The sequence below is a fragment of the Serratia sp. P2ACOL2 genome, assembly GCF_003691565.1.
In the GTDB taxonomy this organism is placed as follows: domain Bacteria; phylum Pseudomonadota; class Gammaproteobacteria; order Enterobacterales; family Enterobacteriaceae; genus Serratia; species Serratia liquefaciens.
The window spans coordinates 461,373-519,043 of sequence record NZ_CP033162.1 but is presented as its reverse complement, the minus strand read 5'-3'; the positions used below and the strand labels follow the sequence as shown (position 1 = coordinate 519,043).

The window sequence follows — 57,671 nt, the reverse complement described above, 5'->3', positions numbered from 1 at the left end:
CCTGATGATGAACATTCAGGAAATGGCGACCGCCGTCGAACATGACCTGGACGTGAAAATTATCCTGATGAACAACCAGGCGTTGGGGCTGGTGCACCAGCAGCAAACGCTGTTCTACCAGCAGCGCATTTTCGCCGCCGCCTATCCCAAGCGCACCGACTTTATCAAGATTGCCGCCGGTTTCGGGATGGACACCTGCGATTTGAATGCCGCAGAAGATCCGCAGGCGGCACTGGCCGAAGCGATCCAACGTCCAGGGCCTTGCCTGATCCATGCGCTGATTGATATTAATGAAAAAGTTTTCCCGATGGTGCCGCCGGGCGCTGCCAACATCGACATGATTGGAGAATAAGCCATGTCAGAACAACGCAATAACCCACAGGTGATCCTGGAACTGGCGGTACGTAACCACCCTGGCGTGATGTCGCACGTCTGCGGCCTGTTTGCCCGCCGCGCCTTCAACGTGGAGGGCATTCTTTGCCTGCCGCTGAAAGACGGTAAACAAAGCCGCATCTGGCTATTGGTGGCGGACGATCAACGGCTGATGCAGATGATCAGCCAGGTAGAAAAACTCGAAGATGTGCTGCAGGTAAAACGCCACAGCGAAGACGTGCGGGTGTTTGAACAGCTGGAAGCCTTCTTCCAGTAAGGTGGCAGAACACCAAACCCTATCCACTATGGATTTCACGTGACAGCTAGGCGGCAAGAGCCTGAATCCCCAGGCGCTTACTTAGGTAAGTAACTGGGGTTTAGGGACGCAGCCAACAACGCTGCCGCTTGAAAGACAACGGGGATATCAGCCAGCCAACACCTTCCACAGCAGGTGACGATAAACCGGCATCAGCGGTTGCTGGTGCAGATAATAAAAGGTGCCGATCGCCAATCCCCAGCTCAGGACGCAGGCTATCCGCAGACGTACCGGTGACAGCCACTTGCCAAGCCGGTCGGCGCTGCGTTTGCCTTCGCGCCACCATCGCCAGCTCAGCCAGGCGGCCAACCAAATCAATACCACTACCGCAAACAGCAACCACTTAAATAACGCACTGTTGGTGCTGGCAGGGATATCGATGGCTACGCCGGCCAAAATACCGGGGAAGAAATAGACTGGTGGCCAGGCAATACAGCCGATGATGTTAGGCAACGCGAATTTATACGGCGGCAAATCGAGCATGCCGGCCACCATCGGCACCAGCGGGCGCGTTGGGCCAACAAAGCGCCCAATCAGGATGGTCGCCATACTGTGTTGGTGCAACGCGTGCTCGGTCTTGTCCAGCATCGCTTTGTTCTTCTTCAAGAATGACCAGCGGTGCAGCGGCCCCTTGAAGGCGCGGCCGATAAAGTAAGAAATCCAGTCACCCAACAGGCAACCCACGATGCCCGCAGCCCAGGCATAATAGAAATCTACCTGACCGCTGCCGATCAACGCACCGATACTGGCCATCATGACCGTGCCGGGCAGCAACAGCCCCACCAGCGCCAGCGATTCCAGAAACGCGACAAACATGACCACCATCAGAGTGAAAGCCAATGATTGGGTGATCAAGTGCTGTAAATAGGCTTCCATTAAACCTCTGTTCGTTATCCAAAGCGCGTGGGCGTGGGATTGTCCGGTGCGGCCGGGAGCGAGTCAACCTGTGAATTGTATGCTTTTTTGGCAGAACTGTGCGGCCATGGACAATTACTGTATAAAAACCCATACTATAATTTATCTACCAGAACCAAAGCTTTCGCAAACAGCCAACGACACCACGCCTTGAGCATCAGGGGAATACCCAATGGATTTCAAGTTGCGGCTAGCCGGCAAGAGCGAGAGTCCCCAGGAGCTTACTCAAGTAAGTGACTGGGGTGAACGCACGCAGCCAACAACGCCGCAGCTTGAAATACGAAGGGTATATGATGTCACTCCAACAGGGCTTTCTGCTCACCCGCCACTGGCGTGATACGCCTGCCGGCACCGAGGTGGAGTTTTGGCTGGCGACCGACAATGGGCCGCAGCAACTTCGTCTGGCGCCGCAGACCTCCGTAGCCTTTATCCCGGCCGAACAGCGCCAGCGCGCTGAACTGCTGCTGCGTGAGGAGCGGCAACTGGAGCTGAAACCCCTGCCGTTGACTGACTTTCACCATCGCCCGGTGGTGGGGCTTTACTGCCGGCAGCATCGCCAATTGATCAAGCTGGAAAAGTTGCTGAAAGACGGCGGCGTCAATGTCTACGAGGCCGATATCCGTCCACCGGAACGCTACCTGATGGAGCGTTTCATCACCGCACCGGTGTGGTTCAGCGGCCAGGCCAACGGCAACGGCCCGCTGCAGGGCGGCCAAATGAAACCGGCGCCGGAATACCGCCCAACCTTGAAGCTGGTCTCCCTGGACATTGAAACCACCGCGCACGGCGAGCTGTACTCGATTGCCCTGGAAGGCTGCGGCCAGCGCCAGGTTTACATGCTTGGGCCCGCCAACGGCGGCAATGAACCACTGGATTTTGAGTTGGAGTACTGCGTCAGCCGTCCGCAAATGCTGGAACGGCTGAACCAATGGCTTGAGCGGCACGATCCCGACGCCATTATTGGCTGGAACCTGGTGCAGTTCGATTTGCGCGTGCTGCAAAAACACGCCGAACGCTATCAGATCCCGCTGCGACTGGGCCGTGGCGGCAACCTGCTGGAGTGGCGCGAACACGGTTTCAAACAGAATCACTTTTTCGCTTCCGCTGCCGGTCGCCTGATTATCGACGGCATTGAAGCGCTGAAATCCGCCACCTGGAACTTTCCGTCGTTCAGCCTGGAACACGTGTCGCAAACGCTGCTGGGAGAAGGCAAGTCTATCGATAACCCTTACCAGCGCATGGCAGAAATCGACCGGCGCTTTGCCGAAGACAAGCCCGCGCTGGCGCGTTACAACCTGAAAGACTGCGAACTGGTTACGCGAATTTTTGCCAAAACCGAGTTGCTGACCTTCCTGCTGGAACGCGCCACGGTTACCGGGCTGGCAGCCGACCGCAGCGGCGGTTCTGTGGCCGCCTTCAGCAATCTGTATATGCCGCGCATGCACCGGCTGGGCTTTGTGGCCCCCAACCTGGGTGAACAGCCCGAGGAACACAGCCCCGGCGGTTTTGTGATGGATTCGCAACCCGGCCTGTATGACTCGGTGCTGGTGCTGGATTACAAGAGCCTGTATCCCTCAATCATCCGCACCTTCCTGATCGATCCGGTTGGCTTGGTCGAAGGCATGCGAAACCCAGGCGATGCGGACTCGGTGCCAGGTTTTCGCCACGCGCGTTTTTCACGCAGCAAGCACTGTTTGCCGGCGATCGTCGAGCAGATCTGGCAAGGCCGTGAAGCGGCGAAACGTCAGCAGAACAAAGCCTTGTCGCAGGCCTTAAAGATCATCATGAACGCGCTGTATGGCGTATTAGGATCGAGCGGCTGTCGTTTTTTCGATCCCCGATTAGCCTCGTCGATCACCCTGCGCGGCCATGAAATCATGCGGCAAACGCGCGAGCTGATCGAGGCGCAGGGGTATCAGGTGATCTACGGCGATACCGACTCGACCTTCGTTTGGCTCAAACAACCGCATGACGAGCAGCAAGCGGCGCAAATAGGCCAAAAGCTGGTGCAACAGGTGAACCAATGGTGGCAACAGCATTTGCAGCAAGAGTACGGGCTGGAAAATGCGCTGGAACTGGAGTTTGAAACCCATTACTCACGCTTCCTGATGCCTACCATTCGCGGCGCCGAGCAGGGCAGCAAAAAACGTTACGCGGGGCTGATCACCCAGCCGGACGGCAGCGAAGAGATGGTCTACAAGGGATTGGAAACGGTGCGCACCGACTGGACACCGCTGGCACAGCAGTTTCAGCGCCTGCTGTATCAACGCATTTTTAAACGCCAGCCCTACCAGGATTTTGTGCGTGAATACGTTAGTCAAACGCTTAACGGTGATTTCGACGATCGGCTGGTCTACCGCAAGCGTCTACGCAGAAAGCTGGACGACTATCAGCGCAACGTTCCACCGCATGTGCGCGCAGCACGTATCGCCGACGACTATAATCGTCAGCAGGGACGACCGTTGCAATACCAAAACGGCGGCTGGATCAGCTATGTCATGACCGTGGCCGGGCCGGAGCCGCTGGAGACCCAGCAGTCGGCGATTGATTATCCCCATTATCTGGAGCGCCAGCTGCAGCCGGTAGCAGACGCTATACTGCCATTTTTACATGACGATTTTACCACGCTGGTGACCGGGCAGATGGGACTGTTTTAACATTCCGCCCGCCAGCAGGGTTTGGTGAAGGGTTAAGAAAAATCATCGGGTTTTGCAGGTGACGAACGCGCCGCCTTCCATTACCATAGCGCCCTTCCCAAATTCTGGACCCACACACCCCCCATGTCGTCTGACGATGTATGCATGGGATGAATAGCTATTGCCCGCCATATTAAAATAAATCGGGATTAGCAGACGTTTGATACGGGTGCCGCGGCCCTTTCCGCCCGGTAACAAGACTTACTTAAAAGAATCGAGCCGACAATATATGCCTTTTACACTTGGTCAACGCTGGATCAGCGATACGGAAAGCGAATTAGGACTGGGAACCGTCGTGGCGCTGGATGCGCGCATGATTACCCTGCTTTTCCCCGCAACCGGTGAAAACCGCCTCTACGCCAGAAATGACTCGCCAATCACCCGCGTGATGTTCAACCCGGGCGACACCATCAGCAACCACGAAGGGTGGGAACTGCAGGTCGAAGAGGTCAAAGAGGATAACGGTCTGCTGACCTATATCGGCACCCGCCTGGATACCCAGGAGAGCGGTGTGGCGATGCGCGAAGTGCTGCTGGACAGCAAATTGACCTTCAGCAAACCGCAGGACCGCCTGTTTGCCGGCCAGATCGACCGTATGGACCGTTTCGCCCTGCGTTTCCGCGCGCGTAAATACCAGAGCGAGCAGTATCGCCTGCCGTTCGCCGGCCTGCGTGGCATGCGTGCCAGCCTGATCCCGCACCAGTTGCATATCGCCTATGAAGTCGGCCAGCGTCATGCGCCGCGCGTTTTGTTGGCGGACGAAGTTGGATTGGGTAAAACCATCGAAGCCGGGATGATTATCCACCAGCAGTTGCTGGCAGGCCGCGCCGAGCGCGTATTGATCGTGGTGCCGGAAACCCTGCAGCACCAGTGGCTGGTCGAAATGATGCGCCGCTTCAACCTGTATTTCTCTCTGTTTGACGACAGCCGTTACTCAGAGGCCAAACTCGACAGCAGCAACCCGTTTGAAACCGAACAGCTGGTGATCTGCTCGCTGGACTTCGTACGCCGCAACAAGCAGCGCCTGGAAGAACTGGCCGATGCCCAGTGGGATCTGTTGGTGGTGGATGAAGCGCACCATCTGGCCTGGAGCGAAGATGCGCCGAGCCGTGAATACCAGGTGATCGAACAACTGGCAGAACACATTCCCGGCGTGCTGCTGCTGACCGCAACGCCAGAGCAACTTGGCCAACAAAGCCACTTCGCCCGTCTGCGCCTGCTGGATCCGAACCGTTTCCACGACTACCACGATTTTGTTGCCGAACAGCAAAAATATCGCCCGGTGGCCGATGCCGTTACCTTGCTGCTCAGCGGTGAGCGCCTGGCCGACGACAAGCTGAACCTGCTCGGCGAGCTGATCGACGAACAAGACATTGAACCGCTGCTGAAAGCCGCCAACAGCGACGGTGAAAACAGCGAGCAGGCGCGCCAGGAACTGGTCACCATGCTGATGGACCGCCACGGCACCAGCCGCGTGCTGTTCCGTAACACGCGCAACGGCGTCAAAGGCTTCCCACACCGCAACCTGCACCAGATCAAACTGCCGTTGCCGACCCAGTACCAGACCGCCATTAAAGTGTCCGGCATCATGGGCGCGAAGAAAACCGTTGAGGCGCGCGCACGCGACATGCTCTATCCAGAGCAAATCTATCAGGAATTCGAAGGCGAGAACGCCACCTGGTGGAACTTCGATCCTCGCGTTGAATGGCTACTGAACTATCTGGTGGCCAATCGCCACGAAAAAGTGCTGGTGATCTGCGCCAAGGCCGCCACCGCGCTGCAATTGGAGCAAGTGCTACGGGAACGTGAAGCTATCCGTGCCGCAGTGTTCCACGAAGGCCTGTCGATTATCGAACGCGACCGCGCCGCCGCTTACTTCGCCTCCGAAGAAGACGGTGCCCAGGTGCTGTTGTGTTCCGAGATCGGCTCCGAAGGCCGTAACTTCCAGTTCGCCAGCCATCTGGTGATGTTCGACCTGCCGTTCAACCCGGACCTGCTGGAACAGCGTATTGGCCGTCTGGACCGTATCGGCCAGATGCATGACATTCAAATCATGGTGCCGTACCTGGAGAACACCGCTCAGGCAGTTCTGGGCCGCTGGTTCCACGAAGGGCTCGATGCCTTCGAGCATACCTGCCCGACCGGCCGTACCATTTACGACAGCGGCTACGAGCAGCTGATCGCTTTCCTGGCTTCGCCGACCGAGCAGGAAGGGCTGGACGAGTTCATTCACGCCTGCCGCCAGCAGCACGACCACCTGAAAATGCAACTGGAGCAGGGCCGTGACCGCCTGCTGGAAATGCACTCCAACGGCGGCGAGAAAGCGCAGGCGCTGGCGGAAGCCATTGCCAATCAGGACAACGACGTCAATCTGGTGGGCTTCGCGCTGAACCTGTTCGATATCGTCGGCATCAACCAGGACGATCGCAGCGACAACCTGATTGTTCTGACGCCGTCCGACCACATGCTGGTGCCCGACTTCCCGGGGCTGCCGCAGGACGGCTGTACCGTCACCTTCGATCGTGAACAGGCCCTGTCGCGTGAGGATGCCCAGTTCGTCAGTTGGGAACACCCGATTATCCGCAACGGCCTGGACTTGATCCTGTCCGGCGATACCGGCAGCTGTGCAGTTTCTCTGTTGAAAAACAAGGCACTGCCGGTCGGTACCCTGCTGGTCGAGCTGGTGTATGTGGTCGAAGCGCAGGCGCCGAAACATCTGCAGCTGACTCGCTTCCTGCCGCCAACGCCTATCCGCATGTTGATGGATCGCAAAGGCACCAATCTGGCAGCGCAGGTTGAATTCGAAAGTTTCAACCGCCAGTTGAACGCGGTCAACCGCCATACCTCCAGCAAGCTGGTCAATGCGGTGCAACAGGATGTGCATGCCATGTTGCAACAGGCGGAAAGCCTGGTTGAAGAACAGGCTCGCGCCCTGATCGAGCAGGCCAAACAGGAAGCGGATGACAAGCTGAGCACCGAGCTGGCTCGTCTGGAAGCCCTGAAGGCGGTCAACCCGAACATTCGTGATGACGAGGTAGAAACGCTGGAGTTCAACCGCAAGCAGGTGCTGCTCAACCTGAATGAGGCGGGATGGCGTCTGGATGCAATCCGTCTGGTGGTCGTCACTCACCAGTAACCCGCGCCAGGGGAACTGCAGTTCCCCTGGCCGTTACTCTCAGCGGAGCCAACAAAATGGAACCCTACAATCCCCCGCAGGGCCCGATGCATATCCTGTATCAGGATGAGCACATTATCGTGGTCAACAAGCCAAGTGGCCTGCTGTCGGTCCCGGGCCGCGCGCCGGAAAATAAAGACAGCCTGATGACGCGCATTCAGGCGGATTTTCCGGCTGCCGAATCGGTGCATCGTCTGGATATGGCCACCAGCGGGGTGATTGTGGTGGCGCTGAACAAGGCGGCCGAGCGTGAACTCAAGCGCCAGTTCCGCGAGCGCGAGCCGAAAAAGTCATACATCGCCCGCGTGTGGGGGCATCTGGCGCAGGATGAAGGTCTGGTGGATTTACCGCTGATTTGCGACTGGCCGAATCGGCCGCTGCAGAAAGTGTGTTTCGAGACCGGCAAAGCGGCGCAAACCGAATATCTGGTGTTGTCACGCGACGCCGACGGCAGCACGCGGGTCAAACTCATGCCGATCACTGGCCGCTCGCACCAGCTGCGCGTGCATATGCTGGCGCTGGGGCATCCTATCCTCGGCGACGGTTTCTATGCCACGCCAGAAGCCAAAGCCATGGCGCCGCGTTTACAGCTGCATGCACAAGAGCTGCGCATTACCCATCCGGCTTTCCAGACGCCGATGCACTTTCGCGTCGAACCCGACTTCTGACCGATATAAAGAGGGGCTCAGAGAATACCGAGCCCTCACCTCTTTTTACTTAAAGCCTTTCTCGCGTTTGATCAGGTCGTAGGCCGCCTGAATTTCCTGCGCTTTCTGCTTGGCCATTTCCATCATTTGCGGCGGCAAACCTTTCGCTACCAGCTTATCCGGATGGTGCTCGCTCATCAGCTTGCGGTAGGCGCGCTTGATGGTGGTCGCGTCGTCGCTGCTGCTGACACCCAATACCTTGCAGGCATCCTCCAGCGTTGGACCGCGTTGCGCCTGCTGGTAACCGCCTTGCGAATAACCGCCCTGCTGACCGCCGCCAAACTGGCGTCCGCCCTCCATCATGCTGAGGAACTGGTCGAACTGCGCACGTGAAATGCCCAGCTCTTCGGCGATCACATACAGTACCTGCCGTTCGTTAGGATGCAGTGACCCGTCGGCAAACGCCGCCTGGATCTGAATTTCCAGAAACATCCTAATCAGGTCAAAACGGCCAAAGCAGATGCTGCGGAACTGCTGCAGCGTTTCTCTCAGCGGGAACTGGCTCTGTTTGCCTTCACGAAACGCCTGCTGCGCCGCGGTACGGGCTTCCCCGTGCAGTTGCAGACGATCCATAAACAGGCTGGCGATCTGAATATCCGCCTCGGTAACGCGCCCTTTTGATTTGGTCAGGTGACCCATCACCTGAAAAGTGGTGCGGAAAAACAGCGTTTGCCGCGTTTGCTGGTCGGTAAAAAAGCCCCGGCTGCGCTTATTGCTACGCGCAGAGTCGATCATATGACCGACAATCAGCCCCAAAACTACACCCCAGAATCCCGCGCCAGCCCAAATGGCCACGATGACCCCGAGCAGTTTTCCCCAATACTGCATATACTCCTCAATTATCATGCCGAAAGCCGACTGCTCCCTTCCGTCTTAGGTAAGGGTTAAGGCGATTTTTCTCAGGATTTGGATTATCATACCTGTCATTTATCTTTGCGCCTATCGACGACGCAAGTAAACGGCCGGATTTAACACTAGCGCAACGCAGATGAGTGATATAGTCTCTGACCGTTTGCCGGACATGACGCCTCTGATGACGGAACACCAAAACCGCGTATGAAAAAAAGTTTCCCAACACTGCTGGCCACACTGATTTGGACGGCACTCTACAGTCAGCACGCGCTGGCTGACCTGGCCGAGCAATGTATGCTTGGCGTTCCTGTTTATGACAAACCGCTGGTCAGCGGCGATCCTAACAGCCTGCCTGTCACCATTCACGCCGATGATTCACGCGCGGACTATCCGAAAAGCGCGCTGTTCACCGGCAACGTGAATATTGAACAAGGCAACAGCACCCTGACCGCCAAACAGGTTGAACTGAACCAGACGCAAGACGCGGGGCAAACCGAACCGGTTCGCACCGTGACCGCTACGGGTGACGTGCACTACAGCGACAACCAGATCAAGTTGAAAGGCCCGAAAGCCTGGTCGAACCTGAATAATAAAGATACCGACGTCTATGAAGGCGACTACCAAATGGTGGGCCGTCAGGGACGTGGCGACGCCGACAAAATGAAGATGCGCGGCGCCAACCGTTACACCATTTTGGAAAACGGGACCTTTACCTCCTGTTTGCCGGGTGATAACAGCTGGAGCGTAGTCGGTTCCGAGGTGATCCACGACCGCGAAGAGCAAGTCGCTGAAATCTGGAACGCCCGCTTCAAAATTGGCGGTGTACCGGTATTCTACAGCCCGTACCTGCAATTGCCGGTCGGTGATAAGCGTCGTTCCGGCTTCCTGATCCCGAACGCAAAATATGGCAGCAGCAATGGCTTTGAGTTCATGCTGCCGTATTACTGGAACATTGCGCCGAACTTCGACGCCACTATCACCCCGCATTACATGTCCAAACGTGGCCTGCAGTTACAGAACGAATTCCGCTACCTGGTGCAGCCGGGTCTGGGCCTGATGGAATTGGACTGGTTGCCGGACGACAAGGAATACAGCAAGGACAATCCTGACGACAGTAAGCGTTGGTTGTTCTACTGGAATCACAACGGCGTGATGGATCAGGTGTGGCGTTTCAACGTCGACTACACCAAGGTCAGCGACTCCAAATACTTTACCGATCTGGATTCCAAATACGGTTCGACCACCGACGGTTATGCGACGCAGAAATTCAGCGTCGGCTACGCCATTGATAACTGGGACGCGACTTTAAGCTCCAAACAGTTCCAGATTTATGACGATACCGATCGCAGCAGCTCAGACTCCTACAAAGTTCAGCCGCAGCTCGACCTGAACTACTATAAAGAGGATCTCGGCCCGTTCGATTTCCGCATTTATGGTCAGGCCGCCAAGTTTATCAGCGTCAACCCCTATAGCCCGGACGCCACCCGTCTGCATATGGAACCGACGCTGAGCCTGCCGTTGACCAACGGTTGGGGCAGTATCAATACCGAAGCCAAGCTGCTGGCGACCCATTACCAGCAGGATATTCCTGACGGTTTCGCCAACAACTACAAGAACCGTACCGGCAGCGACGCCCCCGATCTCGAAGATTCGGTCAACCGCGTGTTGCCGCAGTTCAAGGTCGACGGCAAGATGGTGTTCGATCGCCCAATGAACTGGTCCGAAGGCTATACCCAGACCCTCGAGCCACGCGTACAGTACCTGTATGTACCCTATCGCGACCAAAGTAACATCTACACCTACGACACCACGCTGCTGCAAACCGACTACTCCGGTTTGTTCCGCGACCGCACCTACAGCGGCCTGGATCGCATTGCCTCACAGAACCGCGTATCGACCGGTTTGACCTCGCGTATTTATGATGATGCGCTGGTTGAACGTTTTAACGTTTCCGTGGGTCAAATCTACTACTTCAGCCGTTCCCGTACCGGCGACAAAACGACGAATTACGACAACAATGACGACACCGGTAGCCTGGCCTGGGCCGGCGACACCTATTGGAAGATTGACGATCGTTGGGGCCTGCGTGGCGGCCTGCAGTATGATACGCGTCTCAATAGCGTCTCGTTGGGTAACGCCGTGGTGGAATACCGTCAGGATTCCGAACGCGTATTGCAGTTGAACTACCGTTACGCTACGCCGGAGTATATTGAGACGGCACTGAACACCAGACAGGTGCCGGCTTATCAGGACGGTATTTCGCAGGTGGGCGTCACCGGCAGTTGGCCAATCGCCGATCGCTGGGCCGTCGTGGGGGCTTATTACTACGACACCCGTGCCCAACAGTCCGCCGATCAGTTGCTCGGTCTGAAGTACAACACCTGCTGCTGGGCAGTGACCTTGGGCTACGAGCGCAAGATCACCGACTGGAACAACAGCAACAATACCAGCGTTTATGACAACAAAGTTTCATTCAACATCGAACTGCGTGGCCTGAGCAGCGATCACAGTCTGGGCTCCGCGGAAATGTTGCGTTCCGGCATACTGCCTTACCAGCGTGCATTTTGATACTTTGTAACACTTTGAAAACGAGAACTTTCACCCGCATTTGCGGATTACAGAATGGGAAAAGTATGAAGAACTGGAGAACGCTTATTCTCGGATTGGTGGTTTGTGCCAATACCGCGTTCGCAGCACCCCAAGAAGTGGATAAAGTCGCCGCCGTCGTGGATAACGGCGTGGTACTTGAGAGCGACGTAAACACCCTGTTGCAGTCGGTGAAGCTCAATGCGCAGCAGGCCGGTCAGCAATTGCCGGATGACAAGACCCTGCGTCACCAGATCCTTGAACGTCTGATTATGGATAACATCCAACTGCAGATGGCCAAGAAAATGGGGATTAACGTCTCCGATGCCGATCTGGACAAAGCCATCGGCAACATCGCCGCACAGAACAAAATGAGCATCGATCAGATGCGCAGCCGTCTGGCGTATGAAGGTCTGAACTACAACACTTACCGTTCGCAGATCCGCAAAGAAATGCTGATCAGCGAAGTGCGTAACAACGAAGTTCGCCGCCGCGTCACCATCCTGCCTCAGGAAGTGGACTCACTGGCGACTCAGGTTGGCGCTCAGAACGGCAGCGATACCGAAATGAACATCAGCCACATCCTGATCCCGCTGCCGGAGAACCCGACACAGGCGCAGGTTGACGATGCTGAAGCCCTGGCTAAACAGCTGATGGGTGAAATCAACGGCGGCGCAGACTTCGGCAAGCTGGCCATCTCCTACTCTGCCGATTCCCAGGCGCTGAAAGGCGGCAACATGGGCTGGGGCAAGCTGCAGGAGATCCCTACCCTGTTCGCCGAAAGACTGGTTAATGCCAAAAAAGGCGACGTGGTTGGGCCAATCCGTTCCGGTGTCGGCTTCCACATCCTGAAAGTGAATGATATCCGTGGCGCCAACCAGTCGGTATCTGTCACCGAGGTTCATGCTCGTCACATTCTGCTGAAACCTTCCGTGGTGCTGACCGACGATCAGGCACGTGCCAAGCTGCAGGCGGTAGCCGAAGCTATCAAGAGCGGTCGCGCCAAGTTTGCTGACGAAGCCAAACAGCTTTCTCAGGATCCGGGTTCTGCACTGCAGGGCGGCGATCTGGGCTGGGCTTCTCCAGACATCTACGATCCGGCCTTCCGCGACGCGTTGATGAAGCTGAGCAAAGGCGAGGTCAGCCAACCGGTACACTCTTCCTTCGGCTGGCACCTGATCCAGCTGCTGGATACGCGTCAGGTGGACAAAACCGATGCGGCGCAAAAAGATCGCGCTTACCGCATGCTGTTCAACCGCAAGTTTGCTGAAGAAGCGCAGACCTGGATGCAGGAACAACGTGCTCAGGCTTACGTGAAGATCCTTGACGGTAATGCACAACAATAATCGTATCGTAATCACCCCCGGCGAGCCTGCCGGGGTTGGGCCGGATTTAGTGGCAGCGCTGGCGCAACAGGATTGGCCTGTTGAACTGGTGGTGTGCGCGGATCCGGCCTTGTTGCTTGAACGCGCCCGACAGTTGAACCTGCCGCTACAGCTGCGCACCTATCAGCCACAGCTCCCTGCTCAACCACAGCGTGCGGGTACGTTGACGGTATTGCCGGTTGCGACTGCTCATCCAGTAGTGGCTGGTGAGCTGAATGTCGGTAACAGCGCTTACGTGGTGGAAACGCTGGCGCGTGCCTGCGACGGTTGCCTGAACGGCGAGTTTGCTGCGCTGATCACCGGCCCGGTCAACAAGGGCGTGATCAACGACGCCGGTGTGCCCTTTATCGGCCATACCGAATTTTTTGCCGATCGCAGCGGTTGCGACCGCGTGGTAATGATGCTGGCGACCGAAGAGCTGCGCGTAGCGCTGGCAACCACCCACCTGCCTTTGCTGGCAGTGCCCGGTGCCATCACTCGCCAAAGCCTGTTCGAAGTCATCCGCATTCTCGACAACGATCTGAAAACCAAATTTGGCATCGCCCAGCCGCAGATATATGTCTGCGGACTGAACCCGCATGCGGGAGAAGGCGGCCATATGGGACGCGAAGAGATAGATACCATCATCCCGGCGCTAGACGCGCTGCGGACTGAAGGTATTCATCTGATCGGCCCGCTGCCGGCGGACACCCTGTTCCAGCCCAAGTATCTGCAACATGCGGATGCGGTGCTGGCGATGTATCACGATCAGGGCCTGCCGGTGCTAAAATACCAAGGGTTCGGCCGGGCGGTAAACATTACCCTCGGTTTGCCTTTTATCCGTACCTCGGTCGACCACGGTACCGCTCTGGAACTGGCCGGCACCGGCACCGCCGATGCGGGCAGTTTCAAAACGGCCTTGAATCTCGCCATTAAAATGATAATTAATTGTAATGAATAATAAAGTCCACCAAGGGCACTTTGCCCGCAAACGCTTTGGACAGAACTTTTTAACCGATCAGTTTGTCATCGATAGCATTGTTTCCGCCATTCATCCAATGCCGGGTGAAGCGGTCGTTGAAATCGGTCCCGGCCTGGGCGCACTGACCGAGCCGGTCGGCGCGCGCATGGACCGCATGACGGTGATTGAGCTGGACCGCGATCTGGCGGCCCGTCTGGCAAACCACCCGCAGTTGAAAGACAAGCTGACCATTCACCAGCAAGATGCCATGACGGTGAACTTCGCCGAAATGGCCGAGCAGGCTGGCCAACCGCTGCGCGTATTTGGTAACCTGCCGTACAACATCTCGACGCCGCTGATGTTCCACCTTTTCAGCTATACTCAGGCCATTCGCGACATGCACTTTATGTTGCAAAAAGAGGTGGTCAACCGCCTGGTTGCCGGCCCTAACAGCAAAGCCTACGGGCGTTTAACCGTGATGGCGCAGTACTACTGCAACGTTATTCCGGTGCTGGAAGTGCCACCAACTTCGTTCACTCCGGCGCCGAAAGTGGATTCCGCAGTGGTACGTCTGGTACCGCACAAGGTGAATCCAAATCCGGTGGGTGACGTGCGCATGCTGAGCCGCATCACGACTCAGGCGTTCAACCAGCGCCGGAAAACTGTCCGCAATAGCCTGGGGGATTTGTTCACTCCGGAGCAACTGACGGAATTGGGTATCGATCCGGTACTTAGAGCAGAAAATATTTCTGTGGCGCAATACTGTAAGCTGGCTAACTGGCTTTCAGCCAATCCCGCGCCGCAGCAATAAGGAGTAGTGATCATGATTGATTCGCCTCGCGTATGTATTCAGGTACAAAGTGTCTATGTGGAATCACAGTCGATACCTGAGGAAGAACGTTACGTCTTCGCTTATACCATCACCATTCGCAATTTGGGGCGTTTCAACGTGCAGCTGCTCGGCCGTTACTGGTTGATCACCAACAGCAATGGCCGTCAAACCGAAGTTCAGGGCGAAGGCGTGGTCGGCGAGCAGCCGCTCATTCCGCCCGGGGGCGAATTCCAATACACCAGCGGCGCCATTCTTGAAACGCCACTGGGTACCATGGAAGGCCATTACGAAATGGTTGATCATCAGGGTCAGCCGTTCCAGACCGCTATTCCCGTGTTCCGCTTAGCCATTCCAACGCTGATTCACTGATTATGTCGACATATCTTATCGGCGACGTTCATGGCTGTTTTGATGAACTCAAGTCGCTATTGGCCCAGGTTGCCTTCGATCCCCAACATGACCAGCTGTGGCTGACCGGCGATCTGGTCGCGCGTGGCCCCGGTTCACTAGACGTGCTGCGCTACGTGCGCTCACTCGGACCGGCAGTACGCATGGTGCTGGGCAATCACGATCTGCATCTGCTGGCCGTTTATGCCGGCATCAGCCGCAATAAACCCAAAGATCGCATTACGTCGTTGCTGGAAGCGCCAGACGCCGATGAGCTGATCAACTGGCTGCGCCGCCAACCGGTGCTGCAGGTCGATGAGCAACTCAAGCTGGTGATGGCGCACGCCGGCATCACGCCGCAGTGGGACATTGAAACTGCGCAAACCTGTGCCCGTGAAGTGGAAGCCGTACTGAGCAGCGACAGCTATCCGCTGTTCCTCGACGCCATGTACGGTGACATGCCGAACAACTGGAGCCCGGAACTGAGCGGGCTGGCGCGCTTGCGTTTCAGCACCAATGCCCTGACGCGCATGCGCTACTGCTTCCCGAACGGCCAACTCGATATGATCTGCAAAGATGCGCCAGGCACTGCGCCTGCTCCGCTGAAACCCTGGTTTGATTTGCCACGATTGGTCGACGCCGATTACACCATTGTTTTCGGTCACTGGGCATCACTGGAAGGCAAAGGCACGCCGGAAGGCATTATTGGCCTGGATACCGGCTGTTGCTGGGGGGGCGATTTGACCATGTTGCGTTGGGAAGACCGGCAGTACTTTACCCAACCGGCCCATCGCAGCGATCTGTCCGACAGCGTACACCAGCAGGCCGCGTCATAATCCCGTCGGGGCGGTCAATGCCGCCCCGCTGTTTTCTTCTTAAGCCCCAATCACTCCACCGTCTTCACGCGTAATCATCAACACCGATGAGCGCGGACGCGGGCTATTGTTCGGGAAATGAGAATCACCTTCTTCACCCGGGTGCTGTACGTTGACGAACATCGTCTTGTAATCGGGGGTAAAGGTAATGCCGGTCAGTTCGCATGACTTTGGCCCAACCATAAAGCGGCGGATTTCGCCACTTTGCGGATCGCCCACCAGCATTTGGTTGTTGCCCTGTCCGGCATAGTCGCCCTTGTTGCTGTATTTGCCGTCGGTGAGGATCCACAGGCGACCGGTCTTATCAAAGCCCAGTCCGTCCGGACTGTTGAAAGTATTGTCGGCCGTGATATTTGGTGTGCCGCGATTCACGCCTTCCGGATGGGCAATCGGGTTACCGCACAGCGCGTAAATATCCCAGTTGAATGACGCAGCAGTGGCATCACCGCCTTCATCCCAACGGATAATTTGGCCGTAGACATTGTTCGGTCGCGGGTTAGCGGCATTCAACGGCATGCCTTCTTCACCACGTTTGCTGTTGTTGGTCAGCGTGCAGTAGGCGCGCCCATCATGTGGATTGACGGCGATCCATTCCGGCCGGTCCATTTTGGTAGCCCCCACCTGCGCCGCAGCCTTGCGGGCGAAGATCAACACTTCCGCCTCATCGCGGAAACCATTTTCCGGCGTCAGGCCATTTTTACCGAACTCCAGCGCTATCCAGCGCCCGGTACCTTTCAGCGGTGTGCCGTTGGCGTCCCCGTCAAACTGCGCCACATATAAAGTGCCTTCGTCCAGCAGGCTGCGGTTGTTGGCCGGGTTAGCCACGTCAACCACGCCTTTGGATACGTATTTATAGATGTGCTCACCACGCTCATCGTCACCCATGTAGACCACTAGGCGACCATCCTTGGCGACGGTCACCGCCGCATTTTCATGTTTGAAGCGGCCCAGCGCGGTATGTTTGATTGGCGTTGAGCCAGGGTTCATCGGGTCGATTTCGACGATCCAGCCATGACGATTGAATTCATTAGGGTTCTTCGCCACGTCAAAGCGTTCATCGTAATCCGGCCAGTTACGTTCAGGTTCGCTGACTTTCAACGTATAGCGCTTTTGGTCCGCCGTGGTCTTGTAGTCAGCCTGATGAGTGCCGAAATAGGTATCGAAATTCTCTTCGCAGGTCAGGTAAGTGCCCCAAGGGGTTTTCCCGTTGGCGCAGTTACCGAAGGTACCCAATACCTTGCGGCCGCCAGGATCCGCCGCCGTTTGCAGCAGCGCGTGCCCGGCAGCCGGGCCGCTGAATTGCATCTCGGTGTTGGCGGTGATCCGGCGGTTATAACGCGATGGGCGCTCGACCTCCCAACGTTGGCTATCACCCACACGGCGTACCGCCACGATAGAAACGCCATGGGCAGCCTGTGACTTGCGCACGTCTTCAAGACTAGTGGCTTTGGTGCCGCCATGAGCAAACAGGTATTGCTCGTTGACGTATTCGTTGTTGATGGCCATCACGCCGTGATTGTCATCAATCGGGAAGAAGCTCATACCGTCATTATTATCGCCGAATTGCTTTTCCTGATCGGCAGCGCTGTTGTTGCCCTGTGGGTCGAAAGCGGCAGCTCCCTCAACCAGCGGCTCACCCCAGGAGATCAGCACCTCGGCGCGATACCCTGGCGCAATCGCCACCTCATCAGCGGTGGAAGCGGCAATCCCTTTAAAGCCCAGCAGCTTGTTCGGTGGCAAATCTTCCGCCAGAGCCTGAGCGGAAACCGTCCAAATACCGCCGCCGAGGAAACCGGCCAGGCCAACGGCACCGGCGCTGCCCAGCAACAGTTTACGGCGAGTGGGATCGGTCAGGCGATCGGCATCTAATTGCTCAATTTTGGTCGTCATAGGTTTATTTCCTTTTTAATATGGCGCCGCGATCGAGATTCACCAGAGTTGCCGGGGCGCTCAGAGTTGGGCTTCATACTAATCAGGAAGTGTGACGAAAATGTTACAACGAAAAGTCAGGGAGAGGTGGGTGGTAAAAAGACAAAGGGCGCAATCACTTGCGCCCTCAGAAGGATACGGTTAATCGCCGGCCATTAACGGCGTTCCAGGATCTCGAAACAATAGCTGTGAGAATTCAACTCGTCGGCATCGTGGAACTCGCTGAACGAGGTTTCCCATTCGTCCGGCTCATAGTCTGGGAAATGGGTGTCACCGCCGACTTCGGCATCGATATGCGTCAGGTACATACGGTTAGCGCGTGCCAGGAACTGGGTGTAAATACGCCCGCCGCCCATCACCATCACTTCTTCCACATCACCGGCTGCGGCCAGCGCTTCGTCCAGCGAAGTCGCCCAGGTCACCCCGGCGTCGGTGCCAGGACGGCTGCTCAACACGATGTTATGGCGGCCCGGTAACGGACGACCAATAGACTCGAAAGTTTTACGGCCCATAATAACCGGTTTATTCAGCGTGTTACGTTTAAACCACGCGAGGTCCGCCGGCAGGTGCCAAGGCATGGCGTTTTCCATGCCAATAACGCGATCCGCCGCCAAGGCAGCGATCAGGCTGATAATCATTGTTAAACCCTGTGTAGGCAGCAAAATTGCTCACACTATACGTAAAGCCCCAACGGTCGTCGATAGGCTAATCAAGCAATATGAATATATAAGATAGCTCTTATCAGTATATCTAATGCCCAACAATTTTTGGCCCATGATCCTTAAACGCCGGGACGTTTGCGGTATAACCACAGCCCAGGTAATGACAGCCCAATCGATAATGCCCCCACGATAAAGCAGGCTTTGAGGAAGTTGGTCATCATGGTGGCCATCAGCGCCTCGCTGTAACCCAGATGCGAAATCTCCACCACGCTGATCATCGCGGTATAGGCCGAGATACCGGGGAACATCGGGATCACTGCCGCCACGGTAAACACCTTCGGATGCGCCAACAGCCAGCGCGACCAATAAATACCGATGATGCCAATCAGGATCGCCGCCAGCAGCGATGACCATTCAATATTCATCCCCACATGCATCATCAGCATGCGGGAGCCGTGGCCAATCGCCCCCAACAGCGCACAATAGCGCAGTGCGCGCAGCGGCACGTTGAACACCATGGCGAAACCCAACGCCGGCACCGCCGCCAGCAGCATATCCTGCAATAAGGCCCAGAGCAGACTCATGACCACCCCCGCAGATCCCACAGCGACATCGCCATCACCACGCCGATACAGGTAGCCAGCGTCAGCAGACTGGCCATCGCCCAGCGCGCCAAACCGGTATTGACGTGGCCCTTGAACATGTCGGCCACCGCGTTAATCAGCGGGAAACCGGGCACCAGCAGCAATACGCTGGCGGCCATCGCCACGGTGGAGGTTTCGTTAAACAGCGGCAGCCGCAGCAACAGCCCGGAAACCGAGGTCGCGACAAAGGCCGTCAGGCAAAAGTTAATCAAGGGATTCATGTGGCGTGCGGTCAGCACCTGACGCACCGACATAGCCAGGCCGCTGGCAATAAAGGTGACGGCAAAGGCCTTTTGATCGCCGCCGTTCAGCACGCTGAAACAACCGCATGACAGCGCCACCATCAATACCACCAGCCAGCGTGGATAACGCAAAGGGCGGATCTTGTCGAAGCGCCGGGCAACGTCATACACATCCGCCAGCCGATGCTCTGCCAAAATAACGATGTGCTGCACCTCCGTCACCATCTGCATATTGATGCCGCGATCGACGTTCTTGCGCGTGGTGGTCAGACACTCACCGTGGCTGATGGTGGTCAGCACCACCGCATTGGCCGAGATCGAACTTTCAACGCTGTCCATCCCCAGCGCTATCCCCAATCGGGTCGATAACTGCTCCACCACCGTGCTCTCGGCACCGTGCTGCAGCAACAGTAAAGCGCACTGAATGCACAGGCGGGTAATTTCACGCTGCTGTCGCTGCGCTTCCGGCTGGTCTATATGGGTTGTCTGATACATGAGGCCCCGTCGAGATCCCTGAGTGAATATTCATCATATTGCCAAACATTACCTCATTTGGTTGATGCGTATCAGGGGACGTGGCGTTATTATCGCCTCCATTACGCCTTTTGTGCAGAGAGTCAAATCATGCTTGAAACTTCGCTGTTCGTTGCTGGTATCGCCACCTTGGGCATGCTGTCACCCGGCCCGGACTTTTTCCTGGTGATCAAGAACGCCGCCCGCTACCCGCGTCTGGCCGCGATGATGACGGCTTTCGGCGTGATCTGCGGCGTCGCCACTCACATGTCTTACTGCGTCGCCGGGCTGGCGGTCGTGATCACCACCACGCCATGGCTGTTCAACGTGCTGAAATACGCCGGTGCGGTCTACCTGATTTGGGTCGGCATTCAGGCACTGCTGTCGCGCAGCGGCAGCAAGATGAACGTCAGTAACCTGCCGCCGCAGCAAACAAGCCTGAAAAGCGCCTTTGTACAGGGCTATCTGTGCAATTTGCTCAACCCAAAAGCTACGCTGTTCTTCCTGGCGGTATTCACCCAGGTGCTGCAAATCGACTCAGGGTTGGGCGAAAAGCTGTGGTATGCGGGAATTATCCTTGGCCTGTCTGCTCTCTGGTGGCCAGTTCTGGTGTTCCTGATCCAAAGCGGACCGGTGCGTCGTGGCCTGGAGAAAACGCAAAAGGTGGTGGATAAGCTGCTGGGCGGGATGCTGATTGCTCTGGGTATCAAGGTGGCGCTGAGTTAATTCGGCCATCGTGGGCGCAGCCCGACGGCTGCGCCCATTAGGCTTATCCCTTGGCTTCCACCACTTCATCTTCCGGCGCTTTGCCATCAATACTGCCACGCCAACCACTCTGCGGAACTCGCGCCAACCGGTCCTGATCCTGTTCGATGGCCGCGCTGAGCATTTCTTTCGCCCGCTGCAGGCTGGCAACGCGGAATTCGGTATCCTGATAATTATCCAGCGTGTCTTCCAGCATTTTCAGGTTATAGCGGCGGAACGTATCCGCTTTTTCCCGCGCCTCGTAGGCGTCCAGCCCCAGCAACTCCAGCGTCTCACGACCAATGCGTAGCGAACTTTCAAAGGTTTCCCGCTCCGGCTTTTCCACACCTAACTGACGCAGCTGATACCAGTGATCGACATCACGCGCGCGCGCTACCACTTTCAGGTGCGGGAAGTGCCGTTTGGCCAACTCGGTCAGTTGCAGGTTAGCCTCCACGTCGTCGATGGCGTTGATCAACACCTTGGCGTGCTCGGCACCGGCGGCCTCCAGCAGATCGGCGCGGGTGGCATCACCATAAAACACCTTGGTATCGAACTTGCGCAGCGTTTCAATATGGTCAGGATCGTGATCCAACACCACGGTATGTACGCCATTGGCCAGCAGTAAACGGCCGGCTATCTGACCGAAACGACCAAACCCGGCGATGATCACGCTGGCATTCTCTTCATCAATCACATCCGCCGGGCGTTCGTCTTTCGGCGTATTTTTCTCGAGCCGTGTTGCCACTACCAGCAGCAGCGGCGTCGCCGCCATCGACAGGGCAACCGCCAGCGTCAATGATTTGGCCCAATCTGGCGGCAATACTCCGGCCAGTTGAGCGGCGCCGAAGATCACGAAGGCAAACTCACTGCCCTGACCCAGCAGGATCGCGAACATGCCGCGTTGACGCTTCGGCACCCCAAGCCAGGGGCCAATCAGCCACAGCAGCGCCGCCTTGATCAGCATAAAGCCCAGCAGCAGTGAGGCGATCAGCAGCGGGTGATGGAACAAGGTACCGAAGTCGATCGACATGCCAACGCCGATAAAGAATAGCCCGAGCAGCAGCCCCTTGAACGGCTGAATATCGCTTTCCAGCGCATGGCGGTATTCAGAGCTCGCCAGCAGCACCCCGGCGAGGAAGGCGCCCATCGCCATCGACAGCCCGGCCATTTCCAGCAGAATGCCAAAGCCGAACACCAGGAACAGCGCCACGGCGCTGAAAACCTCACGCATGCCCGATCGCGCGACAAAATGCAGCAGCGGCCGGGTCACATAGCGCCCCAGCAGTACCACTATTGCCAGCGCACCCACTACTTTGGCCGCTGACAGGGAAAACGCCGCTAACGTAGTCGTGGCACCGCTGCTGGCCAGCAGTGGGATCATCGCCACCAGGGGGATCGCCGCGATATCCTGGAACAGCAGTGCCGCAAACGCACTACGACCAATCGGCGACGGCGTCAGGTTACGTTCGCTCATGGCCTGCATGGCGATGGCGGTGGATGACAACGCCAGCGTCAGGCCAATCAGCAGCGCCACCTTCCAGTTCAATCCGAGGAAGTAGCAAAAGGCGCTCAGCGCCAATCCGCATGCTGCCATCTGAATAATGCCACCGCCAAATACCGAGGCGCGCAGCGTCCACAGCCGTTTCGGATCCAACTCCAGGCCGATGATAAACAGCATCAGCACCACGCCGATTTCGGCAAAGGTGAGGATCGATTCGGCATCGGAGACCAGCTTCAGCCCCCAGGGGCCAATAATGCAGCCGGCAATCAGGTAGCCCAACACCGAGCCCAGCCCGAGCCGCACCGCAATCGGCACAAACAACGCGGCCGATCCCAAATAGATCAGCCCCTCAATCATCATCTGGTGATTATCCATGCTCAACTCCCTGCTCGGCGGGTTCACCGTGTTCCATCAGATAGGCTACCAGCCGTTGACGGTAGGCTTCCCCTGCCGCAATCAGCGCCGGTTCATTGCAGGTAAAGGTGTTATGCACGGCAAAATACGGTTGCCAATGCATACCGCAGTACAGCGCCGTCGCTTGCAGCGGCTGCCCGAGAGCCGCGAAGTTCGGGTAATCGCCCAGCTCGAAATGGTGTTCATCGCCACCGCTGGTCACTGCCCACAGCACATCTTTGCCCACCAGGGCATTGCCTTCATGACCATAGGCCCAGCCGTGCTCCAGCACCTTATCGATCCACAATTTCAGCAGCGGCGGTTGGCTGTACCATTGCATCGGATGTTGCAGCACTACCAGATCGGCGCGCTCCAGTGCCCGCTGTTCGGCATTGATATCGATGTTGAAGTCGGGATACAGCTCATACAGCGAGCGTACCTCCACCTCGGGAATATCCTTCACGGCCTGCAGCAGGCGGTGATTGGCATGCGAATGCCGGGGATAGGGATGGGCGTAAATAATCAGAATCATTGTTGTCGTCGTTCCTTCGTTCCATGCCAATACATCAAGCATATACCAATCACACAGAGTGACAGTTTGCTGAATGATTGATAGCGGAAATTTCTAATTCACGACAACAAATTCACTGAACAAGTTAAAAAAATAAGGGCGCTGCAATGAACTGCAGCGCCCTGGCTCTTACGGCATCATCGAATTACTTGGTGATACGCGCGTGCAACTCCTGCACCGATGTCACCTGTTCGGTCGGATCCGCTTTTAGCGCCATCGCGGTGGCAAAGCCGCCGTTCAGGGTCGTATCGTAATGCACCTTGTACTGCAATGCGCTACGACGGATCAGTTTGGAGTCCTCAATCGCCTGGCGACCGGCGGTGGTGTTGACGATGTAGGTGTATTCGCCATTCTTGATACGGTCCTGAATGTGCGGACGGCCTTCATGCACCTTGTTGACCAGGCGTGGGTTAATCCCCGCTTCGCCCAGCACCACGGCGGTACCGTGAGTGGCATCCAGCTCGAAGCCCTGTTTCAGCAGGCTTGCCGCCAGATCTACTACCCGGGCTTTATCGCCTTCACGCACCGACAGCAGCGCACGGCCCTGTTTTTTCATGCCTGACTGGCTGCCGAGCATCGCCTTGGAGAAGGCCTCGGCGAAGGTACGACCCACGCCCATCACTTCCCCGGTAGAGCGCATTTCCGGCCCTAAAATCGGGTCGACGCCTGGGAACTTGTTGAACGGCAACACCACTTCTTTTACCGAGTAGTAAGGCGGGATGACTTCTTCCGTCACGCCCTGCTCAGCCAGGGTTTTGCCTGCCATCACGCGCGCAGCCACTTTGGCCAACGGCACGCCGGTAGCCTTGGAGACAAACGGCACGGTACGCGCGGCGCGTGGGTTGACTTCAATCAGGTAAACTTCATTGTTTTTCACGGCGAACTGCACGTTCATCAAACCGCGCACCTGCAGCTCAAACGCCAGTTTCTCAACCTGCTGGCGCATCACATCCTGAATTTCCTTGCTCAGGGTGTAGGCCGGCAGTGAACAAGCCGAGTCACCGGAGTGCACGCCCGCCTGTTCGATGTGTTCCATGATGCCACCGATCAGCACTCGTTCGCCGTCGCAGATGGCGTCGACATCGACTTCTACCGCGTCATCCAGGAAGCGGTCCAGCAGCACCGGGGCGTCGTTGGAGACGCTGACTGCGTTTTGGAAGTAACGGCGCAGGTCGATTTCGTCGTAAACGATTTCCATCGCCCGACCGCCCAACACATAAGAAGGACGTACCACCAGCGGGTAACCGATCCCGGCCGCTTTCTCTACCGCCTGCTCAATGGTTGCCACGGTGGCGTTGGCCGGCTGTTTCAGGCCCAGACGGTGTACCGCCTGCTGGAAACGCTCACGGTCCTCGGCGCGGTCAATCGCGTCCGGGCTGGTGCCGATAATAGGTACGCCTGCGGCTTCCAGCTCGCGCGCCAATTTCAGCGGCGTCTGGCCACCGTATTGCACGATAACGCCTTTCGGCTTCTCGATGCGCACGATTTCCAGCACGTCTTCCAACGTTACCGGCTCGAAGTACAGACGGTCAGAGGTGTCGTAGTCAGTAGACACGGTTTCTGGGTTACAGTTGACCATGATGGTCTCGTAACCGTCTTCGCGCAGTGCCAGCGAGGCGTGCACGCAGCAGTAGTCGAATTCGATACCCTGGCCGATACGGTTTGGCCCGCCGCCCAGCACCATCACTTTCGGACGGTCGTTGGTCGGGTTGGACTCGCACTCTTCTTCATAGGTGGAGTACATGTAAGCGGTGTCGGTGGCGAATTCCGCCGCGCAGGTATCCACGCGCTTGTAAACCGGGTGCAGGCCATAGCCATGACGCAGCTTGCGGATTTCGCTTTCGGCGACGCCGGCCAAGATGGCCAGACGCGCATCGGCGAAGCCTTTGCGCTTCAGGGTGCGCAGGAACTCTTTCGTCAGGCCGTTGATGCCGGTACCGGCAACCTGCTCTTCCAGACGCACCAGCTCTTCAATCTGCACCAGGAACCAGCGGTCTACGTTAGTCAGGTTGAAGACGCCGTCAACGGACAGGCCGGCGCGGAAGGCGTCAGCGATGTACCAGATGCGGTCAGAACCGGCGTCTTTCAGCTCACGACGGATTTTGGTCAGTGCTTCCGGGTCATCCAGGCTCACTTTAGGGTCAAAACCGGTGGCGCCCACTTCCAGCCCGCGCAATGCTTTCTGCAGTGACTCTTGCTGGGTACGGCCAATCGCCATCACTTCGCCGACGGATTTCATCTGGGTAGTCAGACGGTCATTGGCACCGGCAAATTTCTCGAAGTTGAAACGAGGGATCTTGGTCACGACGTAGTCGATGGACGGTTCAAACGACGCCGGCGTACGGCCACCTGTGATGTCGTTCATCAGCTCATCGAGGGTGTAACCCACCGCCAGTTTGGCGGCGATTTTGGCAATCGGGAAGCCAGTGGCTTTAGATGCCAGCGCCGAAGAGCGGGATACGCGCGGGTTCATTTCGATGACGATCAAACGGCCGGTTTTCGGGTTAACCGAGAACTGCACGTTGGAACCACCGGTTTCCACGCCGATTTCACGCAGTACCGCCATCGAGGCGTTACGCATGATTTGGTATTCTTTGTCGGTCAGGGTTTGCGCCGGTGCTACGGTGATGGAGTCGCCGGTATGGATACCCATGGCATCGAAGTTTTCGATCGAACAGACGATGATGCAGTTATCGTTCTTATCGCGCACCACCTCCATCTCGTACTCTTTCCAGCCGATCAGCGACTCGTCAATCAACAGCTCTTTGGTTGGAGACAGGTCCAGACCACGCTCGCAGATCTCTTCGAACTCTTCGCGGTTGTAGGCGATGCCGCCACCGGTGCCACCCATGGTAAAGGAAGGACGGATAATGCACGGGAAGCCGACGTCAGCGGCCACCGCCAGCGCTTCTTCCATATTGTGCGCAATACCGGAGCGCGCGGTGTCCAGGCCGATTTTTTTCATCGCCACGTCGAAGCGACGACGGTCTTCTGCTTTGTCGATCGCGTCAGCGGTAGCGCCAATCATGGTCACGCCGAACTCGGCCAGCACGCCCTGACGTTCCAGCTCCAGCGCGCAGTTCAGTGCGGTCTGGCCGCCCATGGTCGGCAGCACGGCATCCGGACGCTCTTTTTCGATGATTTTACGCACCACTTCCCAGTGGATAGGCTCGATGTAGGTCGCATCCGCCATTTCCGGGTCGGTCATGATGGTGGCCGGGTTGGAGTTGACCAGAATAACGCGGTAACCCTCTTCGCGCAGCGCTTTACACGCCTGGGCACCCGAGTAGTCGAACTCACACGCCTGGCCGATAACAATCGGGCCAGCGCCGAGGATCAGGATGCTTTTTATGTCTGTACGTTTTGGCATTTTTTACTGCTCCTGATTATTTGGCGTTAGAACGGTAAGTCTCAATCAGTTCGATAAAGTGATCGAACAGCGGCGCGGCGTCGTGTGGGCCCGGGCTGGCTTCAGGGTGGCCCTGGAAGCTGAACGCTGCTTTATCGGTGCGGTGAATGCCCTGCACCGTGTGGTCAAACAAGGATTTGTGCGTGACGCGCAGTTCGGCCGGCAGGTTGTTTTCGTCTACCGCAAAACCATGGTTCTGCGCGGTGATCATGACGCAGTCGTTATCCAGATCTTTTACCGGGTGGTTGCCGCCGTGGTGGCCAAGCTTCATCTTCACGGTTTTTGCACCGCTGGCCAGAGCCAGCAACTGATGGCCGAGGCAGATGCCAAACACCGGGATATCGGTTGTCAGGAACTGCTTGATGGCGGCGATGGCGTAATCGCATGGCTCCGGGTCACCCGGGCCGTTGGACAGGAAAATACCGTCCGGATCCATCTTCAAGACTTCATCCGCCGGGGTCTGTGCCGGCACCACCGTCAGGCGGCAGCCGCGATCCACCAGCATACGCAGAATGTTGCGCTTGGCGCCGTAGTCATAGGCCACCACGTGGAACGGCAGCTCAGAGGCCGGTTTGGCTTCCGGCAGGTCGCCTTCAAGCGTCCAACTGCCCTGCTGCCAGCTGTAGGCTTCCTGGGTGGTAACTTCTTTCGCCAGATCCATGCCTTTCAGGCCCGGGAAGGCTTTGGCCTTCGCTAACGCCAAGGCGGCATCCGGCGTGTCGGCGGCGATGATGCAACCGTTCTGTGCCCCTTTCTCGCGCAGCAGGCGGGTCAGCTTGCGGGTATCGATATCGGCAATCGCCACGATGTTGTGACGCTTCAGGTAGTCAGACAGGCCTTCTTCGTTGCGATAGTTGCTGGCAATCAGTGGGAGGTCGCGAATGACGAGGCCTTGGGCGTGTACAGCGGAGGATTCTTCGTCGGAAGTATTGGTGCCGACATTGCCGATATGAGGATAAGTAAGAGTAACGATCTGGCGGGAGTAGGAAGGATCAGTGAGGATTTCTTGATAACCGGTCATCGACGTATTGAAGACCACTTCCCCCACTGCCGTACCCTCTGCCCCGATGGCCCGACCGTGGAATTGGGTTCCGTCTTCGAGAACCAATAGCGCTGACTTAATCAAAACACCCTCCAAGGAATAATCAATCACAATATTTGCATATTAATTCAGATATCACGATCTAAATCAATGCAAAAACCGCCCTCAAGGTCAATTTTTGGCAAATTGGGCGCATTTTAATGATGAGTGCTCCGCTTGTCTACCCAAAGCGCCATTTTTTCTCTTATTTTTGCACTTCTCGGCGTTTAATGGGGTCAGTAGCCATAAAAACACGTCTAAACTCGGGTGAGTAAACGGTTGCGAGCTCTAAAGACAGAAAATCACAATTCCCAGGGCACTTTTCCAGGCAAGAGATACGTTGGAAGGGGAAAAAGCATCATAAATTAAAAGTTAACCACCAAAAATAGCAATTAACCAATAAAAACAACATCAAACACATATTTATCATGTTAAAAAAAAGGACAATAAAATTATTGTCCGTTAATCATAGAATTATGATTAATACAGCCACATCACGATGGCATACAAATCAATTATAACTGGTCTAAACCGAGCACATCACGCATATCAAACAGGCCTTTATCATGACCTTCAAGCCATGCTGCAGCCTTAACCGCACCACTGGCAAAAGTCATGCGGCTGGAGGCCTTATGGGTGATTTCTACCCGCTCACCGATGTCGGCGAACATGGCGGTGTGCTCACCGACGATATCGCCAGCGCGAATAGTGGCAAAGCCAATGCTCTTCGGATCGCGTTCACCGGTATAACCTTCACGCGCATACACCGCGCACTCTTTCAGATCGCGCCCCAGCGCGCCGGCAATCGCCTCGCCCATCGCCAAAGCCGTCCCCGAAGGAGCGTCTACCTTATGACGATGATGCGCTTCAACAATCTCAATATCGGTATAGTCGCCCATCACCTGCGCGGCTTTTTCCAGCAGTTTTAACACCAGATTCACGCCCACGCTGAAGTTGGCGGCGAAGACGATGCCAATCTGCCCAGCTGCGGCGCGGATGGCTTCCTTACCCGCATCATCGAAACCGGTGGTGCCAATCACCACGGCTTTTTTGTGCTCAACGCAGAAAGCCAGGTACGCCAGGGTGCTTTCCGGACGGGTGAAGTCGATCAGGATATCGAAATCGTCGGCCACTTTTTCCAGGCTGTCGCTGACGGTTATGCCCAGCGCACCAATGCCCGCCAGTTCACCGGCGTCGGTCCCAATCAGGCTTGAACCTGGGCGCGATACTGCCGCCCCCAAAACCACGCCCTGCGCCTGATGTACCGCCTGGATCAATTGGCGGCCCATACGGCCGCCGGAACCCGCAATCGCAATGCGGATGGGTGAATCAGTCATACTTGCTCTCTTGTTGATTGATTTCATTACCCTAAATAATTGGAGCTGTATCAAGGCGGCAAGCGAGCTTATCCCAATGAGCTTACTTCAGTAAGTGATTCGGGTAAGTGAGCGCAGTCAACACAGATACAGCTTCAAGTATGACGGGTATATCGGTTCAGGGTAACTGCCTCGCCCTATCATCGCCAGAGGATTCATTTCATAATTAGAAAATTATGATATCCCCCACTTTTCATCAGTAATGCTGTCAATGGGTTAACAATCAGGCCGATCAACGCCCCTTGACGATTGTACATAAACATGCAATTTGAACCGGTGAAATTTGCATGAAAAAACGCTCGTTTTCTTCATTCAAACCGGCACAGGTACCACCCGCACGCCGCTTAGCTTAGTATAGGGCGCAACTGCCGCTTTAATTACCTGAGAACCACGGATGAAAACCGCGCAAACCACCATATCGGAAACCCTGACGCAAGATTTGGCCCGCCGCATCATCAGTGGCGATCTGCCGCCTGGGCTGTCGCTGCCGGGGGAGAATGAATTGGCCTTGCAGTATTCGGTTTCACGCACTTCGGTACGTAACGCGTTGCAGGTGCTGGCGGCGAAGGGGTTGGTCTCCATTCAGGCCAAGAAGCGCAGTACCGTCAATGCCCGCGAGCAATGGAGCTTTTTGGATCCTGACGTACTGAGCTGGTTGGCGGAAGGCAGTCTCGACCAACAACTGGTCGAACAATTGATGGTTACCCGTCTGATCTTTGAACCGAATATCGCGGCATTAGCGGCCGTTAACGCCACCGGTCATGACCTGGCCGCGCTGGAAGATGCTTGCAAACTCATGTCACAAGGGCAACAGCAGGCCAGTCGCCAACTCTTCGAGCAGGGCGATATGGCATTTCACCTTGCCTTGCTGGGCGCCAGCCACAATCCTTTTTTGCATTCATTGGGCAGCGCACTTTCCGCGGCCATGGCGCTCTCTTTCCAGCAAACGCTGGAAGAAGATATCCGGCTGACCAAAAATGCGGTTGAAGAGCACCAACAATTGCTGGAGGCCATTCGCTTCAAACAGGTAGAAACCGCACGCCAGCGCATGCGTGTCATTCTGCTCAATGCGGCCAAAAAGAATCACTGGCAGCAGCAACCGGAAATGTTCGCCCACATCCTCTAAAAATCCCTCTTTGCTGTAATTTCGATCGCCCTCACAGATCCTGAGCAATTTTCGCTCTAGCATTCTTGTAGGACAAGACTGAATGGTTTGTATTACTTGAATGAATAACAACTGGATTGGTATCGATTGGGGCACCACTAACTTCCGCGCTTTTTTAATGTGTGGGGAGCAATGCCTAAGTAACCTCAGCCATCCCTGCGGGTTGCTGGCCGTGGAAAAAAACCGGTTTGCCGACACCCTGCATACCTTATTACAGCCCTGGTTAGTCGAACATGGCGCTTTGCCGGTGGTCATGGCAGGCATGGTGGGATCACAACAGGGGTGGCATGAGGTTGCCTACATAACCCAGCCGTGCGGCCTGAAAAGTTTGGCGGCCGGGGCCATGAAATTCACCACTGACTGGGGTAGCCCAGCGTGGATCATTCCCGGCGTTCAGGGGCTGGGGCTCGCTCAGCAGCCTGAAGTGATGCGAGGAGAAGAAGTGCAGCTGCTCGGTTTGGCCAGACGACATCCAGCGGCGCAATGCCTGGCAATTTTACCCGGAACCCACAGCAAGCATGTTCAGTTGAATCAGGGAGAAATCGGCCACTTCTCAACCTTTATGACCGGCGAACTGTTCTCGTTGCTCTGCCGGCACTCCATTATGGGCAACGCCCTGCCGGAACAACAGGAGGACGCGCAGGCGTTCATCCTCGGGGCCGATACGGCACGCAGCGGTGCCCCCCTCAGCCACCTGATTTTCTCGGCACGTACCCGCCGCCTCAGCGGTGAAATCGCCGCGGCAAATATACACAGCTACCTTTCCGGTTTGTTGATCGGTAATGAGCTTCAGGCGCTGCCCGCGCACCAGCCCATCTGGGTTGTCGCCAGCCCCCCGCTGGTTGCGCGCTACCAAATGGCGGCGGAACCCTTGGGCCTGTCATTGCGCGCCACGGATGGCGATAGCTGCTTTATCAACGGATTAAGTCAACTGTATCCCCTACTACAAGGAACCGCCCAATGAGCCCAGAGATCTTCCTCCAACAGTGGCAGCAACAGCCGCTCCCCCTGGTCGCTATTTTGCGTGGCATCACGCCTGAGGAGGCTGAGCCCGTCGCCGAAATTCTGCTGGACTGCGGCTTCCGCTTTCTGGAGGTACCGCTTAATAGCCCCACCCCGTACGACTCTATCCGCGTGATCAGGAAAACCGTCGGCGACAGGGGTTTTGTCGGCGCCGGCACCGTCCTGAACGTCCAGCAGGTTGAAGAGGTGGCCAAAGCCGGGGGACAACTGATTATTTCTCCCAATACCGACGCCGCGGTGATCGGCCATTCCCGTTATTTGAATCTGATCAGCATGCCCGCCGTGGCCACCCCTTCCGAAGCCTTCTGCGCCCTTGCCGCCGGAGCCAGCGGATTGAAGCTGTTCCCGGCAGAAAGTATTACCCCAGCGGTAACCAAGGCGCTGCGTGTCGTACTTCCCCAAAGGCTGGTTTGCTTGCCGGTAGGGGGGATCCAACCGGATCCCCTGCAGATGCGCGCCTATATCCAGGCGGGCAGCAACGGGTTTGGGCTGGGAGGCGGACTCTATCAACCCGGCATCAGCCTGGCGGCATTACGTCAACGCGCGCTGGCCTATCAGGCCGCCTGGCAACATTGCGTGGAATAGCTATTTGCCCACTGCGACGTTGCCGATGCTTGTATAAAAATAAATATAACGCATTGAATTAAAAGGTGTTGTTATGAATAAATCATCTATTCCCGCAAAAACAAACCGCCAAACCCTACAGGTTTGCTTTCTTGCCGCGTTAGCCGGTTTGCTGTTCGGCCTGGATATGGGGGTGATCGCCGGTGCGTTGCCGTTCCTGGCAAACGAATTTAGCCTCTCGAGCCAACAGCAGGAAATCGTCGTCAGCATCATGATGTTCGGCGCCGCGCTGGGGGCCCTGAGCAGCGGGCCTATGTCCTCCCATTTGGGCCGTAAAAAAAGCTTGTTGTTAGGTGCGGTTTTGTTCGTCGTCGGCTCGATCGGCTGCGCCGTGGCCCAAAATCTAGAAGTGCTGGTGATTTCCCGCTTTATCCTGGGATTAGCCGTGGGCATAGCCTCGTTCACTGCGCCGCTGTATCTGTCGGAAATCGCTCCAGAGCGCATTCGCGGCAGCATGATTTCTCTCTATCAGTTGATGATTACCATCGGAATTTTGGCCGCCTTCCTGTCTGATACCGCATTCAGTGCTGGCGGACACTGGCGCTGGATGCTGGGCATCATCACCTTCCCGGCGCTGGTGCTATTTATCGGCGTACTGACACTGCCGGAAAGCCCACGCTGGTTGGCGATGAAGGGGCGCGGTGAATTGGCCGGCAAGGTCTTGCAACTGTTACGCAATTCGGATGCCGAGGCTCGCGACGAACTCAACCAAATCCGTGAAAGCCTGCAAATGAAGCAACGAGGCTGGCAGCTGTTTCGCCACAATGCGCACTTCCGCCGCTCCACCTACCTGGGCGTTCTGCTGCAATTTATGCAGCAGTTCACCGGCATGACGATCATCATGTATTACGCCCCCAAGATTTTTGAAATCGCCGGTTTCGCCACCACCCGCGAGCAAATGTGGTGCACCGTGATAGCAGGCCTGACCAATGTTCTGGCCACCTTTATCGCGATCGCGCTGGTCGATCACTGGGGTCGTAAACCGATCCTCAAACTCGGCTTCAGCCTGATGGCAATCTGCATGGCGACGCTCGGTTATATGTTTTATATCGGCATCGGCAATCCCACGGAACAATACGCCGCAGTGACGGTGCTGCTGATCTTTATCATAGGTTTCGCCATGAGTGCCGGCCCATTGATTTGGGTACTGTGCTCCGAAATCCAACCGCTGGCCGGACGAGACTTTGGCGTCACCTGCTCCACCATGGCCAACTGGATTGCCAACATGATTATTGGTGCCACCTTCCTGACGCTGATCGACAACCTCGGCAGCGCCGGGACTTTCTGGCTTTACGCGCTACTCAATCTGCTATGCATCGTACTGACGTTATGTTTCGTACCGGAAACCAAAAATATCTCCCTTGAATGCATCGAAAAAAATCTGATGCAGGGTGCCTCCCTGCGCCATATAGGCAGGCCACCCCAGCCCAAGACTACCGACCATTCCTTGAATACGCCGGCATAACCCGGCTAATAAAAATAAATCAGAGGAAACCATCATGAAGCTGACCACGGAAAATCCAACGACGGAACAGGCCGCTGAAACGCGGGTGTACGGAAAAATTACCCGCCGCCTGATCCCTTTCCTGATTTTGTGCTATTTCTTCGCCTATCTGGACCGCGTTAACGTCGGGTTCGCCAAGCTGCATATGCAAGACGCCCTGAGCTTCAGCGATACCGTCTATGGTCTCGGTGCCGGCATTTTCTTCATCGGCTATTTTATTTTTGAGCTGCCAAGCAACCTGCTGATGCAACGCTTCGGGCCGCGTTTTTGGATTGCCCGCATCATGGCTACCTGGGCGATCCTGTCCGCGGCCATGATGTTTGTCACCACGCCAACCACCTTCTATGTATTGCGTTTCCTGCTTGGCGTGGCCGAAGCCGGCTTTTTCCCCGGCATCGTGTTCTATTTAACGCTGTGGTTCCCTTCATGGCGTTCCGCCCGCACGCTGGGGCTGTTCATTCTGGTTACACCACTGTCGGTGATTATCGGCAGCCCGCTTTCAGGTTTGATCCTCAAACTGTTCGAAAATGTCGGCGGTTTACACAACTGGCAGTGGCTGTTCCTGGTCGAGGCCATTCCCTCTTTCGTACTGGCCTTTGTGGTACTGCGTTACCTGGATAACAACGTGGACGAAGCCAAATGGCTCACCGTCGAAGAAAAACAGATCGTGCAAACCGATCTGGCCAAGGATCGTGCCAACCGGGATCGGGCGGCGAACGGCAAAGCGTCCCACAGCCTGAAAGAGATGCTGGCTAACCGCTATGTCTGGTTGCTGGCGCTGATTTTCTTCAGTTTCAACGTCGGTTATTACGGCGTCAGCTTCTGGCTGCCTTCCATCATCAAGACTTCGGGTATCAGCGACGATCTCCAAATCGGCCTGCTGGCAGCCCTACCCTACGTGTTTGGCGCGGCATTTATGATATGGAACAGCCGCCATTCCGATCTGAAACAGGAACGTCGCTGGCATATTGCCATTCCGGCAGTGATTGGCTGTATCGGCCTGACGTTGAGCGCTTACTGCAGCGGCTCCACCTTCTGGATGATGACGTGGATCTGCGTAGCGATGTCCGGCACCCTGGCGCTGATCCCTACCTACATCAGCCTGCCCGGCACCCTGCTTTCCGGCACCGCCGCCGCTGCCGGTATTGCTCTGGTGAATTCTGTCGGCAACCTCGCGGGTTTCTTCGGCCCCACGGTTCTCGGCTGGCTGAAAGATCAAACCGGCCAGACCGACAGCGGCCTGTACATTCTGGCGGGCTTCCTGCTGCTCTGTGCGCCGTTGATTTTCATGCTGCCTGCCAAGCTGGTCTCCCCCGGCAAAACCCATGGCATGCATGACCAAGATGTTGCTCAGCCTGACGCTGAGGATCCTTTAAATATCACTGAGAGATTTTAATGATGAGCGGATGTGGAACCTGTGGCAGCAGCGGTTGCGGCTCGCATTTCAACCCTATTCTGGAGGGCGATGACGGCGCTCTGAAGCGTGCGCTATACAAATCCATGGGGCACAGCGACGAACAACTGCGCCGTCCGGTGATCGCCGTGGTCAACAGCTATACCAACGCGACGGCCGGCCACGCCAATCTGAATGAGCTGACGGCCAAGGTATTGCAGGGCATTGAAGCAGCCGGCGGGGTCGGCATGGTGTTCGGCACTATCGCTCCCTGTGACGGTATCGCCGAAGGGCATCTCGGCATGCGCTACATTCTGGCCGCTCGTGAAGTGATCACCGCCTCCATCGAAGTGATGATGCGTGCCCATCGTTTCGACGGCATGGTGTTGCTTGGCTCCTGCGACAAAATTGTCCCCGCCATGCTGATGGCGGCGGCACGGCTGGATATTCCGGCCATCATGGTTAACGGCGGGCCGATGTACCCGGCTGAATATAAAGGTAAACACTGGGACGGCAACATCGTCACCGAGGCCATCGGTTGGAAGATGCGTGGCGAAATCGATGAGGCGGAATTTGCCCATATCGAAAATATCGCCGAACCCGGCCCGGGCTCCTGCACTATGTACGGCACCGCCAACACCATGTGCTGCATCGGTGAAGTACTGGGTATGAGCCTGCCGGGCAGCAGCACGCTGCCGGCGGTTTCGGCCGAACGCCGCGAGTGCGCTATCGAAACCGGGCGCACCGCGGTGGAACTGGTATTGAATGGCGTCAATGCCCGCCAAATTATCACCGCCGAGTCGATCCGCAATGCGGTGATCTACCTGCTGGCCACCGGCGGCTCCACCAATGCCATCCTGCATCTGCAAGCCATTCATTACGAAGCGGAACTGGGCCACCTGCCGCTGTCCGTCTTCGATGAGTTGAGCCACCAGGTACCGCTGGTTGCCTCGCTCTACCCGGCCAGTGAACATGACATGATTGATTTTTGGGAAGCGGGTGGCGTACCGGCAGTAGAGCTTGAGATTGCCAAACTGCTCGATCTCAATGCGTTAACCGTCACCGGCAAAACCAAAGCTGAACTGCTGGCGGAAACCCGGCCAAGCCGCCGCCCGGAAGTCATCCATACCCTGTCCATTCCGGTGCGGAATGAAGCTGGCGTTGCCGTGCTGCACGGTAATTTGTCACCGTTAGGCTGCGTGGTGAAACCTGCGGCCGTGCCGGAAAATTTGATGCGCTTCCGGGGGCCCGCCGTGGTGTTCAACAGCGAGCAGGAGTCCGTCGAGGCGATTATGTCCGGCCAGATTAAGCCGGGTAGCGCCCTGGTCTTGCGCTATGAAGGGCCTAAAGGTGGCCCCGGAATGCCGGAAATGTATAAGCCGATGAAATCGCTGGAAGGCATGGGCCTGGCTGACAGTTGCGCTCTGATCACCGACGGCCGTTTCTCCGGCTCCAACCGCGGGCTGTTTGTCGGCCATATCTCGCCTGAAGCGGTGGACGGCGGCGAGCTGGCATTGGTGCAAGACGGTGACGAAATATCCATCGATATTCCCGCGCGTACTCTTACGCTGCACGTTGACGAGACGATGTTGGCGCAGCGGCGCCAAAACTGGCAACCCGTGGACAAAGAAGTGCCGCGCGGCTTCCTGCGTTTATATCGTCGCTGGGCTTTACCTGCTGCGCAGGGTGCCGTACTGGCCGATCGGGAGGAGGAATAATGGGCCGTTACCAAGCTATCGACATTGAAGGGGTCAACCCTATCGTCGCCATGCCGTTCAAGGCCAATGGCGAAATCGACCCGCTGAGTTTTACCCAGTTGCTGGAGCATCTGGCAGCAACCGGCGTTCAGGGAATGACGCTGTTTGGCATCGCCAGCGAATTCCCGAAGCTCGAGGAGCCTGAGCGTGAACGCCTGGCGGAGATATTTATCAGCGAACTGGCAGGAGCCCCGCTGTTTCGCGCTATCTCGGTCACCGATCACAGCAGCGAAGTCGCCGTCAAACGCGCTCGTCATTATCAAGCTCTGGGCGCCGACGCTTTGATGCTGCTGCCCCCCTTTTTCCTTCAACCCAGCCCACAGGCGATCCAGCAGCACATTTTCGCCGTTCTGGAGGCCGTAGACATCCCGGTAATGGTGCAATACGCGCCGAGTGAAACCGGTTTGCCGATCACCCCGCAACAATTGGCCGACGTGGCAGCCCGCTATCCCCATGCGGTGTTCAAAATTGAATGTAATCCGCCGGTGGAATACACCAAAGAATTTCTGCAACTGGCTCCCCTGGCCAACGTTCTGAACGGCTATGCCGGGCTTTATATGTTGCAGATGTTGGCGGCGGGCGGCAAAGGCGTGATGCCGGGTTGCTCGTTCAGCGAGATTTACCTGCGTATTTATCGCCATTGGCAGGCCGGTGAAGTGGAACAAGCGAATAGGCTGCATCAGGCATTGTTGCCTTACATCCAACGCTGGATGAGCCACTGCGAATACATCATTCAGATCGAAAAGACCATCCTGCAACGACGCAATATCATCGCTACCGATTACTGTCGCCACCCTGGTTGGCAACTGACCGCTGATGATCACCTTATGATCGCGCAGTTTTTAAGCCAGTTTTCTCTGTAGCCAAGACGGCCGCTTGATCGCGGCCCTTTCGGAGGTCTATATGCTACGCCACCAATCCGGGCGTGTAGCCATCGTCACTGGCGCCAGTCAGGGCATAGGGCTGGCTATCGCCAAAACCTTTCTCGCTAACGGCGATACCGTGATGGGTTGCGCCTATCCCAGCCTGGAAAATGCGCCGCAGGCCCGACAATTATTAGCCGATTACCCACAGCATTTTTTCTATTCTTCGGTCGACGTCACCCAGACCGCCGACATTAAACGCTTTGTCGCGAATGCTGAACAACAATGCGGACGCATCGACATCGTGGTTTCCAACGCTGGGAAAAACGTCTTCAAAGGCATTGATTGCGAAGAAGAAGACTGGACCCACAATTTCGATCTCAACCTGCGCTCGCACTGGTATCTGGCGAAATGCGCCCGCCCGGCATTGACCAAAAGCCATGGCGTGATCCTGGTGATCACCTCCAACCATGCCTTCTCCACGATGCCTGGCTGTGCGCCCTACAACATCAGCAAACGGGCGCTGCTGTCATTGGTGCAAAGCCTGGCTATTGAGTGGGGTCCGACGATCCGCACGCTGGGTATTGCCCCTGGCTTTATTGATACCGAAGGCAATCAGGCCTGGTTCGACGCCCATACTGACGCCAAACTGGCGCGAGAGAAAACCGTTAAGAAACATCCGGTCGGTCGCCTTGGCCGCCCCGAGGAAGTCGGTGATTTATGCCTGTTTCTTGCCAGCGATGGTGCGGGATTTATCGCCGGCACCACAATTGTGATGGATGGGGGACGCAGTGCCATTATGCAAGACGACGACCGTTAGCGGAAGACACAAAGAGGGGGCCGAAGCCCCCGTGATAAAAGCGACTCAAGCGGTTAACGCCGCCACCTCTTCGGCAATAGTCGCCAGCGCATCATGGCAGGCGTAATCGGCCTGAACCCATGCCGCGTGCTGTCGGTAGGTCGGTTGCGTCAGGATCTGCTGCACGGCATGACGCAGCTGCGATTCGTCCGGATTGCTGGTGTGCAGATTAATGCCGCAGCCAGCTGCCACCACCCGAGCAGCCGCCTCGAGCTTGTCCTCGCCGGTACCGGCAATAATCAACGGCACGCCCTGATCTAACGCGTAGTTGATCGAACCGTAACCGCCGTTGGTGATCAGCACTGCGGCCTGCGGCAACCAGCGTTCGAAAGAGATAAACTCTCGCACTCTGGCATTGTCCGGCAACCGATCCAACAGCCCGTCGACCGAACGCCCCCCGGTGGTCGCCAGCACCCGTACCGGTAACTGTGCCAGCGCCTTCAGCGTCGGAACTATCAACTGATGCAGATCGACATTCGCCAACGTGCCCTGGCTGACAATCACCAGCGGCCGTTGGTCCGTCTCATCCCAGAGGGCTTCGCTCGACTGTTGCATCGGTGCGCTGCGCAACGGGCCAATAAATCGCACGCCGGCGGGCAAATCGTCACGCCGATATTCCAGCGCAGGGGTCGCCAGTTGCAAGAAACGATCGCAACCGCCGAGCAAGGCATCGCTAAAGGGTTGGTGCAGCGGCCTGCCACCGGATTGCGTCATCGCGGCGTCAAAACTCTGCTGCACCTCATCAATCAAGGCACGCGTGGCGTCATCCACCAGCTGTTCGCGACGTAGCTCCCGCGGTAACAGCGCCGGAGGAATGCGCGGCCCGTAGAAGATGGAATCTTCAGACGAGAATGACAGCGGCGTTACGCCGATACCGATAACCGGAGGGCGTTCTTCCGCCTGCAGCAGCGGCAATACCCCGTAGAAACAGTTTTCCACCATCAGCAGATCGGTAGCCTCGGCGGCGATCACCGTACGCAACTGTTGATTCAGCAACGGGATTGGAGCGGCGAAAAAGTCTTTCAACGCCAGCGCCATCTGCACATTGCCCGGCGGCAGTGCAGCGCGTTCAGGAAAGTGTTCCTCGAGATAGCGATAGTCGAAATCGACCTTGGGATCGAAGGCAACAAACTTCGCCCCTATCGCCTCCGCACGTTCACGGAACAACGCGCCGGTCATCACCCGAACCTGGTGCCCTTGCGCAATCAGGTGCCGGGCAATGCCCAGCATCGGGTAAACGTGACCGGGCGTTGCCACGGCGGTCATCAGAATACGTGCCATAACTCTTAAGCCTCTGCGTTGGCCGGTTTCAGCGCCAGATTGGCGCACACCGGGTTGCTCTGTATATGAACCCGTTGTAAATGGCGGGCCGAGCGGGCGGTAAAGCCTTCACGCCCGTGCAGCAGCGAGAAGTTATCTGCGATCACCACATCACCCTGCTGCCACTGGTGGGCGTAATAGTGGCGCGGATCGTAGAGATGCTGCTGCAGAGTCTGATGGAACGCTTCCTGCTGATCTTCCGGCACCCCGTGATATTCCAGCGCATGCTGGTTGAGGAATTTCTTCCCTTCTGTCGGCGGTTCGTTGTAGCGCATGATCAGCCCACTACCGCTCGGGTGCGTCACCACCAGCGGCGAACACACCTCACCACCGTAGTGCACCACCTGCTTGATACGGTATGAGATAGACACCGTCAGCCACTGAGCCAGCTGCGACTCATCGGCATTGGCCAGCAGGCGCGTAGTATCGACAAAGGTAGTGCAACCGCCTTCATCCTGCGAGGGCGCGGCTACACAGTGAAACAGCTGGAATTCCGGGATGGTCGGTTTATACATGCCGTCCCAGTGCAGCGGCACATAGCTGCTGTCGAAAATATGGTCCTTGGCGTCTGGATGTTCTTTCACATCCAGCACCGCGCCGAAGGGCCACATCATGATCTCACCCCAATTGCCGGCATAACGGGTCAATACCCGCGGATCGGTAAAACCGGAATCGAAGCCGCGCAGCACCAACAGGTGATGCTGCTGTGCCAGCGTCCGCAGCGCCGCTACCGGCAGCTCGCTGATGGATTGCCCCGGGCGTTCAGGGGTCAATACAGCGCCAAAGGGGCTATTGAGTTCAATACGGCAGTTCAATTGTTGATTGTCCATCGGTGACTCTCCTTGAAGCAAATTTGCTGCTCACACGGCAACCGTGCCGTTAAAAGACGCTCGCCAAGATAGCGGGCGTAAGGTGGCGCGTTACACCGCTTGAGGTTGTTCAATCAGGTAATGGCTTGGCGTACCGCGGATCGCCACCAATTCGCCCTCTAACTCCTGAGCGTCTTTGCGTTTCATCAGTACGAACTGTCCGTTGACGTTGGCCGCGACGCCGTGCCACGGTGTCAACCAGTCGTCCTTGGTTGGCATCATATGAATGCCTATTTTCAGACTGTCGGCAGGCTGCGGGTGGATCGACAAGCGGATCGCCGCCGGAAAATGCTGAGCCAGCAAATTACCCCAGGCCCAGCTGCGTTGGATCACGCCGCAGGCCCGCAGCTTGGCGTCTTTCTGCAGCGCGGCATTCGAGCCGCGGTAGCCCGGCAGTTGACTGTCTTCATACAGGAAGCGGGTAATGGCGCGGTACAGTTGCAGCCCCTGCTCGCTTTCCATCAGCTGTTGTTTGATTGCCGACTCCGATTCGGCATAACCGTCGACCAGCAACTGGCGCAGCAAGTCGTAGTCGTCGGTGTGTTCCGCCAGCCCTTCCACGTCCCCCAGGTTGAACACGCTCAGGTGCGTGGCCCCAACCTCATGCAGCAGAGTTTCAATTTCGCGCTGATAGTGGTTGATGGCATCGTCACTGACGCGGATTAAATCGCCGAAGACATGACCATCCGAACAGATGACAATATGCGCACCCGGCGGATAATAAAGCTGAATACGCTGGCAGAGGGAATTAAGGAATATCAACGATAAGCGTTCCGCCATATCGGGTACCGCACCGATCACCTTATTGGTATTGGGTGATTTTGTCGGAAAGGCCGGCAGTACAAACTCAATCCGCCGTTGTTGTTCAATGAATGCCCGGATGCGCGGCAATTGCACCTGAGTGACGAGCAGCTCTTCCTCGGAGTTTGATGTTTCCATTCCTGGAAAACGACGCCGATATTGCAATAGCTCATGAAGGATCTTTAACGATATTTTTTCAATACGGGCACTGTCCACAATTAACTCCTGTTCAGATTATGGCGCAGGTGATTTATTCACAAACGCAATAAGACTTTTCGAAAAAAGAGGCATCACCAGGGAATAATACTCACTGCTGAGATTTATCTGCTTCAGGCAATATAGAAGAGATGGTGCTATATTATTAGCCCGTATAATTAACAATCTTGGTTAAGTTGAACTTAACAAACTATGAGTAATATTCTAAAACGCATGGCCATTTTTTCTAAAGTTGTCGATTGCGGCGCGTTCAGCATGGCAGCCAAGGAATTAGGCATTACCACCTCTGCCGTCAGCCAGCATATCCGCCTGTTGGAAAACGAGCTCGGCATTCAATTACTTCTGCGTTCTACTCGCTCACTGAGCCTGACCGAAGCCGGGCTCTGTTTTTATGAAGATTGCGTTTTGATGCTGCATGCTGCCGAGCGGGGGCAACAACGTATCGCCGCCCTGCGCGGCGAACTGAGCGGTGAATTGCGCGTCGCGACCTCTACCGAGTTCGCCACTCACTACCTGGTGCCTGCACTGCAAAGCTTCCTTGATGAACACCCGCGCATCACGCTGAGGCTGGAGATCCACGACGAGAAAATCGACCTGATAGGCCAGCGTATTGATCTGGCGATCCGTGGCGGTGTATTGGCTGATTCCAGTTACGTTTCTACCCGCCTTGCGCGCTTTCGTGAGGTATTATGTGCATCACCAGCCTACCTTGCGGGACATGGTATTCCCGAGAGCCCACAAGCGTTAACCCGGCATCAATGGGTGACTTTTACCCCCTTGGGCAACCCGCAATTTGTTCGCCTGCTCCACCACAACGGCGATGAACATCGGCTACGAATGACCGGGCGTCTATTTACCAATAACGGTATGGCCATGAAAGAACTGGCGCTGGCGGGCAAAGGGATCATCCGTAATTTCTTTGTCAATGTTGAGCGTGAATTACACAATGGCGATTTGGTGGAAATCCTGCCTGAATGGCGATTACCAGAGATTAATTGCTATGCAATTATGCCGCGACGGGACAGCCAACCTTTAAAAGTTCGCCGTTTGCTTGAGCATATGAAAATCCATCTGCAGCAAAAGGAGAAAAATTCTTTAAACCAGTTTCGAACTTAATTAAATAAACAGTGTCTGCAACGACAATTAATTTAGTTATTTAACCTCTCAGCCCTTTGCTGACCAACACCAGACTTTATTTAGATTGCAGACTAATGATATTAGTCTTAATAACTTTATTACTGCCTATATAAGCACTTCATTTTTCATTGATTCAAATTGTCAGAACAAATTTGACTTTAAATAACAGAAAATTTGAATTACATCCTATTCCTTCCTCTCGATCTAATATTGCCCCCCGATCCACAAATGGAAAACGGGGAGCCTAAGCTCCCCGTTCATTTATTTACCACTGTGGCCTAGTCAACCTGCCGGATATCGACCCGCAGCTCTTTTGGCACTTCAAACACGATATTCTCTTCACGGCCGCTGACTTCATGGACGTTAAGGCCGCCCAAGGCTTTCAGACGAGCGATCACGTCCTGTACCAGCACGTCAGGGGCGGACGCACCGGCGGTAACGCCGATGTTACTCGCGTTCTTCAGCCAGGCTTCCTGAATATCCGCGGCGGAATCGATCAGGTAGGCCGGCTTGCCAACGCGCTGAGCCAGTTCAGCCAGACGGTTGGAGTTGGATGAGTTCTTCGAGCCCACCACTAACACCACGTCCGCATCCCCGGCCAGGTTCCGTACCGCTTCCTGGCGGTTGGTCGTGGCATAGCAGATGTCGTCCTTACGTGGCCCGATGATGCTCGGGAAGCGCTTGCGCAAGGCGTCGATCACGTCAGAAGTGTCATCCACCGACAGCGTGGTTTGCGTCATAAAGCACAGGTTGCTTTCATCCTTCACCTGCAGCTTCCACACGTCGTCCGGCGACTCAACCAGATACATGCCCCCCTTCGGGTTGCTGTACTGGCCCATGGTGCCTTCCACCTCCGGGTGGCCGGCATGGCCAATCAGGATCGCCTCAGTGCCACGACGGCTGGCGCGCGCCACCTCCATATGCACTTTGGTTACCAGCGGACAAGTTGCGTCAAACAGCATGGTCAGATCGCGCGCCTTGGCTTCCGCCCGTACCGCTTGGGAAACCCCATGCGCCGAAAAGATCAGAATCGACCCATCCGGCACTTCACCGATCTCCTCAATAAACACCGCCCCGCGCTCGCGCAGGCTGTCCACCACATAGCGGTTATGCACCACTTCGTGGCGTACATAGATAGGCGCACCGTAAATTTCCAGTGCGCGCTCTACTATACTGATCGCACGATCAACCCCGGCGCAGAAGCCACGTGGGTTAGCCAGCAATATTTGCATGCGTCTCCTCCTGCACGGGATCAATCTCCAGCACTTCAATATCGAAGCTCACCGGATGGCCCGCCAGCGGATGGTTGAAATCAACGGTAATCGAATCTTCCGCCACTTCACGCACCACGCCCGGCATTTCACTGCCGTCGACGGCGGTAAACAGCATGATGGTGCCCACATCCGGTACCCCAGTCTCCGCGAAATCGCGACGTGAGAAGTACTGGACCAGGTCCGGGTTCTCTGCACCGAATGCGGCTTCCGGCTGCAAGGTAAAGGCGCACTTGTCGCCCGCACGCAGGCCAATCAACTCCGCTTCCAGCGGTGCTGAGAGGCTGCCGTCACCCAGACGGAACAGCGCTGGTTTGCCGCTGCTGCGGGTAGATTCTGCGGTCGAACCGTCTTCCAGTTTCAGCGTGAAGTGAACCAGCACTGCGCTGCTACCGTTAACCTGAGCCGTCATATTACTCACCTTTACTCTTTGCGCTTTTGCTCGCCGGCGACAAGAAGCCTTCCAACACGATCATCGCCGCCCCCACGCAGATAAAGCTATCCGCCAGATTGAAGGTCGGGTAGTGCCAGTCGCCTACGTAGAAGTCGATGAAATCGACCACGAAACCGTGCCACAGGCGATCGAACAGGTTGCCGAGCGCCCCGCCGATGATAAAAGCATAGGCAATATTGTTCAGCTTTTGCTGTGCCTGACTGCGGTACATCATCACCAACAGCACCGCAACGATAGCGACGGCGATGCCGGCAAAGAACCAGCGCTGCCAGCCGCCGTGATCGGCGAGGAAGCTGAAGGCGGCGCCGTAGTTGCGCGCATAAAACAGATTGAACGACGGGATCAGCGGCTGGGACTGGCCCAGCACAAAGTTACCGAGGATCCACTGTTTGCTGGCGAAATCCAATACCAACACCACCACCACCAGCCACAGCCAGCGCAGACCGGTCGAACAGATTGGTTTACTCATTTAGGCAAACTTACGCTTTTCGCCGTCACCGGCTACGTTGATCACACAGCGGCCGCAAAGATCTGCATGCTCCGCCACCAGGCCGATATCGGTGGTGTAATGCCAGCAGCGCGGGCACTTCTCACCTTCTGCGGTGCTGAAGGCAATTTTCAGACCTTTCACCAATTCTGCTGTTTGTGCATCCGCCGGCGCATCGGCCAGTGGAGCAACGCGCGCCGCCGAGGTCAGCAACACAAAGCGCAGCTCATCCTGCAGACTGTTAAGACGTTCGGCCAGTTCGGTGTCGGCATACAGCGTGACCGCCGCTTCCAGAGAACCCCCCAGGCGTTTGTCGGCACGTGCCTGTTCCAGCACCTTGTTCACTTCGCCGCGCACTTTCAGCAGCTCGGCCCAGAAGGCGTCGTTCATGCCTTCACCTTCGGCCAAACCGAAGAGACCGTCGTACCACTCTTCAGTGAACACGTACTGCGCACGTTTGCCTGGCAGGAAGCTCCAGATTTCATCGGCGGTGAACGACATGATCGGCGCCATCCAGCGAACCAGCGCTTCCGCGATGTGGAACAATGCGGTCTGGCAGCTGCGGCGAGCAACGCTGTCGCTCTTCGCGGTGTACTGACGATCCTTGATGATATCCAGATAGAAGGAGCCCATCTCGACCGAGCAGAACTGCATCAGGCGCTGCACCACTTCATGGAAGTCATAGTTGGCGTAAGCCTGTTCGATATCCTTCTGCGCCGCCAGTGCACGGCCCACCGCCCAGCGATCCAGTACCACCATGTCTTCCGGGGCCACGCAATCGGTGCTTGGCTCAAACCCGTTCAGGTTGGCCAACAGGAAACGCGCGGTGTTACGGATACGACGATAAGAATCGGCAGAACGCTTGAGGATCTCGTCGGACACCGCGATTTCACCGGTGTAGTCGGTAGACGCCACCCACAGGCGCAGGATGTCGCCACCCAGCTTGTTCATCACGTCTTGTGGACTGACGGTGTTGCCGATGGACTTGGACATCTTGCGGCCCTGACCGTCAACGGTGAAACCGTGGGTCAGCACTTCTTTGTATGGCGCCTTGCCCTTCATCGCGGTGGAAATCATCAACGATGACATAAACCAGCCGCGGTGCTGATCTGAGCCTTCCAGATACATGTCGGCACCGTGGCCCTGGAATTCCGGACGTACGTCAACCACGGAAGAGTGGGTAGAACCGGAGTCGAACCACACGTCCAGGGTGTCTGGCACTTTGACATAGTCGGCAGCATCCGCGCCGAGAATATCGGCAGCGTCCAGATCCCACCAGGCTTGAATGCCGTCTTGCTCAACGCGCTTCGCCACTTCTTCCATCAGCTCAACGCTACGTGGGTGCAGTTGTTCGGTGTCTTTGTGCACAAACAGCGACATCGGCACGCCCCAGGTACGCTGACGCGAAATACACCAGTCCGGGCGATTGGCCACCATGGTTTCGATACGTGCCTGGCCCCATTCCGGGATCCACTGCACGCCTTTGATCTCTTCCAGCGACTGCTGACGCAGGCCTTTCTGGTCCATGCTGATGAACCACTGTGGCGTTGCACGGAAGATGATCGGCGTTTTGTGGCGCCAGCAGCATGGATAGCTGTGAACCAGTTTTTCAACGTGCAACAGTGCGCCTTTCTCACGCAGCAGGTCTACGATCAGATCGTTGGCCTTGAAGACAAACTTGCCGTCCAGCAACGGATGAGTGCCGGTCAGGTAGCAGCCGTTCGGCCCTACCGGGTTGGCAATCTCCAGACCGTATTTCTGGCTGATGACAAAGTCATCCGGACCGTGGCCACCGGCGGTATGGACCGCACCGGTACCGGCATCCAGCGTGACGTGTTCGCCCATGATCGCCGGCACGTCGAAGCCCATGAACGGGTGTTCGAAGCGCATCAACTCCAGATCGGCGCCTTTGCAGCTGCCCAGCACGGTCCATGAGCTGATACCGGCGCGCTTCATCACGCTTTCTACCAGCTCAGCCGCCAGGATCAGGCATTGGCCTTCGACCTGCACCAGTTGATAAGCAAATTCAGGGTGCAAAGAGATCGCGCGGTTAGCCGGCAAGGTCCACGGCGTGGTGGTCCAGATCACCAGAGAAACCGGGCCGTTGAAGCTGGTGACGCCAAATTTGGCCGCCACGGCAGCCGCGTCAACCGCGTGGAAAGCCACATCGATCGACGGCGAAGTCTTGTCGTAATATTCCACTTCCGCTTCCGCCAGCGAAGAGCGGCAGTCGGTACACCAGTGCACCGGCTTGGCGCCTTTCAGCAGGTGGCCGTTGTCGATGATTTTGCCCAACGCGCGGATGATATTGGCTTCGGTTTTGAAGTCCATGGTCAGGTACGGGTGATCCCAGTCGCCCAACACGCCCAGACGGATAAAGTCTTTTTTCTGGCCTTCAACCTGCTCAGCGGCGTACTCACGGCACTTCACGCGGAATTCCGCGGCGGTGAGTTTCTCACCCGGTTTGCCGTACAGTTGCTCAACTTTCAGTTCGATCGGCAGGCCATGGCAGTCCCAACCCGGAACGTAAGGCGAGTCGAAGCCGGACATCCCTTTCGACTTGATAATAATGTCTTTGAGAATCTTGTTAACCGAGTGACCAATGTGAATGCTGCCGTTCGCATACGGAGGGCCGTCATGCAAAATGAAGGATTTTTTGCCCTTTTTGGCAGTACGAATAATCCCGTACAGATCCTGTTCATACCAACGTTGCAGCATGCCAGGTTCACGCTTGGCCAGATCGCCGCGCATCGGGAACCCTGTTTCCGGCAAGTTCAGGGTATTCTTGTAGTCACTCATGAGATTCTCGTTTCCGTTTTCGGCTATTTACCCGTCACACTTCAAGCTGCATCTTTGTTGGCTGCCCTTTCTTACCCGAATCACTTGCCTGTGCAAGCTCATCGGGGTTCGCGCGGTTGCCGCCGCGATGCCACTCGAATTGTTTAGGGTAAACGATTAAACCAGTGTTTTTAACCCGAAAAACTTTCGGGCCGTCACCACATCATTGGCGATTTGCTGCTTCAGGGCATCGAGCGAAGCAAAACGCTGTTCATTGCGCAATTTCGCGCGGAGCACCACGTCTATATGGCGCCCGTAAAGATCCATTGTGACATCCAGCAGGTGGACTTCCAGCTGCTGACGCACACCGGCAACGGTTGGGCGCGTGCCGATATTGGCTACGCCAGGGAGCGGCTCAGGCCCCAGACCATAAACTTCTACCGCATAAACCCCTTTCACCGGGGCAACCAGGCGCTTCAGCGGCAGGTTGGCGGTCGGGAAGCCGATGGTACGACCCAGCTCATCGCCGTGCACCACCCGACCAGAAATGCTGTACGGGTGGCCCAGCAGCGTCTCCGCCTGCGCCAGGTCGTCATCGCGCAGCGCATTGCGGATCGCCGTGCTGCTGATGCGTTGATCGCCCTCGCGGAAGGTCGGCGTGCTGATCACTTCAAAGCCGTATTCTTTCCCGGCTTTTTGCAATAGCGGAAAATCGCCCTGGCGGGTAGCGCCAAAGCGAAAATCATCCCCGACCATCAGGAATTTCACGCCCAGTTTTTCCACCAGCAGGTCGGCGACGAACGCCTGTGCCGTGTTGGCGGCAAAACGCGGATCAAACTTGACGCACAGCAGGTAATCAACGCCCGCCTGCGCCAGGTATTTAGCCTTGTCACGCAAACGCGTGAGACGGGCCGGTGCCTTGTCCGCTGCAAACATTTCCAGCGGCTGCGGCTCAAAGATCATGACCATCACTGGCAGCCCGAGGCGTTGCCCCTCTTGTTTCAGCTGCTCCAGCAACGCTTGGTGACCGCGGTGTACGCCGTCAAAGTTGCCGATGGTGAGCACGCAACCATGGTGGCGTGCCCGGATATTGTGAATGCCGCGAATTAGCTCCATAGCTGGCTCAAAACAGTGGAAATCGCCGGATTATACCTTGTACAGCGGTTAAGGTTAACCCGCGATTGGTGCCTTTATGTAATAGACATACCATACCGGAGATAATCTGCAGGTGAAACGCCCTAACCGCAGTTTATCCGGCGTCATCCGGGTGATTACCGACTGCGGCCAATGGGTTGCGACCACCGTGGCAAATCATTGGTGAATTTTCTCGCGAAAGACTGTATTCCCATGACCGAAGCTGGTAAAATCCTGCGCCATCACAACGTAGCAAGTGCCGCCCGTACAAACGGCGCTTATTTGCACAAATTCATTGACAAACGCAGGCTAAAAGGGCATATTCCTCGGCCTTCGAATTGTCCTCAATAGAATATATTTGGGAGTTGGACCTTGGCTAATATCAAATCAGCTAAGAAGCGCGCCGTACAGTCTGAGAAGCGTCGTAAGCATAACGCTAGCGGCCGCTCAATGATGCGTACCTACATCAAGAAAGTAGAAGCTGCTATCGCCACTGGCGACAAAGAAGCTGCGCAAGCTGCTTACGCTGTAATGAAACCAATCGTGGACCGCAAGGCTGCTAAAGGCCTGATCCACAAAAACAAAGCAGCACGCCATAAGTCAAACCTGTCGGCGCGCATCAACGCTTTGTAATAAGCATCGTGTTGTCTGCTTGAAAAAAAACCGGCTCAGGCCGGTTTTTTTACGTCTGCGCTACCCGGTCTAGTAGGCAAACAGCGCAGAGAAGTCCTTGTTGCACACCCGCTGTACCGCCGGATGCTGGATCATGCGCTCGGCAAAGATGATGTAGTACTCTTCCTGCACGCTATCAATACGTCCAATCTCCACCACGTCATCGTCGTTATAGGTATCTTGCGCATACAGCGTCGGAGCAACGAAGATCGCGTTGTGGTACATGCCAAAGGTTTTCATCAGGGCCGCATCGTCAAACTCGCCCAAGATTTCCACCTGAATGCCTTGGGTGTTAAACCAGTTAAGCAATTTACGTCCCAGCATCGAACGTCGGCCAGGGATCAACAATTTGCGCTGTTCCAGGCAGGCGGGAAACGGCAGGTCCGGCGCCGGCTGACGACAGAAGAAGCTGATGCCGCACTCACCCAGCTTGAGTGAAAACAGCCCTTCCTGCTGGCTGGAGTCCACCGGGCAGTCTGACAGGATCATATCGAGCTTATGCTGGCTGAGCTGCTCCAGCAGCATCTCATGCGTCGACTCAAAGCAACGCAGGTGAATTTGCTCATTATCCACCACCACCGCCGTTTCCAGCACCTGGCTCACCAAACGCTTGGACAGCGCATCCGCCACCCCTACGTCGAACAGCAGGTTGGATTCCTTGCGATAGTTGACGATATCCAGCATTTCCTGGCTGAGCATAAACATCTTGTCGGCATAGCGGAACACCAGCTGCCCCAATTCAGAAGGCACCAGCCCACGCCCCTGCCGCTTGAACAGCTTGCCGTCCAAACGCTCTTCCAGCGCTTTGATCTGGCCTGTGATGGTCTGCGGCGTCAGAAACAACGCTTCGGCGGCGCCGACCACAGAACCTTCCTTGCAGACCTGCCAGAAGTAGTAAAGGTGATTAAAGTTGATATGCGACATCCTCACGAGGTGCTCTCCTTAACATTTCATCGCGGCGAACTTTCGACCGTGACGAGCGACTAATGTCCTTTCCCTGTTTCAGACAACCTGTTGCTGCATTCGTCCCAAACAGAACGGCCGAAGCTGCACATATTTTATACTGTGCAGCTCCGACCAGCTATTGTAGTGTGTCCCCGCAAACAGGGGATACCCTAAAGGGGTTATCTGACCCTTGGTAACGACATGCGCAACAGAGCGTACCCGACCACCGCCGCCGTAGTTGACCCAATCAGGATCCCCAGACGCGAATAGGTGCTTAGTGCAACATCCGCATCACCAAACGCCAGTGACGCGATGAAAATCGACATGGTGAAACCAATACCACAGAGCACAGAAACGGCAAACACCTGTTTGAAACCAATTCCTTCAGGCAACCTGGCAATCCCCAACTTCACTGCCAACAGGCTAAAGGTGAAGATGCCCAACGGCTTACCGATAAACAGACCCGCCGCGATCCCGACCGGCAATAGCGAGGTCAGCCCGCTCAACGACACGCCCTGTAATGAAACGCCGGCGTTAGCGAAAGCAAACAGCGGCAGGATCATAAAGGCCACCCACGGATGCAGTTCATGCTCTAACGTTTCTGAAGGCGACGGGCCTTTCTTCACGTTCAGCGGGATCATAAAACCGACGATCACCCCGGCAAGCGTTGCATGCACCCCGGATTTGAGGATAGCTACCCACAGCACCAGGCCGACAATCATATAGAGTGAGGTTTTCCCCACCCCGCGCCAGTTCATAAACGCCAGTACCGCAACAGCCGCCGCCGCCACGCCCAGCGCCGCCATCGAGACTTCGTGGGTATAGAACAGCGCGATAATTACGATCACGCCCAGGTCATCAATAATCGCCAGCGCCAGCAGGAACACCTTCAGGCTGGTTGGCACGCGGTTACCCAACAGCGCCATCACCCCGAGGGCAAACGCAATATCGGTCGCCGCCGGGATTGCCCAGCCCTGACGAGTCACCTCGTCCGCGCCGTTGAACATCAGGTAAATCAGCGCCGGTGCCAGCATGCCGCCCAGCGCGGCAATTGCCGGGAAGACCGCCTTGTCGCGCCCGGCCAATGAACCTTGCATCAGCTCACGCTTAACCTCCAGCCCCACCACCAGGAAAAAGATCGCCATCAGGCCATCGTTAATCCACAGCAGCAGCGGCTTGGCAATCTCCAGTGAAGACACCTTAACCATGACCGGTAAATTGAGGAAAGCGTGATAGATCCCCTGAGCCGGGGTATTGGCCATGATCAATGCAATAATCGCGGCGACTATCAGGATGATACCGCCCGCGGCCTCCTGACGTAAAAACTGACGAATAATGTTGGTCACAATACGTCTCTCCAGATCTGTGCGTAGCACATGGGCCCCGCAGACAAAGTAATGGAACGAGTATAGACGGCGATTTAGCTCGATAAAATACGTTTATAAATGCTTTAAACATCGTTAAAACCGAACAATTAACGATATATATCACATTTTTTATAGGGGTATTGGTGAATAAACGTCAATAAAAAACCCCGGTTTTGACACCGGGGTTATGCAGAACGCTAACGGAGACAGAAGCTTAACGCGTCAGGTCATCAAAAAACTTTTTCACGCCGTCGAAGAAACTTTTCGAACGCGGACTGTTTTTATCACCGGAAGGGCCACCCAGGCTCTCCTCCAGTTCCTTCAGCAATTGCTTCTGCTTGTCGTTCAGGTTAACCGGGGTTTCCACCACTACACGGCACAGCAGGTCGCCCTGGCTACCGCCACGTACCGATTTAACACCCTTGCCGCGCATGCGGAACAGTTTGCCGGTCTGGGTTTCTGTCGGCACTTTCAGCTTCACGCGGCCATCCAGCGTCGGCACTTCGATCTCACCGCCCAATGCTGCCATCGCGAAGTTAATCGGTACTTCACAGTACAGGTTGTTGCCTTCACGCTCGAAGATCGGGTGAGCCTTCACCTGAACCTGAACGTACAGATCGCCAGCAGGTGCGCCGTGTTCGCCTGCTTCACCCTCACCCGCCAAGCGGATGCGGTCACCGGTATCCACGCCGGCCGGGATTTTCACCGACAGCGTTTTGGCTTTCTCTACCCGGCCGTGGCCATGGCAGCTGTTGCAAGGGTCTTTGATGATCTGACCGCGGCCATGACAGTGCGGACAGGCCTGCTGCACGGTAAAGAAGCCCTGGCGCATCTGCACCTGGCCCTGACCGTGACAGGTTGGACAGGTCACCGGCGAGCTGCCTGGCTTCGCGCCGCTGCCGTGACAAACACCACACTCTTCCAGCGTCGGAATGCGGATCTCTTTGGTCACGCCACGAACAGCTTCCTCGAGGGACAGCTCCATGTTGTAGCGCAGATCGGAACCGCGGCTGGCGCGTTGACGGCGGCCACCACCGAAGATGTCGCCAAATACGTCGCCAAAGATATCGCTGAAGTCGGCACCGCCGCCGCCAAACCCACCGCCACCGCCCATGCCGCCTTGTTCAAACGCCGCATGGCCGTATTGATCGTAGGCCGCACGCTTTTGATCGTCGGTCAGAACTTCGTACGCTTCCTTGACCTCTTTAAATCTGGCTTCGGCGTCCTGATCCTGGTTGCGGTCAGGATGGTACTTCATCGCCAGGCGTTTATACGCCTTTTTGATCTCACGCTCTTCCGCCGTCTTGGAGACGCCGAGAATCTCGTAATAGTCTTTCTTCGCCATTATTTCTGTAACCCTTAACATGCGTGCACGGGCGTAGAGTTGCCTCGACGCCCGTGCTGGTTTCCGGTAACGGCCTCTCAGCCGTTCCGTGCCCGCTTAAGGGCGATTATTTTTTGTCTTTAACTTCTTCGAACTCAGCGTCAACCACGTCGTCATCTTTCTGCGCCGCGTTGTCAGCACCGGCATCAGCACCTTGCTGAGCCTGCTGCGCCTGGGCCATTTCCAGCAGCTTGCCGGAAACCTGCACCAGAGCCTGGGTCTTAGCTTCGATCTCGGCTTTATCTTCGCCTTTAACCGCAACTTCCAGATCTTTCAGCGCCGCTTCGATAGCCGTTTTGTCTTCCGCCGGCAGTTTGTCGCCCGCTTCTTCCAACTGCTTACGGGTACCGTGGATCAGGTGGTCGGCCTGGTTACGGGTCTGCACCAGCTCTTCGAACTTACGGTCAGCTTCGGCGTTCACTTCAGCATCGCGCACCATTTTCTGGATTTCTTCTTCGTTCAGACCAGAAGAAGCCTTGATGGTGATCTTCTGCTCACGGCCGGTATTCTTGTCTTTGGCAGACACGTGCAGAATACCGTCGGCGTCGATGTCGAAGGTCACTTCGATTTGCGCCATACCGCGTGGAGCCGCCTGGATGCCGTCCAGATTGAACTGGCCCAGTGACTTGTTATCGTTAGCGCGTTTACGCTCACCCTGCAGCACGTGGATGGTTACCGCAGACTGGTTGTCTTCAGCGGTAGAGAACACCTGGCTGTGCTTGGTCGGGATGGTGGTGTTTTTGGTGATCAACGGAGTCATCACGCTGCCCATGGTTTCGATACCCAGCGACAGCGGGGTAACGTCCAGCAGCAGAACGTCCTTCACATCACCGGCCAACACGCCGCCCTGTACCGCAGCACCCACCGCAACGGCTTCGTCCGGGTTAACGTCTTTACGTGGTTCTTTACCGAAGAAGTCAGCGACTTTCTTCTGAACCATTGGCATACGAGTCTGGCCGCCCACCAGGATCACGTCCTGAATGTCGGAAACCGACAGGCCTGCGTCTTTCAGAGCGACTTTCAGCGGCTCGATAGAACGCGCAACCAGATCTTCTACCAGCGACTCGAGTTTTGCACGGGTCACTTTGATGTTCATGTGTTTTGGACCGCTCGCATCTGCAGTAATGTACGGCAGGTTTACGTCGGTCTGCTGAGCGGAAGACAGTTCAATCTTCGCTTTCTCAGCGGCTTCTTTCAGACGCTGCATCGCCAACGGATCGTTGCGCAGGTCGAAACCTTGTTCTTTCTTGAACTCTTCCACCAGATAGTTGATCAGGCGGCTGTCGAAGTCTTCACCACCCAGGTGGGTATCACCGTTGGTTGCCAGAACTTCGAAGGTTTTTTCGCCGTCAACTTCGTCGATTTCGATAATAGAGATATCGAAAGTACCGCCACCCAGGTCATAAACCGCGATGGTACGGTTGCCGACTTCTTTGTCCAGGCCGTAAGCCAGGGCCGCAGCCGTCGGTTCGTTGATGATACGTTTTACTTCCAGACCTGCGATACGGCCGGCGTCTTTGGTCGCCTGACGCTGTGCGTCGTTGAAGTATGCAGGTACGGTGATAACCGCTTCAGTTACCGGTTCACCCAGGTAATCTTCCGCCGTTTTCTTCATTTTCTTCAGCACTTCTGCAGAGATCTGCGGTGGTGCCACACGCTGGCCTTTCACTTCTACCCATGCGTCGCCGTTATCAGCAGCCACAATTTTGTACGGCATGATGTCTTTATCACGCTGTGCTTCTTCATCCTGGAAGCGACGGCCAATCAGGCGCTTGATCGCAAACAGGGTGTTTTGTGGGTTAGTAACAGCCTGACGCTTAGCAGGCTGGCCAACCAGAATTTCACCATCCTGGGTATATGCGATGATCGAAGGTGTAGTACGATCGCCTTCGCTGTTCTCCAGCACGCGCGCTTTACCACCATCCATAATTGCTACACAAGAGTTGGTCGTACCCAGGTCGATACCAATGATTTTGCCCATCTAAACGTCTCCACTAATAAATTCATATTCGGTCAGGTTGCTAACCTATATGCGGGCGAATTTTTGCTTTTCAACTGCCCGACATTTCAGACTTACCCGCGGTCAGCAACTGCGGTTGCAAATAAGATGGGGCCATACAATCCAGCATCAAGGGGCAGGGCAAAAAAAAATTCGTTTTTATCGTCACTCAGATCATTGTTTCCTGTTCTGGGGATCATTATGATGCCGCGCGCTCTGATGGAAGTTATAGGTTTTTCGGCCATTCAGACCATTTATGAATTTACCTATCCATTTTCGTTAAAATTCTGTTATCGCAGAGGACATATGCACACCAACAAGTTGGCGAATCCCGGCCCTCTCGGCCTGATGGGCTTCGGGATGACCACCGTCTTGCTGAACCTGCACAACGCGGGCTTTTTCCCATTGAACTCTTCCATCATCAGCATGGGGATTTTCTTCGGTGGACTGGCCCAGATTATGGCTGGCCTGCTGGAATACAAGAAAGGCAATACCTTCGGCATGACGGCCTTTATCTCTTACGGCAGCTTCTGGCTGAGCCTGGTCGGGCTGCTGCTGCTGCCACGCCTGGGCCTGGCTGAACCAACCGACGCCAGCGTGCTGGGGATCTATCTGGCACTGTGGGGCGTCTTCACCCTGTTCATGTTCTTCGGCACTCTGCGCGCCAACCGCGTGCTGCAGTTCGTGTTCGGCAGCCTGACGCTGCTGTTCGCCCTGCTGGCCGTCGGTAACATCACCGGCAACCCTGCGCTGCTGAAATTTGCCGGCTACGAAGGCATCATCTGCGGCGCCAGCGCCATCTACCTGGCTATGGCGGAAGTGCTCAACGAGCAGTTTGGCCGTACGGTGCTGCCGATTGGCGAACCCAGCGTCAACAATGTAGAACCTATCCGGGCAGTGGCATAAGCGTCATTGACCTGAAATGAAAAGCCCTGCGGTTGATTGCAGGGCTTTTTTTTAGCTGTAAGAACCGGCGCGTTGCGCCTTGGTTTCGCTGTTCAGATCGCGATGGAGGTAAATCCCCAGCAGCAGTCCTATCCCCGACAACGCCAATACGTAGTAAGCGGGTGCTAACGGGGTTAACTTCATGATCAACGTCACAAATATTGGGGTTAAACCCCCAAAAATAGCGTATGCGACATTATATGAGAACGAAATACCGGTAAATCGCACTTCCGCCGGGAAAGCCCGCACCATCACATAGGGTACAGCGCCCACCACGCCCACGCTGAAGCCTACCAGCGCATAGCAGGCGAACAGCATTTCCGGGTGTTCTCCCACCGTCCGATAAAATAGCCAACTGCAGCCGGCCAACAGCAAACTGCCAACGATAAAGGTCTTGCTGGCACCGAAACGATCCGCCGCCAAACCGGCGGTAATGCAGCCGGCAATCAGCATGATGGTGGCAATGCTGTTCGCCTGCAGCGACAGCGCCGGGGCAATGCCAAATTGCTTTTGCAAGTAAGTCGGGGTCATCAGGATCACCACCACGATACCGGCGGACAGCAGCCAGGTCAGCAGCATCGACACCACCACTTCCTTGCGATGGTTAAGCACCACAGATTTCAGCGGCAGCTCCTCCGCCAGGGCTTTGCGCGCCTGCATCTCGATGAAAATTGGCGTTTCCTGCAACCAGCGGCGCAGGTACATCGCCACCAGGCCGAAAATGCCGCCCAGCAGGAAAGGAATGCGCCAGCCCCCCTCGGCGATGGTCTGTTGGCTGAGCGTAGTGTTGATCACCGTCGCCACCAACGAGCCCAGCAAGATACCGACCGTCAGACCGGCGGTCAGGGTACCGCAGGCAAAACCAATGCGGCGGCGCGGCACGTGTTCGGCAACAAACACCCAGGCCCCCGGCACTTCACCACCAATCGCTGCACCCTGCAGCACGCGCATCAGCAGCAGCAAGAGTGGCGCGGCAATACCTATGCTGGCGTAGGTCGGTAACAGGCCCATGCCCAGCGTCGGTAGCGCCATCAGCAGAATGCTCAGGCTGAACATCTTCTTACGGCCGACCAAATCGCCGAAGTGTGCCATGACGATGCCGCCCAACGGGCGGGCCAGGTAACCGGCGGCAAAGATGCCGAAGGTTTGCACCTGACGCAGCCATTCAGGCATATCCGCCGGGAAGAAGAGTTCGCCCATCACCGCAGCAAAGAAGACGAAAATGATGAAGTCGTAGAACTCCAGCGCTCCGCCCAGGGCAGCTAATGTCAGAGTTTTGTAGTCTTGCCGGTTTAACCGGCGATTATTATCGTGAGGCATAGGGTACCGTCAGAGGAGACTGTTAAAATAAAAGCCAGCGGCTTCTGTAAACGAATCCTTACTATAACGGCAAAATATTTTCACACCAGAACGCTTGGGGCTTATCTCACATAACGCTGAAATTTAGAGGTTTATCTCGCGACGCGCATTCTTCGGCCTAAATGCTGCTACCACTTCGGCCTGAGTTTCCACATAAGGCCCCTCGAGCAACTGAATGCAGTACGGCACGCTGGCGAAGATACCATGCACCACCACCTTGCCCTGTTCGTCCTTGACCC

48 protein-coding genes (2 of these 48 cut by a window edge) are annotated in these 57,671 nt (G+C 56.2%); 23 read left to right on the top strand and 25 right to left on the bottom strand.

Features of this window, described 5'->3' with window-relative positions; genetic code table 11:
- Positions 1-352, top strand: the 3' portion of a protein-coding gene (gene ilvB, locus EBA31_RS02490; protein WP_122077147.1) for an acetolactate synthase large subunit. The gene continues 1,343 nt to the left of window position 1, outside the view; the window shows 352 of its 1,695 coding nt (coding positions 1,344-1,695); its start codon lies off the left edge, out of view; it ends in the stop codon at positions 350-352.
- 3 nt (positions 353-355) lie between these two features.
- A complete protein-coding gene (gene ilvN / locus EBA31_RS02485) occupies positions 356-649 on the top strand; it encodes an acetolactate synthase small subunit (RefSeq protein WP_116691300.1) in 294 nt (97 codons plus the stop codon).
- A gap of 147 nt (positions 650-796) precedes the next feature.
- Here ilvN and EBA31_RS02480 read toward each other — a convergent pair whose 3' ends face one another.
- Positions 797-1,564 carry a DedA family protein gene (locus EBA31_RS02480; RefSeq protein ID WP_122077144.1) on the bottom strand — a complete coding sequence of 256 codons (768 nt, stop codon included), beginning with the start codon at positions 1,562-1,564 and terminating at the stop codon, positions 797-799.
- A gap of 332 nt (positions 1,565-1,896) precedes the next feature.
- On the opposite strand from EBA31_RS02480, the gene EBA31_RS02475 reads away from it, so the two are divergent.
- The 3 genes from EBA31_RS02475 to rluA all read left to right on the top strand — a co-directional run bounded on the left by EBA31_RS02475 (position 1,897) and on the right by rluA (position 8,142).
- A complete protein-coding gene (locus EBA31_RS02475) occupies positions 1,897-4,260 on the top strand; it encodes a DNA polymerase II (protein ID WP_162302928.1) in 2,364 nt (787 codons plus the stop codon).
- Between the two features lie 268 nt (positions 4,261-4,528).
- Positions 4,529-7,435 (top strand): RNA polymerase-associated protein RapA, encoded by a 2,907-nt coding sequence (rapA, locus tag EBA31_RS02470; protein ID WP_122077140.1) that lies wholly within the window; start codon positions 4,529-4,531, stop codon positions 7,433-7,435.
- Positions 7,436-7,491: 56 nt separating this feature from the next.
- The gene (rluA, locus tag EBA31_RS02465) at positions 7,492-8,142 is read left to right on the top strand and encodes a bifunctional tRNA pseudouridine(32) synthase/23S rRNA pseudouridine(746) synthase RluA (protein ID WP_046374535.1); all 651 of its coding nucleotides are present in this window, start codon (positions 7,492-7,494) and stop codon (positions 8,140-8,142) included.
- A gap of 45 nt (positions 8,143-8,187) precedes the next feature.
- Here the strand turns inward: rluA and djlA are convergent, their stop codons facing one another.
- The gene (gene djlA / locus EBA31_RS02460) at positions 8,188-9,009 is read right to left on the bottom strand and encodes a co-chaperone DjlA (RefSeq protein WP_020825180.1); all 822 of its coding nucleotides are present in this window, start codon (positions 9,007-9,009) and stop codon (positions 8,188-8,190) included.
- Between the two features lie 228 nt (positions 9,010-9,237).
- Between djlA and lptD the strand changes: the two genes are divergently transcribed.
- The 6 genes from lptD (at position 9,238) to apaH (ending at position 15,999) form a co-directional block, all read left to right on the top strand.
- Entirely contained in the window at positions 9,238-11,601 is a 2,364-nt protein-coding gene (gene lptD, locus EBA31_RS02455) for an LPS assembly protein LptD (RefSeq protein WP_122077138.1), read from the top strand.
- Positions 11,602-11,666: 65 nt separating this feature from the next.
- Positions 11,667-12,965 carry a peptidylprolyl isomerase SurA gene (gene surA, locus EBA31_RS02450; RefSeq protein ID WP_041414190.1) on the top strand — a complete coding sequence of 433 codons (1,299 nt, stop codon included), beginning with the start codon at positions 11,667-11,669 and terminating at the stop codon, positions 12,963-12,965.
- Positions 12,952-13,944, top strand: a complete 993-nt coding sequence (pdxA, locus tag EBA31_RS02445) for a 4-hydroxythreonine-4-phosphate dehydrogenase PdxA (RefSeq protein WP_122077135.1) — start codon at positions 12,952-12,954, stop codon at positions 13,942-13,944. The genes surA and pdxA overlap by 14 nt, the downstream gene beginning before the upstream one ends.
- Positions 13,937-14,755 (top strand): 16S rRNA (adenine(1518)-N(6)/adenine(1519)-N(6))-dimethyltransferase RsmA, encoded by an 819-nt coding sequence (rsmA, locus tag EBA31_RS02440; protein ID WP_020825176.1) that lies wholly within the window; start codon positions 13,937-13,939, stop codon positions 14,753-14,755. The genes pdxA and rsmA overlap by 8 nt, the downstream gene beginning before the upstream one ends.
- A gap of 12 nt (positions 14,756-14,767) precedes the next feature.
- Positions 14,768-15,145: a Co2+/Mg2+ efflux protein ApaG gene (gene apaG, locus EBA31_RS02435; RefSeq protein WP_012005174.1), complete on the top strand. Its 378-nt coding sequence runs from the start codon at positions 14,768-14,770 to the stop codon at positions 15,143-15,145.
- Between the two features lie 2 nt (positions 15,146-15,147).
- Positions 15,148-15,999: a bis(5'-nucleosyl)-tetraphosphatase (symmetrical) ApaH gene (apaH, locus tag EBA31_RS02430; protein WP_116691303.1), complete on the top strand. Its 852-nt coding sequence runs from the start codon at positions 15,148-15,150 to the stop codon at positions 15,997-15,999.
- Positions 16,000-16,038: 39 nt separating this feature from the next.
- Here apaH and EBA31_RS02425 read toward each other — a convergent pair whose 3' ends face one another.
- The 4 genes from EBA31_RS02425 to EBA31_RS02410 all read right to left on the bottom strand — a co-directional run bounded on the left by EBA31_RS02425 (position 16,039) and on the right by EBA31_RS02410 (position 20,010).
- Complete coding sequence (locus tag EBA31_RS02425; RefSeq protein ID WP_122077131.1) at positions 16,039-17,928, bottom strand: PhoX family phosphatase; 1,890 nt, start codon at positions 17,926-17,928, stop codon at positions 16,039-16,041.
- A 194-nt stretch (positions 17,929-18,122) separates the two neighbouring features.
- Positions 18,123-18,605, bottom strand: coding sequence for a type 3 dihydrofolate reductase (gene folA, locus EBA31_RS02420; protein WP_020825173.1), 483 nt, complete (start codon positions 18,603-18,605; stop codon positions 18,123-18,125).
- A gap of 143 nt (positions 18,606-18,748) precedes the next feature.
- The gene (locus EBA31_RS02415; protein ID WP_020825172.1) at positions 18,749-19,213 is read right to left on the bottom strand and encodes a threonine/serine exporter; all 465 of its coding nucleotides are present in this window, start codon (positions 19,211-19,213) and stop codon (positions 18,749-18,751) included.
- Positions 19,210-20,010 (bottom strand): threonine/serine exporter ThrE family protein, encoded by an 801-nt coding sequence (locus EBA31_RS02410; protein ID WP_122077128.1) that lies wholly within the window; start codon positions 20,008-20,010, stop codon positions 19,210-19,212. The genes EBA31_RS02415 and EBA31_RS02410 overlap by 4 nt, the downstream gene beginning before the upstream one ends.
- A 129-nt stretch (positions 20,011-20,139) precedes the next feature.
- Here EBA31_RS02410 and EBA31_RS02405 point away from each other — a divergent pair, with 129 nt between their 5' ends.
- Positions 20,140-20,754 (top strand): LysE family translocator, encoded by a 615-nt coding sequence (locus EBA31_RS02405; RefSeq protein ID WP_020825170.1) that lies wholly within the window; start codon positions 20,140-20,142, stop codon positions 20,752-20,754.
- 43 nt (positions 20,755-20,797) lie between these two features.
- Here EBA31_RS02405 and kefC read toward each other — a convergent pair whose 3' ends face one another.
- The 5 genes from kefC to dapB form a co-directional block, all read right to left on the bottom strand.
- The gene (gene kefC, locus EBA31_RS02400) at positions 20,798-22,651 is read right to left on the bottom strand and encodes a glutathione-regulated potassium-efflux system protein KefC (protein ID WP_020825169.1); all 1,854 of its coding nucleotides are present in this window, start codon (positions 22,649-22,651) and stop codon (positions 20,798-20,800) included.
- Positions 22,644-23,201 (bottom strand): glutathione-regulated potassium-efflux system oxidoreductase KefF, encoded by a 558-nt coding sequence (gene kefF, locus EBA31_RS02395; RefSeq protein ID WP_020825168.1) that lies wholly within the window; start codon positions 23,199-23,201, stop codon positions 22,644-22,646. Before kefF ends, kefC begins: the two co-directional genes overlap by 8 nt.
- Before the next feature lie 184 nt (positions 23,202-23,385).
- A complete protein-coding gene (carB, locus tag EBA31_RS02390; RefSeq protein ID WP_044554139.1) occupies positions 23,386-26,610 on the bottom strand; it encodes a carbamoyl-phosphate synthase large subunit in 3,225 nt (1,074 codons plus the stop codon).
- Positions 26,611-26,626: 16 nt separating this feature from the next.
- Positions 26,627-27,775, bottom strand: a complete 1,149-nt coding sequence (gene carA, locus EBA31_RS02385; RefSeq protein ID WP_122077125.1) for a glutamine-hydrolyzing carbamoyl-phosphate synthase small subunit — start codon at positions 27,773-27,775, stop codon at positions 26,627-26,629.
- A 470-nt stretch (positions 27,776-28,245) separates the two neighbouring features.
- Positions 28,246-29,067, bottom strand: coding sequence for a 4-hydroxy-tetrahydrodipicolinate reductase (gene dapB / locus EBA31_RS02380; protein WP_046374542.1), 822 nt, complete (start codon positions 29,065-29,067; stop codon positions 28,246-28,248).
- A 433-nt stretch (positions 29,068-29,500) separates the two neighbouring features.
- On the opposite strand from dapB, the gene EBA31_RS02375 reads away from it, so the two are divergent.
- The 8 genes from EBA31_RS02375 to EBA31_RS02340 all read left to right on the top strand — a co-directional run bounded on the left by EBA31_RS02375 (position 29,501) and on the right by EBA31_RS02340 (position 38,255).
- Entirely contained in the window at positions 29,501-30,232 is a 732-nt protein-coding gene (locus tag EBA31_RS02375) for a FadR/GntR family transcriptional regulator (protein ID WP_048762910.1), read from the top strand.
- A gap of 100 nt (positions 30,233-30,332) precedes the next feature.
- Positions 30,333-31,235, top strand: coding sequence for a 2-dehydro-3-deoxygalactonokinase (locus EBA31_RS02370; RefSeq protein WP_122077122.1), 903 nt, complete (start codon positions 30,333-30,335; stop codon positions 31,233-31,235).
- On the top strand, positions 31,232-31,879 hold the full coding sequence (locus EBA31_RS02365; RefSeq protein WP_122077118.1) for a 2-dehydro-3-deoxy-6-phosphogalactonate aldolase: 648 nt from the start codon (positions 31,232-31,234) through the stop codon (positions 31,877-31,879). The genes EBA31_RS02370 and EBA31_RS02365 overlap by 4 nt, the downstream gene beginning before the upstream one ends.
- Positions 31,880-31,952: 73 nt before the next feature.
- On the top strand, positions 31,953-33,383 hold the full coding sequence (locus tag EBA31_RS02360; RefSeq protein ID WP_122077115.1) for a sugar porter family MFS transporter: 1,431 nt from the start codon (positions 31,953-31,955) through the stop codon (positions 33,381-33,383).
- A gap of 34 nt (positions 33,384-33,417) precedes the next feature.
- Positions 33,418-34,818 carry an MFS transporter gene (locus EBA31_RS02355; protein ID WP_122077112.1) on the top strand — a complete coding sequence of 467 codons (1,401 nt, stop codon included), beginning with the start codon at positions 33,418-33,420 and terminating at the stop codon, positions 34,816-34,818.
- A 2-nt stretch (positions 34,819-34,820) separates the two neighbouring features.
- Complete coding sequence (gene ilvD, locus EBA31_RS02350; protein WP_122080576.1) at positions 34,821-36,533, top strand: dihydroxy-acid dehydratase; 1,713 nt, start codon at positions 34,821-34,823, stop codon at positions 36,531-36,533.
- On the top strand, positions 36,533-37,435 hold the full coding sequence (locus tag EBA31_RS02345) for a dihydrodipicolinate synthase family protein (RefSeq protein ID WP_122077108.1): 903 nt from the start codon (positions 36,533-36,535) through the stop codon (positions 37,433-37,435). Before ilvD ends, EBA31_RS02345 begins: the two co-directional genes overlap by 1 nt.
- A 40-nt stretch (positions 37,436-37,475) precedes the next feature.
- Positions 37,476-38,255 (top strand): SDR family NAD(P)-dependent oxidoreductase, encoded by a 780-nt coding sequence (locus EBA31_RS02340; protein WP_122077105.1) that lies wholly within the window; start codon positions 37,476-37,478, stop codon positions 38,253-38,255.
- Between the two features lie 45 nt (positions 38,256-38,300).
- Here EBA31_RS02340 and EBA31_RS02335 read toward each other — a convergent pair whose 3' ends face one another.
- From EBA31_RS02335 to pvcA, 3 genes are all read right to left on the bottom strand, one after another.
- A complete protein-coding gene (locus EBA31_RS02335) occupies positions 38,301-39,560 on the bottom strand; it encodes a glycosyltransferase (protein WP_122080575.1) in 1,260 nt (419 codons plus the stop codon).
- 20 nt (positions 39,561-39,580) lie between these two features.
- Complete coding sequence (locus EBA31_RS02330; protein WP_020825157.1) at positions 39,581-40,444, bottom strand: TauD/TfdA family dioxygenase; 864 nt, start codon at positions 40,442-40,444, stop codon at positions 39,581-39,583.
- A gap of 90 nt (positions 40,445-40,534) precedes the next feature.
- Complete coding sequence (gene pvcA, locus EBA31_RS02325; RefSeq protein ID WP_122077102.1) at positions 40,535-41,500, bottom strand: L-tyrosine isonitrile synthase; 966 nt, start codon at positions 41,498-41,500, stop codon at positions 40,535-40,537.
- Between the two features lie 192 nt (positions 41,501-41,692).
- Here pvcA and EBA31_RS02320 point away from each other — a divergent pair, with 192 nt between their 5' ends.
- On the top strand, positions 41,693-42,616 hold the full coding sequence (locus EBA31_RS02320; RefSeq protein WP_115060160.1) for a LysR family transcriptional regulator: 924 nt from the start codon (positions 41,693-41,695) through the stop codon (positions 42,614-42,616).
- 299 nt (positions 42,617-42,915) lie between these two features.
- Here the strand turns inward: EBA31_RS02320 and ispH are convergent, their stop codons facing one another.
- From ispH to ribF, 5 genes are all read right to left on the bottom strand, one after another.
- Complete coding sequence (ispH, locus tag EBA31_RS02315; protein WP_020825154.1) at positions 42,916-43,869, bottom strand: 4-hydroxy-3-methylbut-2-enyl diphosphate reductase; 954 nt, start codon at positions 43,867-43,869, stop codon at positions 42,916-42,918.
- Positions 43,850-44,320, bottom strand: a complete 471-nt coding sequence (gene fkpB, locus EBA31_RS02310) for an FKBP-type peptidyl-prolyl cis-trans isomerase (protein ID WP_046374547.1) — start codon at positions 44,318-44,320, stop codon at positions 43,850-43,852. Before fkpB ends, ispH begins: the two co-directional genes overlap by 20 nt.
- 1 nt (position 44,321) lies before the next feature.
- Positions 44,322-44,831, bottom strand: a complete 510-nt coding sequence (gene lspA, locus EBA31_RS02305; RefSeq protein ID WP_020825152.1) for a signal peptidase II — start codon at positions 44,829-44,831, stop codon at positions 44,322-44,324.
- Positions 44,832-47,648, bottom strand: a complete 2,817-nt coding sequence (gene ileS / locus EBA31_RS02300) for an isoleucine--tRNA ligase (RefSeq protein ID WP_020825151.1) — start codon at positions 47,646-47,648, stop codon at positions 44,832-44,834.
- Positions 47,649-47,804: 156 nt separating this feature from the next.
- Entirely contained in the window at positions 47,805-48,743 is a 939-nt protein-coding gene (ribF, locus tag EBA31_RS02295) for a bifunctional riboflavin kinase/FAD synthetase (protein WP_020825150.1), read from the bottom strand.
- Between the two features lie 390 nt (positions 48,744-49,133).
- Here ribF and rpsT point away from each other — a divergent pair, with 390 nt between their 5' ends.
- Positions 49,134-49,394 carry a 30S ribosomal protein S20 gene (rpsT, locus tag EBA31_RS02280; protein WP_012005147.1) on the top strand — a complete coding sequence of 87 codons (261 nt, stop codon included), beginning with the start codon at positions 49,134-49,136 and terminating at the stop codon, positions 49,392-49,394.
- Between the two features lie 69 nt (positions 49,395-49,463).
- On the opposite strand, the gene nhaR is transcribed toward rpsT, so the two are convergent.
- From nhaR to dnaK, 4 genes are all read right to left on the bottom strand, one after another.
- A complete protein-coding gene (nhaR, locus tag EBA31_RS02275) occupies positions 49,464-50,363 on the bottom strand; it encodes a transcriptional activator NhaR (RefSeq protein ID WP_004950031.1) in 900 nt (299 codons plus the stop codon).
- A 194-nt stretch (positions 50,364-50,557) separates the two neighbouring features.
- Positions 50,558-51,724 carry a Na+/H+ antiporter NhaA gene (nhaA, locus tag EBA31_RS02270; RefSeq protein ID WP_122077100.1) on the bottom strand — a complete coding sequence of 389 codons (1,167 nt, stop codon included), beginning with the start codon at positions 51,722-51,724 and terminating at the stop codon, positions 50,558-50,560.
- 235 nt (positions 51,725-51,959) lie between these two features.
- Complete coding sequence (dnaJ, locus tag EBA31_RS02265) at positions 51,960-53,090, bottom strand: molecular chaperone DnaJ (protein ID WP_020825148.1); 1,131 nt, start codon at positions 53,088-53,090, stop codon at positions 51,960-51,962.
- A 106-nt stretch (positions 53,091-53,196) separates the two neighbouring features.
- Entirely contained in the window at positions 53,197-55,110 is a 1,914-nt protein-coding gene (dnaK, locus tag EBA31_RS02260; RefSeq protein ID WP_020825147.1) for a molecular chaperone DnaK, read from the bottom strand.
- 324 nt (positions 55,111-55,434) lie between these two features.
- Between dnaK and satP the strand changes: the two genes are divergently transcribed.
- Complete coding sequence (gene satP, locus EBA31_RS02255) at positions 55,435-56,034, top strand: acetate uptake transporter (RefSeq protein WP_041415204.1); 600 nt, start codon at positions 55,435-55,437, stop codon at positions 56,032-56,034.
- Between the two features lie 51 nt (positions 56,035-56,085).
- Here the strand turns inward: satP and EBA31_RS02250 are convergent, their stop codons facing one another.
- A complete protein-coding gene (locus tag EBA31_RS02250; RefSeq protein ID WP_046374548.1) occupies positions 56,086-57,393 on the bottom strand; it encodes an MFS transporter in 1,308 nt (435 codons plus the stop codon).
- A gap of 123 nt (positions 57,394-57,516) precedes the next feature.
- On the bottom strand, positions 57,517-57,671 hold the end of the coding sequence (mog, locus tag EBA31_RS02245; protein ID WP_020825144.1) for a molybdopterin adenylyltransferase. It continues 433 nt past the right edge of the window; the window shows 155 of its 588 coding nt (coding positions 434-588); its start codon lies beyond the right edge, outside the window; it ends in the stop codon at positions 57,517-57,519.

Coding starts and splice junctions, on each gene's coding strand:
- EBA31_RS02330 (WP_020825157.1), bottom strand. CDS start 40,444: ATGGACAATCAACAATTGAACTGCCGTATTGAACTCAATAGCCCCTTT.
- EBA31_RS02335 (WP_122080575.1), bottom strand. CDS start 39,560: ATGACCGCCGTGGCAACGCCCGGTCACGTTTACCCGATGCTGGGCATT.
- lptD (WP_122077138.1), top strand. CDS start 9,238: ATGAAAAAAAGTTTCCCAACACTGCTGGCCACACTGATTTGGACGGCA.
- dnaJ (WP_020825148.1), bottom strand. CDS start 53,090: ATGGCGAAGAAAGACTATTACGAGATTCTCGGCGTCTCCAAGACGGCG.
- ispH (WP_020825154.1), bottom strand. CDS start 43,869: ATGCAAATATTGCTGGCTAACCCACGTGGCTTCTGCGCCGGGGTTGAT.
- EBA31_RS02375 (WP_048762910.1), top strand. CDS start 29,501: ATGAAAACCGCGCAAACCACCATATCGGAAACCCTGACGCAAGATTTG.
- apaG (WP_012005174.1), top strand. CDS start 14,768: ATGATTGATTCGCCTCGCGTATGTATTCAGGTACAAAGTGTCTATGTG.
- ilvD (WP_122080576.1), top strand. CDS start 34,821: ATGAGCGGATGTGGAACCTGTGGCAGCAGCGGTTGCGGCTCGCATTTC.
- lspA (WP_020825152.1), bottom strand. CDS start 44,831: ATGAGTAAACCAATCTGTTCGACCGGTCTGCGCTGGCTGTGGCTGGTG.
- EBA31_RS02345 (WP_122077108.1), top strand. CDS start 36,533: ATGGGCCGTTACCAAGCTATCGACATTGAAGGGGTCAACCCTATCGTC.
- ribF (WP_020825150.1), bottom strand. CDS start 48,743: ATGGAGCTAATTCGCGGCATTCACAATATCCGGGCACGCCACCATGGT.
- pdxA (WP_122077135.1), top strand. CDS start 12,952: ATGCACAACAATAATCGTATCGTAATCACCCCCGGCGAGCCTGCCGGG.
- EBA31_RS02410 (WP_122077128.1), bottom strand. CDS start 20,010: ATGTATCAGACAACCCATATAGACCAGCCGGAAGCGCAGCGACAGCAG.
- djlA (WP_020825180.1), bottom strand. CDS start 9,009: ATGCAGTATTGGGGAAAACTGCTCGGGGTCATCGTGGCCATTTGGGCT.
- dapB (WP_046374542.1), bottom strand. CDS start 29,067: ATGACTGATTCACCCATCCGCATTGCGATTGCGGGTTCCGGCGGCCGT.
- EBA31_RS02405 (WP_020825170.1), top strand. CDS start 20,140: ATGCTTGAAACTTCGCTGTTCGTTGCTGGTATCGCCACCTTGGGCATG.
- EBA31_RS02355 (WP_122077112.1), top strand. CDS start 33,418: ATGAAGCTGACCACGGAAAATCCAACGACGGAACAGGCCGCTGAAACG.
- kefF (WP_020825168.1), bottom strand. CDS start 23,201: ATGATTCTGATTATTTACGCCCATCCCTATCCCCGGCATTCGCATGCC.
- satP (WP_041415204.1), top strand. CDS start 55,435: ATGCACACCAACAAGTTGGCGAATCCCGGCCCTCTCGGCCTGATGGGC.
- kefC (WP_020825169.1), bottom strand. CDS start 22,651: ATGGATAATCACCAGATGATGATTGAGGGGCTGATCTATTTGGGATCG.
- EBA31_RS02370 (WP_122077122.1), top strand. CDS start 30,333: ATGAATAACAACTGGATTGGTATCGATTGGGGCACCACTAACTTCCGC.
- EBA31_RS02250 (WP_046374548.1), bottom strand. CDS start 57,393: ATGCCTCACGATAATAATCGCCGGTTAAACCGGCAAGACTACAAAACT.
- rapA (WP_122077140.1), top strand. CDS start 4,529: ATGCCTTTTACACTTGGTCAACGCTGGATCAGCGATACGGAAAGCGAA.
- rluA (WP_046374535.1), top strand. CDS start 7,492: ATGGAACCCTACAATCCCCCGCAGGGCCCGATGCATATCCTGTATCAG.
- carB (WP_044554139.1), bottom strand. CDS start 26,610: ATGCCAAAACGTACAGACATAAAAAGCATCCTGATCCTCGGCGCTGGC.
- EBA31_RS02360 (WP_122077115.1), top strand. CDS start 31,953: ATGAATAAATCATCTATTCCCGCAAAAACAAACCGCCAAACCCTACAG.
- dnaK (WP_020825147.1), bottom strand. CDS start 55,110: ATGGGCAAAATCATTGGTATCGACCTGGGTACGACCAACTCTTGTGTA.
- folA (WP_020825173.1), bottom strand. CDS start 18,605: ATGATTATCAGCCTGATCGCTGCCTTGGCGGCGGATCGCGTTATTGGC.
- fkpB (WP_046374547.1), bottom strand. CDS start 44,320: ATGACGGCTCAGGTTAACGGTAGCAGCGCAGTGCTGGTTCACTTCACG.
- surA (WP_041414190.1), top strand. CDS start 11,667: ATGAAGAACTGGAGAACGCTTATTCTCGGATTGGTGGTTTGTGCCAAT.
- EBA31_RS02425 (WP_122077131.1), bottom strand. CDS start 17,928: ATGACGACCAAAATTGAGCAATTAGATGCCGATCGCCTGACCGATCCC.
- EBA31_RS02480 (WP_122077144.1), bottom strand. CDS start 1,564: ATGGAAGCCTATTTACAGCACTTGATCACCCAATCATTGGCTTTCACT.
- apaH (WP_116691303.1), top strand. CDS start 15,148: ATGTCGACATATCTTATCGGCGACGTTCATGGCTGTTTTGATGAACTC.
- EBA31_RS02365 (WP_122077118.1), top strand. CDS start 31,232: ATGAGCCCAGAGATCTTCCTCCAACAGTGGCAGCAACAGCCGCTCCCC.
- ileS (WP_020825151.1), bottom strand. CDS start 47,648: ATGAGTGACTACAAGAATACCCTGAACTTGCCGGAAACAGGGTTCCCG.
- EBA31_RS02340 (WP_122077105.1), top strand. CDS start 37,476: ATGCTACGCCACCAATCCGGGCGTGTAGCCATCGTCACTGGCGCCAGT.
- EBA31_RS02415 (WP_020825172.1), bottom strand. CDS start 19,213: ATGAGTCTGCTCTGGGCCTTATTGCAGGATATGCTGCTGGCGGCGGTG.
- EBA31_RS02320 (WP_115060160.1), top strand. CDS start 41,693: ATGAGTAATATTCTAAAACGCATGGCCATTTTTTCTAAAGTTGTCGAT.
- rsmA (WP_020825176.1), top strand. CDS start 13,937: ATGAATAATAAAGTCCACCAAGGGCACTTTGCCCGCAAACGCTTTGGA.
- EBA31_RS02475 (WP_162302928.1), top strand. CDS start 1,897: ATGTCACTCCAACAGGGCTTTCTGCTCACCCGCCACTGGCGTGATACG.
- ilvN (WP_116691300.1), top strand. CDS start 356: ATGTCAGAACAACGCAATAACCCACAGGTGATCCTGGAACTGGCGGTA.